The organism is Streptomyces sp. CoH27, from assembly GCF_020181035.1.
Classification (GTDB): domain Bacteria; phylum Actinomycetota; class Actinomycetes; order Streptomycetales; family Streptomycetaceae; genus Streptomyces; species Streptomyces camelliae.
Map to the genome: position 1 here is coordinate 85,602 of NZ_JAIQYY010000025.1, position 48,121 is coordinate 133,722.

The 48,121-nt window shown below is 71.8% G+C and carries 42 protein-coding genes and 1 pseudogene; 20 read left to right on the plus strand and 23 right to left on the minus strand.

Annotated elements, in window-relative coordinates; all coding sequences use genetic code 11:
• The 4 genes from LE548_RS34910 to LE548_RS34925 all read right to left on the minus strand — a co-directional run.
• On the minus strand, positions 1-1,938 hold a 1,938-nt coding region (locus tag LE548_RS34910; protein ID WP_225101040.1), incomplete at its 3' end, for an ATP-dependent DNA helicase.
• 214 nt (positions 1,939-2,152) lie between these two features.
• On the minus strand, positions 2,153-2,932 hold the full coding sequence (locus LE548_RS34915) for a GNAT family N-acetyltransferase (RefSeq protein ID WP_374116212.1): 780 nt from the start codon (positions 2,930-2,932) through the stop codon (positions 2,153-2,155).
• 69 nt (positions 2,933-3,001) lie between these two features.
• Positions 3,002-4,948, minus strand: coding sequence for an IucA/IucC family siderophore biosynthesis protein (locus tag LE548_RS34920; protein WP_225101041.1), 1,947 nt, complete (start codon positions 4,946-4,948; stop codon positions 3,002-3,004).
• A 172-nt stretch (positions 4,949-5,120) separates the two neighbouring features.
• A complete protein-coding gene (locus LE548_RS34925) occupies positions 5,121-6,686 on the minus strand; it encodes a diaminobutyrate--2-oxoglutarate transaminase family protein (protein ID WP_225101042.1) in 1,566 nt (521 codons plus the stop codon).
• Between the two features lie 384 nt (positions 6,687-7,070).
• Between LE548_RS34925 and LE548_RS34930 the strand changes: the two genes are divergently transcribed.
• The gene (locus LE548_RS34930) at positions 7,071-8,288 is read left to right on the plus strand and encodes a serine protease (RefSeq protein WP_225101043.1); all 1,218 of its coding nucleotides are present in this window, start codon (positions 7,071-7,073) and stop codon (positions 8,286-8,288) included.
• A gap of 178 nt (positions 8,289-8,466) precedes the next feature.
• Here LE548_RS34930 and hflX read toward each other — a convergent pair whose 3' ends face one another.
• The 6 genes from hflX to miaA all read right to left on the minus strand — a co-directional run bounded on the left by hflX (position 8,467) and on the right by miaA (position 16,993).
• Entirely contained in the window at positions 8,467-9,957 is a 1,491-nt protein-coding gene (hflX, locus tag LE548_RS34935) for a GTPase HflX (protein ID WP_225101044.1), read from the minus strand.
• A gap of 158 nt (positions 9,958-10,115) precedes the next feature.
• Complete coding sequence (locus tag LE548_RS34940; protein WP_225101045.1) at positions 10,116-11,636, minus strand: M1 family metallopeptidase; 1,521 nt, start codon at positions 11,634-11,636, stop codon at positions 10,116-10,118.
• A 91-nt stretch (positions 11,637-11,727) separates the two neighbouring features.
• Positions 11,728-13,998 carry a bifunctional (p)ppGpp synthetase/guanosine-3',5'-bis(diphosphate) 3'-pyrophosphohydrolase gene (locus LE548_RS34945; RefSeq protein WP_225101046.1) on the minus strand — a complete coding sequence of 757 codons (2,271 nt, stop codon included), beginning with the start codon at positions 13,996-13,998 and terminating at the stop codon, positions 11,728-11,730.
• Positions 13,999-14,314: 316 nt separating this feature from the next.
• Positions 14,315-15,190, minus strand: a complete 876-nt coding sequence (dapF, locus tag LE548_RS34950) for a diaminopimelate epimerase (protein ID WP_225101047.1) — start codon at positions 15,188-15,190, stop codon at positions 14,315-14,317.
• Positions 15,191-15,263: 73 nt separating this feature from the next.
• Complete coding sequence (locus tag LE548_RS34955) at positions 15,264-15,785, minus strand: hypothetical protein (RefSeq protein ID WP_225101081.1); 522 nt, start codon at positions 15,783-15,785, stop codon at positions 15,264-15,266.
• 269 nt (positions 15,786-16,054) lie between these two features.
• Positions 16,055-16,993 (minus strand): tRNA (adenosine(37)-N6)-dimethylallyltransferase MiaA, encoded by a 939-nt coding sequence (gene miaA, locus LE548_RS34960; protein ID WP_225101048.1) that lies wholly within the window; start codon positions 16,991-16,993, stop codon positions 16,055-16,057.
• A gap of 183 nt (positions 16,994-17,176) precedes the next feature.
• Here miaA and LE548_RS34965 point away from each other — a divergent pair, with 183 nt between their 5' ends.
• Both LE548_RS34965 and LE548_RS34970 read left to right on the plus strand, forming a co-directional pair.
• Positions 17,177-17,485 (plus strand): hypothetical protein, encoded by a 309-nt coding sequence (locus LE548_RS34965; protein WP_225101049.1) that lies wholly within the window; start codon positions 17,177-17,179, stop codon positions 17,483-17,485.
• 24 nt (positions 17,486-17,509) lie between these two features.
• Entirely contained in the window at positions 17,510-17,794 is a 285-nt protein-coding gene (locus tag LE548_RS34970; RefSeq protein WP_225101050.1) for an antitoxin, read from the plus strand.
• Positions 17,795-18,160: 366 nt separating this feature from the next.
• On the opposite strand, the gene LE548_RS34975 is transcribed toward LE548_RS34970, so the two are convergent.
• Positions 18,161-18,874: a class III extradiol dioxygenase subunit B-like domain-containing protein gene (locus tag LE548_RS34975; protein ID WP_225101051.1), complete on the minus strand. Its 714-nt coding sequence runs from the start codon at positions 18,872-18,874 to the stop codon at positions 18,161-18,163.
• A 245-nt stretch (positions 18,875-19,119) separates the two neighbouring features.
• A complete protein-coding gene (gene miaB, locus LE548_RS34980) occupies positions 19,120-20,649 on the minus strand; it encodes a tRNA (N6-isopentenyl adenosine(37)-C2)-methylthiotransferase MiaB (RefSeq protein ID WP_225101052.1) in 1,530 nt (509 codons plus the stop codon).
• A 1,243-nt stretch (positions 20,650-21,892) separates the two neighbouring features.
• Here miaB and lpdA point away from each other — a divergent pair.
• On the plus strand, positions 21,893-23,305 hold the full coding sequence (lpdA, locus tag LE548_RS34985; protein ID WP_225101053.1) for a dihydrolipoyl dehydrogenase: 1,413 nt from the start codon (positions 21,893-21,895) through the stop codon (positions 23,303-23,305).
• A gap of 247 nt (positions 23,306-23,552) precedes the next feature.
• Here the strand turns inward: lpdA and LE548_RS46685 are convergent.
• Positions 23,553-23,846 (minus strand): annotated as a pseudogene (locus LE548_RS46685) (hypothetical protein); the annotation flags it as partial.
• Here LE548_RS46685 and LE548_RS34995 point away from each other — a divergent pair.
• Positions 23,751-24,083, plus strand: coding sequence for a glyoxalase superfamily protein (locus LE548_RS34995; RefSeq protein WP_225101054.1), 333 nt, complete (start codon positions 23,751-23,753; stop codon positions 24,081-24,083). The pseudogene LE548_RS46685 and the gene LE548_RS34995 overlap by 96 nt on opposite strands.
• Positions 24,084-24,495: 412 nt before the next feature.
• Here the strand turns inward: LE548_RS34995 and LE548_RS35000 are convergent, their stop codons facing one another.
• The 3 genes from LE548_RS35000 to LE548_RS35010 all read right to left on the minus strand — a co-directional run bounded on the left by LE548_RS35000 (position 24,496) and on the right by LE548_RS35010 (position 26,501).
• Positions 24,496-25,167 carry an RES family NAD+ phosphorylase gene (locus tag LE548_RS35000; RefSeq protein ID WP_225101055.1) on the minus strand — a complete coding sequence of 224 codons (672 nt, stop codon included), beginning with the start codon at positions 25,165-25,167 and terminating at the stop codon, positions 24,496-24,498.
• Complete coding sequence (locus LE548_RS35005) at positions 25,167-25,862, minus strand: hypothetical protein (protein WP_225101056.1); 696 nt, start codon at positions 25,860-25,862, stop codon at positions 25,167-25,169. The genes LE548_RS35000 and LE548_RS35005 overlap by 1 nt, the downstream gene beginning before the upstream one ends.
• 93 nt (positions 25,863-25,955) lie before the next feature.
• Entirely contained in the window at positions 25,956-26,501 is a 546-nt protein-coding gene (locus LE548_RS35010; protein WP_225101057.1) for a hypothetical protein, read from the minus strand.
• Positions 26,502-26,921: 420 nt separating this feature from the next.
• Between LE548_RS35010 and LE548_RS35015 the strand changes: the two genes are divergently transcribed.
• From LE548_RS35015 to LE548_RS35025, 3 genes are all read left to right on the plus strand, one after another.
• A complete protein-coding gene (locus LE548_RS35015; RefSeq protein ID WP_225101058.1) occupies positions 26,922-27,281 on the plus strand; it encodes a DUF6204 family protein in 360 nt (119 codons plus the stop codon).
• A 100-nt stretch (positions 27,282-27,381) separates the two neighbouring features.
• Positions 27,382-27,825 carry a MarR family winged helix-turn-helix transcriptional regulator gene (locus LE548_RS35020; RefSeq protein ID WP_225101059.1) on the plus strand — a complete coding sequence of 148 codons (444 nt, stop codon included), beginning with the start codon at positions 27,382-27,384 and terminating at the stop codon, positions 27,823-27,825.
• Between the two features lie 271 nt (positions 27,826-28,096).
• Positions 28,097-29,596: a hypothetical protein gene (locus LE548_RS35025; protein WP_225101060.1), complete on the plus strand. Its 1,500-nt coding sequence runs from the start codon at positions 28,097-28,099 to the stop codon at positions 29,594-29,596.
• A 39-nt stretch (positions 29,597-29,635) separates the two neighbouring features.
• Here the strand turns inward: LE548_RS35025 and LE548_RS35030 are convergent, their stop codons facing one another.
• The gene (locus tag LE548_RS35030) at positions 29,636-30,085 is read right to left on the minus strand and encodes a MazG nucleotide pyrophosphohydrolase domain-containing protein (RefSeq protein WP_225101061.1); all 450 of its coding nucleotides are present in this window, start codon (positions 30,083-30,085) and stop codon (positions 29,636-29,638) included.
• Between the two features lie 104 nt (positions 30,086-30,189).
• On the opposite strand from LE548_RS35030, the gene LE548_RS35035 reads away from it, so the two are divergent.
• On the plus strand, positions 30,190-31,188 hold the full coding sequence (locus tag LE548_RS35035) for a TAXI family TRAP transporter solute-binding subunit (protein WP_225101062.1): 999 nt from the start codon (positions 30,190-30,192) through the stop codon (positions 31,186-31,188).
• A 153-nt stretch (positions 31,189-31,341) separates the two neighbouring features.
• Here the strand turns inward: LE548_RS35035 and LE548_RS35040 are convergent, their stop codons facing one another.
• Positions 31,342-32,745, minus strand: a complete 1,404-nt coding sequence (locus LE548_RS35040) for a HAMP domain-containing sensor histidine kinase (RefSeq protein ID WP_225101063.1) — start codon at positions 32,743-32,745, stop codon at positions 31,342-31,344.
• 9 nt (positions 32,746-32,754) lie between these two features.
• The gene (locus LE548_RS35045) at positions 32,755-33,441 is read right to left on the minus strand and encodes a response regulator transcription factor (protein WP_225101064.1); all 687 of its coding nucleotides are present in this window, start codon (positions 33,439-33,441) and stop codon (positions 32,755-32,757) included.
• Positions 33,442-33,732: 291 nt separating this feature from the next.
• Between LE548_RS35045 and LE548_RS35050 the strand changes: the two genes are divergently transcribed.
• The 8 genes from LE548_RS35050 (at position 33,733) to LE548_RS35080 (ending at position 40,019) form a co-directional block, all read left to right on the plus strand.
• A complete protein-coding gene (locus LE548_RS35050; protein WP_270081273.1) occupies positions 33,733-34,509 on the plus strand; it encodes an amino acid ABC transporter ATP-binding protein in 777 nt (258 codons plus the stop codon).
• An 83-nt stretch (positions 34,510-34,592) separates the two neighbouring features.
• A complete protein-coding gene (locus LE548_RS35055) occupies positions 34,593-35,429 on the plus strand; it encodes a glutamate ABC transporter substrate-binding protein (protein WP_225101065.1) in 837 nt (278 codons plus the stop codon).
• 76 nt (positions 35,430-35,505) lie between these two features.
• Positions 35,506-36,171 carry an amino acid ABC transporter permease gene (locus LE548_RS35060; protein ID WP_225101066.1) on the plus strand — a complete coding sequence of 222 codons (666 nt, stop codon included), beginning with the start codon at positions 35,506-35,508 and terminating at the stop codon, positions 36,169-36,171.
• Positions 36,168-37,061 carry an amino acid ABC transporter permease gene (locus LE548_RS35065; protein WP_225101067.1) on the plus strand — a complete coding sequence of 298 codons (894 nt, stop codon included), beginning with the start codon at positions 36,168-36,170 and terminating at the stop codon, positions 37,059-37,061. Before LE548_RS35060 ends, LE548_RS35065 begins: the two co-directional genes overlap by 4 nt.
• 177 nt (positions 37,062-37,238) lie before the next feature.
• On the plus strand, positions 37,239-38,843 hold the full coding sequence (locus LE548_RS35070; protein WP_225101068.1) for an FAD-dependent monooxygenase: 1,605 nt from the start codon (positions 37,239-37,241) through the stop codon (positions 38,841-38,843).
• Between the two features lie 116 nt (positions 38,844-38,959).
• Positions 38,960-39,007: a hypothetical protein gene (locus tag LE548_RS46690; RefSeq protein ID WP_309506048.1), complete on the plus strand. Its 48-nt coding sequence runs from the start codon at positions 38,960-38,962 to the stop codon at positions 39,005-39,007.
• A gap of 68 nt (positions 39,008-39,075) precedes the next feature.
• Entirely contained in the window at positions 39,076-39,612 is a 537-nt protein-coding gene (locus tag LE548_RS35075; RefSeq protein WP_225101069.1) for a cysteine dioxygenase, read from the plus strand.
• A complete protein-coding gene (locus LE548_RS35080; protein ID WP_225101070.1) occupies positions 39,609-40,019 on the plus strand; it encodes a rhodanese-like domain-containing protein in 411 nt (136 codons plus the stop codon). The genes LE548_RS35075 and LE548_RS35080 overlap by 4 nt, the downstream gene beginning before the upstream one ends.
• A 33-nt stretch (positions 40,020-40,052) precedes the next feature.
• On the opposite strand, the gene LE548_RS35085 is transcribed toward LE548_RS35080, so the two are convergent.
• The 3 genes from LE548_RS35085 to recA form a co-directional block, all read right to left on the minus strand.
• Positions 40,053-42,581 (minus strand): ABC transporter permease, encoded by a 2,529-nt coding sequence (locus tag LE548_RS35085; RefSeq protein WP_225101071.1) that lies wholly within the window; start codon positions 42,579-42,581, stop codon positions 40,053-40,055.
• Between the two features lie 522 nt (positions 42,582-43,103).
• A complete protein-coding gene (recX, locus tag LE548_RS35090) occupies positions 43,104-43,910 on the minus strand; it encodes a recombination regulator RecX (RefSeq protein ID WP_225101072.1) in 807 nt (268 codons plus the stop codon).
• Between the two features lie 7 nt (positions 43,911-43,917).
• Entirely contained in the window at positions 43,918-45,045 is a 1,128-nt protein-coding gene (gene recA, locus LE548_RS35095) for a recombinase RecA (RefSeq protein ID WP_225101073.1), read from the minus strand.
• 284 nt (positions 45,046-45,329) lie between these two features.
• Here recA and LE548_RS35100 point away from each other — a divergent pair, with 284 nt between their 5' ends.
• Positions 45,330-46,250 (plus strand): aminoglycoside phosphotransferase family protein, encoded by a 921-nt coding sequence (locus LE548_RS35100; RefSeq protein WP_225101074.1) that lies wholly within the window; start codon positions 45,330-45,332, stop codon positions 46,248-46,250.
• On the opposite strand, the gene LE548_RS35105 is transcribed toward LE548_RS35100, so the two are convergent.
• Positions 46,228-46,467 (minus strand): hypothetical protein, encoded by a 240-nt coding sequence (locus tag LE548_RS35105; RefSeq protein WP_225101075.1) that lies wholly within the window; start codon positions 46,465-46,467, stop codon positions 46,228-46,230. The two genes, LE548_RS35100 and LE548_RS35105, sit on opposite strands and share 23 nt — an antisense overlap.
• Positions 46,468-46,625: 158 nt before the next feature.
• Here LE548_RS35105 and LE548_RS35110 point away from each other — a divergent pair, with 158 nt between their 5' ends.
• Both LE548_RS35110 and LE548_RS35115 read left to right on the plus strand, forming a co-directional pair.
• Positions 46,626-46,904 (plus strand): polyprenyl synthetase, encoded by a 279-nt coding sequence (locus LE548_RS35110; RefSeq protein ID WP_225101076.1) that lies wholly within the window; start codon positions 46,626-46,628, stop codon positions 46,902-46,904.
• Positions 46,894-47,949 (plus strand): polyprenyl synthetase family protein, encoded by a 1,056-nt coding sequence (locus tag LE548_RS35115; protein WP_225101077.1) that lies wholly within the window; start codon positions 46,894-46,896, stop codon positions 47,947-47,949. Before LE548_RS35110 ends, LE548_RS35115 begins: the two co-directional genes overlap by 11 nt.
• Positions 47,950-48,121: the final 172 nt, after the last annotated feature.

Here is a 48,121-nt window from a genome sequence, read left to right on the forward strand (position 1 = left end):
CGCGAGCGACTTGCGCACCTGGTTACGGTCCGTGGTGTACCAGAAGTCCGGCAGTGACGCCTTCAGATAGCCGCCGTAGCGCGCGGTGGCCAGCCGCTGGTCCAGTACGGCGACCACGCCCCGGTCCCCTGACGCACGGACGAGGCGGCCCGCGCCCTGGGCCATGAGCAGGGCCGCGTGGGTGGCGGCAACCGCCATGAAGCCGTTGCCGCCCGCCTCCTCGACCGCCTTCTGCCGGGCGCTCATCAGCGGGTCGTCGGGGCGCGGGAACGGGATCTTGTCCATGACGACCAGCTGGCAGCTGGGCCCCGGGACGTCGACGCCCTGCCACAGCGAGAGCGTGCCGAAGAGGCATGTCCTGGGGTCGGCCGCGAAGTTCTTGATCAGCTCACCGAGGGTCTCCTCGCCCTGGAGCAGGATCGGGAACTCCGGAATCCGCGAGCGCAGCTCCTCCGCGGCGAGCTGGGCGGCCCGCATCGAGGAGAACAGACCCAGTGTGCGACCGCCGGCCGCCTGGATGAGTTCGGTCAGCTCGTCGAGCATGTCCGAGCGCTCGCCGTCCCGCGCCGGGCGCGAGAGGTGCTTGGCGACGTAGAGGATGCCCTGCTTGCGGTAGTCGAAGGGTGAGCCGACGTCGACGCCCTTCCACTTGGGCAGGTCCTCGCCCTCCGCACCCTCGGGGCCCAGCCCCAGGGAGGCGCCGACCCCGTTGAAGTCGCCGCCCAGTTTCAGGGTGGCGGAGGTGAGGACGACCGCGCGGTCCGCGAAGAGCTTCTCCCTGAGCAGGCCCGAGACCGACATGGGGGCGATCCGCAGGGACGCGCCGAAGCGGTCGTGCCGCTCGTACCAGACGACGTCCCACTCCGAGCCGTTCAGGACGCGCTCCGCCACGTCGTGCACCGTCTCCACCGAGGCCAGCGCCTGCTTGCGGACCGCGTCCTCGTCCTGCACCGACTTGTCGCGCGTCGCGCCGATCGCGGAGATGACCGTGCGGGCCGCGTCCCGCAGCGCCATCAGGGCGTACCCGAGGTCCTCCGGGATCTCCTCCAGACGGCCCGGCAGGGCCAGCTCCATCAGCCGCTCGAAGCCCTCGGCGGCGGTCTGGAGCTGATCGGCGGCCTTCTCGTTGACGAGCTTGGCTGCGCGGCGCACGGCGCGGTTGACCTGGCCCGAGGTGAGCTCGCCGGTGGCGACGCCGGTGACCCTGGAGACGAGCTCATGGGCCTCGTCCACGATCAGCACCTCGTGCTGAGGCAGGACCGGGGCACCCTCGATGGCATCGATGGCGAGCAGGGCGTGGTTCGTGACGACGACTTCGGCGAGCTTGGCACGCTCGCGGGCCATCTCCGCGAAGCACTCGGCGCCGTAGGCGCACTTCGTCGCGCCCAGGCACTCCCGCGAGGACACCGACACCTGCGCCCAGGCGCGGTCCGAGACACCCGGGGTGAGATCGTCCCGGTCGCCGTTCTCGGTCTCGTCCGCCCAGTCACGCAGCCGCAGCAGGTCCTGGCCCAGCTTGCTGGTGGGCGCGGCGGCCTCGAACTGGTCGAAGAGACCGTCCTCCTCGTCCTGCGGCATGCCCTCGTTCAGCCGGTGCAGGCACAGATAGTTCGACCGGCCCTTCAGCATCGCGAACTCCGGGCGGCGGCGCAGCAGCGGGTGCAGGGCGTCCACCGTGCGCGGCAGGTCGCGTTCCACGAGCTGGCGCTGCAGTGCCAGCGTGGCCGTCGCCACGACCACTCTCTCCCCGTGCGCGAGCGCGGGCACGAGATAGCCCAGCGACTTTCCGGTGCCGGTGCCGGCCTGGACCAGCAGGTGGGATCCGTCATCGATCGCCTCGGCGACCGATTCGGCCATGGTCACCTGGCCGGGGCGCTCCGTGCCGCCGACAGCGGTGACAGCGGCATGCAGGAGTTCGGGGAGTGAGGGCTTCGTCATAGCCCGACCACCCTACGGCCCGGCACCGACAAACGAGCGGTCAAGGCGGGAACGGGGGGCGGGGTCACGGCCTGGCTCCTGGTGGGACGGGAGGAAGAGGGGCGGAGGCAGCGGACGATTCTTGGGTTTCTCGGCCGCCGCGGAATTTTCTGACCGAGCGGGAACCTCGCCGGAACGGGAGACGTTCAATCTGTGAACGCTCGGTCACTCAGCGCTACAGAACATCGCGCAGGACTCGGTCCCGGATCATGAGGGCGGCCCGCTTGCCGGGCAGATCCACCTCGGCGACGAACCGGAATCCAGCGCTCAGGAAAGCCGCGACAGAGGGGGTGTTGTGAAGATCGGGTTCCGCTACGACGCGGGCGCATGCCGGGCGCCGATCGAGGATGAGGTCGGCGACGGCTCGGAGCAGGGCGGATCCGAGCCCCCGCCCGCGATCCGCGGCCCCACCGACGAGGAGATGGATCCCGGTGTCGTGCGGACGGGCCGGATAGTGGCGGGCGAGTGGATCCAGGTCCGCCCGGTAGATCTCCCAGTAGCTCATCGGTGTGCCGTCCAGTACACCGAGACACGGCACGCTCCGCCCGTCGCCGTCGAGTTGGGCCCGTAGGTGCTCCTCGGTCCGGCTCTGGGACCCGGCCAGCTCCCAGGACCGGGCGACCTCGGGGTCGTTCATCCAGCGGTGTACGAGGGGCAGGTCGTCGTCGATACGCACCGGCACAAGGTGGAAGAAGCCGACGGGGGTGACGACCGGCCCCCACGTGGGAAGCCGGTCGAGAAGGCAGGCAGTCCCCGCGACGAAACGGGCAAGGAAGTCGGCGGGCAGGTGCAGGTCGAGGGTGTCCTCCACGTCCTCGTCGTCGGCCTCGATGGTGAACCCGGTGAATGGCGTGTCTCGGCTGCCGGCGCCGTCCGCTGGGGGGTCGGGGTGGGCAGGGACGCCCGGGTGAACGCGGGCGGGGCTGTTGCCGGCGGTCGCGTCGGTGGGAGGCACGGTGCGCTCCTCTCAGGAGGCGAGGTGGGTCGTGGTCCTCGGGAAATGCGGTCGGGCGGTGCGGATTGCTCAGGAATGAAGGGGGTTGGTGATCGTGACGTAGACGGACTGGGTGTCGACCGGGCCGACGAGTTCGTCCAGGCCGTGCAGCCGGGTCAGCAGGTTGGCCTTGCAGCGCAGGACGGGTGAGTCGAGCAGGCGGCGGGGCAGGGACGTGCGCAGTGGGGCGGGCCCCGAGGCGAGGTCCGTGAGGAAGCGGCGGAAAGCGGCGAGGAGCAGGCGTTCGTCGGCAAGGCGCTGGGAGCCGAAGGCGCCGATCAGCCCCAGCACGTTGTTGACGGCGAGGTAGTAGACGAAGCGCTCGTCGGTGACCTCGTCGGAGACGAAGGTGTCGCTGCGCTCACCGATGCCGGGCAGCCGGGTGTCCAGTTCGGCCCGCCGGGACTCGCGGAAGTAGTAGCCCTGGTTGTCGCGGTAGCGGCCACCGGCCGGCCAGCCGTCGCGGTCGAGCAGGAGCAGGGTGTTCTGCTGATGGGCTTCGAGGGCGATGCCGGCCTCTCCGTCCAGCCAGAGCACGGGCCGGACGACCTGCTCCAGGTAGCGCAGGAACCACTCCGCGGCAACGGCTCCCATGGGTCGGCCGGTACGAGCGGCCAGCCGTGCCACGAGCTGGGCCAGCCGGGATCCCATCGGCCAGGTGGCTCGCGGCGCGGAAGGGGTGTCGCCGGGCTCGGCGAGGGGTCGGGGCGAGACGAGCCCGGCGACGCAGCCGACGTCGTCGGCCGGGGCGAACGGATTGTGCCGGATCAGCACGTCGAGTCCGGGCACGGGACGGCCGTCCGGGTCGTCGGCGGCCAGCCAGGCCGGGTCACGGACGATGTCGAAGCCCGGGTGATCCGCCAGCCACTGCCGGGACAGGCCGGTGCGCAGCAGCCGGTGCACCTCGACTCCGCGGTGGAGCTCCTTGCGCAGGTGCTCGCGGCGGGAGTTGGTGATGCGCAGGCCCAGCGACAGCTTGAGCATCGCGGGGGCGCCGGATCGGTGGACCGTACGTACGGAGGAGGTGGGGTGCCAGGCGGCGCCGTAGGCGCCGAGGTCGCGGAGGAGGCCGGAGTCCAGCAGGGCGGCGACGGGTGCGCGGTGGCGCAGCTCGCGGGCCTGCCACGGGTGCAGCGGCAGCGCGGCGTATCCGTCGGGCAGGGGAAGTCCGGGGCCGGCCAGGCGCCGGGTGAGGTGGTCGGCGGGGACGGGGCGGCCGCGCTCGGTCCATGCCGAGTCGGTGGCGAGCAGAGAGGGGGAGACAGCCATCCAGTGCAGCGGGAAGGAGCCGTGCACTTCGGGTGAGTACAGGGCGGCTTCGGACTCGCTCAGGCCTTCGCGGCTCTTGGGGGTCGGGTGCAGGGGGTGCCCGAGGAGGAGGGCCTGCTCGGCGCCGAGGAAGAGATCGGGGACCTCGGTGGGGTGTTCCCGGCGGGCGCGGATGAAGGTCGCGGTGCGGCGCAGGGAGTCGGCGACCCTGGCCACGAGGTCGCCGTCGTCGCCGCGGCCGCTCGCGGCGCGGGCTGGGGCAGCGGGCGGGGCGGCGGGCGTCTCCCGGGTGAGCAGCGCGGCCAGCGTGACGGCGTCGAGAGGAGGGGCGGAATCGGGTGCGTGAGTGAGGCGGGGCGGGCCGAAGCGGTGCCAGCCCGTCGGGGACCAGTAGCGGACCGGTACGAGGAGGGAGGTGCCGCTGGCGGGAAGCGGAAGGCGGAGGGTGCCGCTCGTGGGTGCCGCGAGGTCGCTCTCGCGCACCCAGCACCGCAGCAGGTTCTCCGTGGCAGCGCACTGGGCCGCGGTGCGCGGGTCGGGGTCCTCCAGCAGGTCGGCGCCGGGCTCCGTCACCCGGGTGAGGTCCGCGGTGCGCCGCTTCTGCTGGGGAACCGACTCGGCGAGCGGGACGGACGAGGGCGGGGTGCCGGAGTCTCCCTGTTCTTCGGGAGAACCGGAGCTGCCGTCGGGAGTGGGGGTGGCGTTCATGACGGTTCCTCGGGGCCGGCTGGTGGGTGCGGGGCTCGTGCTGTCGCCCGGTGGGCGTTCCCTGGTGGCCTGCGGTGGCCGTGGGCGGCGCAGTGGCTCGCGGCGCCGGGGACTCGCGGTGACGAGGGCCTGCGGCAGGGAGGGGAGGGACCGGACGGTGGCGGTGCGGGGCTCAGCCGGCGCGCTGGGCAGGTCCGTGCCGCCGGCCGTGCTGGGGGCCGCACTGCGGACCTTGCTGGGAGTCGCGCTGCGGACCGCGCTGGGAGTCCTTCTGTGGGGAGTGCTGGGGGCCGTGCTTCTCGTGGCGGCGGGCCACTGCCGCGACCGCATCCGCCAGGCGGTCCAGCACGGCCGCAGCCTGCTCGTCACTGATCGTCAGCGGGGGCAGCAGCCGGACCACGGACGTGTGCCGGCCGCCGAGTTCGACGATCAACCCGCGCTGGAGACACTCGCGTTGCACGGCTGCGGCGAGTTCGGGAGCCGCCGGGCGCGGGGTGCGGGCGGGTGCCGGAGCGACGGTCCCGTGGGCGTGGTCACCGGGCGCGGCGCTGTCGCCGGCACCGTCGCCGTCGCCGCCCGGGGGCACCGGCTCGCCGTCCGGGTGGACCAGCTCGACCCCGATCATCAGTCCGCGTCCCCGTACCTCACCGACACAGGCGAACTGGGCGGAGAGTTCGGCGAGTTGGGTGAGCATGCGGGAGCCGAGGGTGGCGGCTCGGGCGGCGAGGCCGTTCTCGCGGACGTGAGCGAGCGTGGCGGTGCCCGCGGCCATGGCGAGCTGGTTGCCGCGGAAGGTGCCCGCGTGGGCGCCGGGCTGCCAGACGTCGAGGACGTCGCGGTAGACGATCACGGCCAGCGGAAGGCTGCCACCGATGGCCTTGGACAGGACCATGACGTCGGGGGTGATACCGCTGTGGCCGACGGCCCAGAAGGCGCCGGTCCGGCCGACTCCGGTCTGGATCTCGTCGGCGATCAGCGGGATGGAGCGGTCGGCCGTGAGCCGGCGCATACGGCGCAGCCAGTCGTCCGGTCCGGGGATCACCCCGCCCTCGCCCTGCACGGGTTCGAGGATCATGCCGGCGGGCAGCGGTACGCCGGACTTGGGGTCGTCGAGGAGGGACTCGGTCCAGCGGGCGGCGAGTTCGGCGCCGTAGGGGCCGCCGACGCCGAAGGGGCAGCGGTAGTCCTGCGGGTAGGGCAGGCGGGCGACCTGGATGTCGCGGGCGCCGCCGGAGACGGCCAGGGCGCCGGCGGTCATGCCGTGATAGGCGCCGGTGAAGGCGAGGATGCCGGTGCGGCCGGTCGCGGCCCGGACCAGCTTCAGCGCGGCCTCGACCGCGTCGGTGCCGGCCGGTCCGCAGAACTGGACGCGGGCCCGGTCCGCGAGGCCGGGAGGGAGGGTGCGGAAGAGCTCGGTGATGAAGGCGTCCTTGACGGGAGTCGCCAGGTCCAGGACGGAGAGGGGGGCGCCGGAGTCCAGGACCCTGCGGATGGCCTCCAGCACGACCGGGTGGTTGTGGCCGAGGGCGAGGGTGCCGGCGCCGGAAAGGCAGTCCAGGTAGCGGCGACCGTCGGCGCCCTCGATGGTGAGCCCGCGCGCCCGGACCGGGACGATGGGCAGCGCCCTGGCATACGTGCGGGCGGAGGACTCCCGCGCCGACTGGCGTCTGAGGATCCCCTCGTGCACACCACGCGCTTCCCCGGGCGCACCCCCAGCCACCGACTCCGTAACGGCCACGGCTCGCTGTCCTCCCCGCTGTTCAGAGGCGAGTTGATCCGCGGGGACCGAAGACAGGCAGCTGGCCCCCCACCGCTACAACCGCGGACCGCCCGGCGGGTTACGGGTCAAGGGCAGAAGATTGCCATGTGAGCGGGAAACGTCGGGGGGTTCGGCGACCGGGCGGGGTGAGTGGCTGTCACATCGGTACGCCCACCGAGGATCGGCCAGGTCAGACGGCTGTAGCCGAACCGTTGCCGTTCCATCGGAAGACCCCCACAGCGAGGGCATAGTGTGGGACGCCGTTCCAAGAACGCCGTGAGACCGGCATGAACTCCTCATGAGTTCGGCGTCGGTGGCACGGCACAAGCGCCGAGTTCCTTCAGCACAGGGGGAGTCAAGAGCATGCGATCCATACGGCCGTCGTTCACCGTTCGGCGAGGGAGGGGCACCCGCCGCACCTCCAGCTCGCTCGCGGCGGTCGCCCTCGTCTCGGCGCTGGCGATGACCGCCACCGCCTGCAACGGCGACGACAACGCCGACAGCAAGCCGTCCGCCTCCGCGGCCGCGGCCGGCGACGGCAAGATCAGGATCCCGGACGACCTGAAGCAGAAGCTGAAGGAGCACGGGATCGATATCGACAAGTGGAAGAACGGCGCCTGGAAGAACTGGAACAAGCAGGACTGGCTGCGCGAGGCCAACGACTTCGTCAACCCGATCATCAAGGGTCTGTGGGACCCGGACCGGATGCGTCACGCCAACGACCCGACCAAGGGCGTCAACGACAACGACATCTCCGGCGACCAGGGCGTGACGGACCCCACCCCGCAGCCGGTGAAGGCGCAGGCGGTGGCGGCGCCGTACCACGTGAACGCGGCCACGTCGGGCAAGGTGTTCTTCGACTCCCCCGAGGGCCACATGGTGTGCTCGGGCACGGTCGTGGAGGACCCCGCACACCCGGGCAAGTCCAACCTGGTCTGGACGGCGGGTCACTGTGTGCACGCCGGCAAGAACGGCGGCTGGTACCGCAACATGGCCTTCGTGCCGTCGTACAACAACTCCGCCAAGTCGCTCGACCAGCTGCAGAGCGCCAGCAAGTCCCAGATCGCGCCCTTCGGCGTCTGGTGGGCCGACGCCGCACAGACCTCGCAGCAGTGGATCGACAACGGCGGTGAGACCGGCGGCTCGGGTGCCTCGTACGACTACGCGGTGATCCATGTGACGCCGGAGCAGGGCAACGGCGGCAAGTCGCTGGAGGAGACGGTCGGCGGGGCGCTGCCGGTGAACTTCAACGCCCCGGCGGTGCCGAAGGTGAGCCGCATCACCGCGTCCGGGTACCCGGAGGCGGCTCCGTTCGACGGGCAGCTGCTCTACCAGTGCACGGACAAGCCGGGCCGGCTGTCCATCCAGAAGTCCGACCCGACGATGTACCGGATCGGCTGCACGATGACCGCCGGCTCCTCCGGAGGGGGCTGGGTGGAGACCGGTGCGGACGGCAAGCCCGCGCTGGTTTCCAACACGTCGATCGGTCCGGTGTCGTCGGGCTGGCTGGCCGGGCCGCGGTTCGGTGATGTGGCCAAGGGTGTGTATCAGTCCGTCAGCAAGAAGTTCGCTGGGCAGTAAGGGGGGTCGCGTCACCTTCTCGTCCGCCTGACGACGGCGCGTGGGCGGCTGACCGCCTGTCATCGGCAGTTCCCGCCCGCGCGGCGGAGCCGCATATCGATACAGCCCGCGGCCCTTACGGGACGCTGAAAGGCCCGCTCCCCTTCACCAGGGAGCGGGCCTTTCGTTCCGTCACGGGTCAGGCCGTTGACACCGGAACATACGGTGCCAGGTCCGCTGCCAGTTCCTCGTGCACCCGGACCTTGAGCAGGGTGCCCTCCGCCGTGTGCTGCTCGGAGATGACCTCGCCCTCGGCGTGGGCGCGGGCGACGAGTTTGCCGTGGGTGTACGGCACGAGGGCCTCGATCTCGACCGCGGGGCGGGGCAGCTCCTGGTCGAGCAGGGTGAGCAGTTCCTCGATGCCCTGGCCGGTGCGGGCCGAGACCGCGAGGGAGCGCTTCTCGACGCGCAGCAACCGCTGGAGAACCAGCGGGTCGGCCGCGTCCGCCTTGTTGATCACGACGATCTCGGGCACTTCGGTGGCGCCGACGTCCCGGATCACCTCGCGCACGGCGGCGAGCTGCTCCTCGGGGTTCGGGTGCGAGCCGTCCACCACGTGCAGGATCAGGTCGGAGTCGCCGACCTCCTCCATGGTGGAGCGGAACGCCTCGACCAGGTGGTGCGGCAGATGGCGGACGAAGCCGACCGTGTCCGCCAGCGTGTACAGCCGGCCACTCGGCGTCTCCGCGCGGCGGACGGTCGGGTCCAGGGTCGCGAACAGGGCGTTCTCGACCAGGACGCCGGCGCCCGTGAGGCGGTTGAGTAGCGAGGACTTGCCGGCGTTGGTGTAGCCCGCGATGGCGACGGACGGCACCTTGTTGCGCCGGCGCTCCTGGCGCTTGAGGTCGCGGCCGGTCTTCATCTCCGCGATCTCCCGGCGCATCCGCGCCATCTTCTCGCGGATCCGGCGCCGGTCCGTCTCGATCTTGGTCTCACCGGGGCCACGCGTGGCGAGGCCGCCGCGACCGCCACCCATCTGCCGGGACAGCGACTGGCCCCAGCCGCGCAGCCTCGGCAGCATGTACTGCATCTGGGCGAGCGCGACCTGCGCCTTGCCCTCGCGGGACTTGGCGTGCTGGGCGAAGATGTCCAGGATCAGGGCCGTACGGTCGATGACCTTGACCTTGACCACGTCCTCCAGCTGGATCAGCTGGCCGGGGCTCAGCTCACCGTCGCAGATGACGGTGTCGGCGCCGGTCTCAAGGACGATGTCGCGCAGCTCGACGGCCTTGCCGGAGCCGATGTACGTGGCCGCGTCGGGCTTGTCGCGGCGCTGGATGACGCCGTCGAGCACGAGCGCGCCCGCGGTCTCGGCGAGGGCGGCCAGCTCCGCGAGAGAGTTGTCAGCGTCCTGGGCGGTGCCGGTGGTCCACACGCCGACGAGCACGACCCGCTCCAGACGGAGCTGGCGGTACTCGACCTCGGTGACGTCCTCCAGCTCGGTGGACAGGCCCGCCACACGGCGCAGGGCCGCGCGCTCGGAGCGGTCGAACTGCTCGCCGTCCCGCTCGCCGTCGATCTCGTAGCTCCAGGCGACGTCCTCTTCCATCAGGGCATCGGCCCGAAGACCCTCGGGATAGGCGTGCGCGAGGCGCTTGGTCTCCTGGGAAGGGGAAGAAGAGGAGGTCATTGGATCCTTACGTCGATGGAGAGTGCCGTTTCGGCGTCGGTACGGCGGTCGTCCGGACCGCTTGTTCACATAACGTACGAGTACCCCGGGAGATTCCCGTGTCCCGTCTCGCGCCGACCCGACGATGGTCGCACGAGACGGCCCGCCTCGTCACCGTGTTATTGCGCGCTCCGTGACCCCGCGGACGTGGCGGGTTCGGCGTCCTTGACCGGTGCCGTCGCCTTCCAGTCCGGGTGGCCGGGCATGGGCGGGGTCTTCTCGCCGTACAGCCAGTCCTGGAAGAATCCCCTCAGATCGCGGCCGGAGACCGCGGAGGCCAGCCGGACGAAGTCGGCGGTGGTGGCGGTGGAGTCCCGGTGGGTGCGGACCCAGAGCCGCTCCAGCCGTTCGAAGGCCGGGCGGCCGATCTCCTGGCGCAGGGCGTAGAGCACGAGCGCGGCGCCGTCGTAGACGTTCGGACGGAAGATGCCGATCTTCTGGCCGGGCGTGGGCGGCTTGGGCCGGGCGGGCGGGCCGCCGGCCTCGCGCCAGCTGTCGGAGGCGCTGTAGGCGGCCTTCATCCGGTCCTCCATGGGCCGGTGCGCGGTCTCCTCGGCGTACAGCTCCTCGTACCAGGTGGCGTGCCCCTCGTTGAGCCAGACGTCGGACCACGCGCGCGGGCTCACGCTGTCGCCGAACCACTGGTGGGACAGCTCGTGCACCATGATCGACTCGATGTACCACTTGGGATAGGCGGGCTCGGTGAACAGGTTCTTCTCGAAGAGCGAGAGGGTCTGGGTCTCCAGCTCGAACCCGGTGGAGGCCTGCGCCATGAGCACGCCGTACGTCTCGAAGGGGTACGGGCCGACCTTGCTCTCCATCCAGGCGATCTGGTCGGGGGTCTTTGCCAGCCATGGTTCGAGGGCCTTGGCGTCGGCGCTGGGTACGACGTCCCGCATCGGCAGTCCGTGCGGGCCCTCGCGATGCAGCACGGCGGAGCGGCCGATGGAGACCTGGGCGAGTTCGGTGGCCATGGGGTGCTGGGTGCGGTAGGTCCAGGTGGTGGTCTTTCCGACCCGGTCCGCTCCGGCGGGCAGTCCGTTGGCGACGGCCGTGTAGCCGTTCGGGGCGGTGATGTGGAAGGTGAACATCGCCTTGTCGGACGGGTGGTCGTTGCACGGGAAGACCAGGTGGGCGGCGTCGGCCTGGTTCGCCATGGCGAGTCCGTCGGTGGTCTGCACCCAGCCGCCGTCGTGGTCCTTGGTGGGCACGGGGTCGCTGGTGTGCCGCACGGTGATCCGGGTCCAGCTGCCCTCGGACAGGGGGTGGTCCGGCGTGACGACCAGGTCCTCGCCGGCCTCGGCGAAGTCCGCGGGGCGCCCGTCGACCTCGACGGAGCGGACGGTGCCGTGCGTGAAGTCGAGGTTGAGGTGCTCCAGGTCGGCGGTGGTCCAGGCGTCGATGGTGGTGACGGCGTCCAGCGGCTTGTCGTTCCGGCCGGAGTAGGTGAAGGACAGGTCGTACGACGCCACGTCGTAGCCGGGGTTGCCCAGGTACGGGTAGAGGCGGTCGCCGATGCCCAGGGGCTCGGCCGGGGCCGCGGCGGCGAGGAGGCAGACGGAGACTGCGGAGGCGAGCAGGGCCGCCCTGCGGTGCCGGGAGATCCGGGGGGTGCGGCGGGAACGAGGGGTGAGCAGCATGCACCACCGCTACCAGTGCGCCGCCGCGCTACGACGGCGACGCGCGCCCGGCCCACCCGAACGGGTTCGGTCCGGGGCCTCCCGGCACCGCTCAGAGGGCCGGGCCCTGGTGCTGGGCGCGGGCCACGTCGTACACGCCCGGCACGTCCCGCATGGCCCGCATCAGGGCCGGCAGGTGGGCCGCGTCGGGAAGCTGGAGGGTGTACGTGTGCCGTACCCGTTGCTGGCTGGGCGGTTCCACGGTCGCCGAGACGATGTCGACGCCGGTGGAGGAGATCGCCTCGGTGAGATCGGCGAGCAGATGGGGGCGGCCGAACGATTCAGCGACCAGCGTGACCCGGATCTCGGTGGCATTCCCCCAGCGCACGCCGATCTCCGCGCGCCCTCGGCTCTTCATGTGCGCCACCGTGACGCACTCGATGCGGTGCACGGTCACCACTCCCCCGCGTACGGCGAAACCGGTGATCTCGTCGGGCGGTACGGGGGTGCAGCAGCCGGCCAGCCGCACGGCGGCGCCGGGCCGGTCCGCGAGGACGTCCGCGCCCCGGGAGCGGGCGGTGCCTTCCGCCGAGCTGTCCCGGGCCGTGGTCTGCCTGGCTGTGCTCTCCCGCGCCGTGCTCGGTGCGGGGGCGCTGTCCGCGGGGCGGGCGCAGGCCGCGGTGCCGGCCGGTTCGGTGCGCGGACCGCTGGGCTCCTCCGTCCCGGTGCCGCCGCCGGGGTGGGTGGCCAGCCAGCGCTGGATGGCGATGCGGGCGGCCGGGGTGTGGGCGTGCTCCAGCCACTCGCGGGAGGGCTCGGAGGCCGGGTCCTGGCCCATGAGGAGCTGGACGGTGTCGCCGTCCTTCAGGACGGTGCTGAGGGTGGCCAGGCGGCCGTTGACCCGGGCGCCGATGCACGCGTGTGCGTCCTCGCCGTACTGCGCGTAGGCGGCGTCGACGCAGGTGGCACCCTCGGGCAGGCCGAGGGTGCCGCCGTCGGGGCGGAAGACGGTGATCTCGCGGTCCTGGGCGAGGTCCTCGCGCAGGGTCGACCAGAAGGTGTCGGGGTCGGGAGCGGCCTGTTGCCAGTCGAGGAGCCGGGAGAGCCAGCCGGGGCGAGTGGGGTCGGCGCGCTCGCCGTCGGCGGGGGCGTCGGAGGCCGGGGTGTCGGAGGCGGAGGGGTCGGAGGCGGGGGCGTACGGGTTGCCGAGCGCGACGACGCCGGCCTCGGCGACCTTGTGCATCTGGTGGGTGCGGATGAGGACTTCGACCACCTGGCCGTCGGGGCGGGCGACGGCGGTGTGCAGCGACTGGTACAGGTTGAACTTCGGTACGGCGATGAAGTCCTTGAACTCCGAGACCACCGGCGTCATACAGGTGTGCAGTTCGCCGAGGACTCCGTAACAGTCGGCGTCCTCGCCTACGAGCACGAGCAGGCGGCCGAAGTCGGCGCCGCGCAGCCGGCCGCGTTTGCGGGCCACGCGGTGGACGGAGACGAAGTGCCGGGGGCGGATGAGGACTTCGGCCGGGATACCGGCCTCGCGCAGCACGCCGCGCATCTCGTCGGCGACCTCATTGAGCGGGTCGTCCCGGCGGGCGGCGTTCTCGGCGATGAGGTCCCTGGTGTGCTCGTACTCCTCGGGGTGGAGGATGGCGAAGACCAAGTCCTCCAGCTCGGTCTTCAGGGCCTGCACACCGAGGCGCTCGGCGAGCGGGATGAGGACGTCGCGGGTGACCTTGGCGATCCGCGCCTGCTTCTCGGGGCGCATCACGCCGAGCGTGCGCATGTTGTGCAGCCGGTCGGCGAGCTTGATCGACATCACGCGCACATCGCTGCCGGTGGCGACGAGCATCTTGCGGAAGGTCTCGGGCTCGGCGGCTGCCCCGTAGTCGACCTTTTCGAGTTTCGTCACCCCGTCGACCAGATAACGAACCTCCTCGCCGAACTGTTCCCGCACCTGATCGAGCGTCACGTCGGTGTCCTCGACGGTGTCGTGAAGCAGTGAAGCCGTCAGCGTGGTGGTCTCCGCGCCGAGTTCGGCGAGGATCAGGGTCACGGCGAGCGGGTGGGTGATGTACGGCTCGCCGCTCTTGCGCATCTGGCCTCGGTGCGAGGACTCCGCGAGGACGTAGGCACGGCGCAGCGGGTCGAGGTCGGCGTCGGGATGGTGGGCGCGGTGCGCCTCCACGACATGGCTGATGGCGTCGGGCAGTTTGCCGCGGACGGCGGGGCCGAGCAGCGCGGCCCGGCCGAGCCTGCGCAGGTCGATCCGGGGCCGGGACTTCCTGCGGTCCGCCCGGGGCACCGCGGGGGCGGTGGCCGCCGCGGCCGCTGCGGGCGCTACCGGTCCAGGGGTCGCAGGGTTCGTGGCCTCCGCACTCATGGGCACCTCCGGCTCGTGGACCGGCGGACGGGGCTCCAGGCGTACGCGGCTCAGGGATGGCAACGTTCCCCCGTCCGTGCCGGTGCTTGATGCTACCGAGCCCACCACGCGTGACCGACCGCCTCTCGCCGAGCGTGAAACGGATCACCCAATCGAGCGACGGAAATGAGGTTTAGGGTTTGCGCCACCTGGCCTGGGCACGCCCGCAGTTCCGAACGGCCCCCGTCGGTCGACGGTCGGCCCGCGGGCACCGGAAACCGCTGGTCCGGGCGCCCGGGGCCGCTGTCGTGGTGGTGCCACAGGGGCTGACGCTCGGTCAGCGGACGGCGTTTTCCAGCCATTCGCCGTCGATCTCGCCCTCGGCGACGATCACGGCGGGTCCCGTCATCTCGATCTGGCCGTCGGGCCGCTCGGTGATGACCAGGCGTCCGCCGGGCACGTCCACGGTGTACGTGGCCGGGGTGCCGGTCACGGCGGGGTCGACGCCGTCGCGCCGGGCGGCGGCCACGGCGACGGCACACGTGCCCGTGCCGCACGAGCGGGTCTCGCCGGAGCCGCGCTCGTGCACGCGCATGGCGACGTGGCGGGGGCCGCGGTCGACCACGAACTCGACGTTCACGCCGTCCGGGTAGGCCTCGGCCGGGCTGACCGGGGGCGGGCCGAGCAGCCGGCCCGCGTGCCCGAGGTCCTCGACGAAAGCAACGGCGTGCGGATTGCCCATGTTCACGTTCCACGCGGGCCAGCTGTGCTCGCCGACGGACACCGTGACCTCACCCTCGGGGAGGAGCGCCCGGCCCATGCCGACGGTGACGTCCCCGTCCTTCGCGAGGTGGACGGAGCGCACGCCCGCGCGCGTGGCGATCGCGAAGTCACCTTCGGCCACATGTCCGGCGTGCTGGAGGTAGCGCGCGAACACACGAACACCGTTGCCGCACATCTCGGCGACCGAGCCGTCGGCGTTGCGGTAGTCCATGAACCACTCGGCCTCGGCGGCCATCGCCTGCGCCTCCGGGTGCGCCGCGGACCGCACCACGTGCAGCACTCCGTCACCCCCGATGCCGGCCCGGCGGTCGCACAGGGCGGCGACGGCAGCAGGGGACAGGTCGAGGGCGTTCTCGGGGTCCGGGACGATCACGAAGTCGTTCTCGGTGCCGTGCCCCTTGAGGAAGGGGATGCGCGTGGGCGTGCTCATCCCTCGATCGTACGGGGTCGCTCCGCCGGGTGGGCCGGGCGGAGGTGGGGGTACGGAGCCCTGAGGGGGTGCTTCAGCGGAGCCTGGCCACGCGCCACACCGCCAGGACCACCACCACGGCCACCAGCAGGACGTACCCGAGGACGACCCGCCAGTCGGCCCGGCGGCCGGAGCCGCGCGGGGGCAGGCCAGGCCAGGTGTAGCCCACGCGGCGGGCGGCCATCATGCCCCAGCCGGCGGCGCACGAGCAGATCAGCAGGCCCAGCATGGCGATCACCGCACCGCTGTCGCCGAAGTCGAAGGCGAGCGGGAAGGCGAACATCAGGGAGCCGACGGCGGACAGGCCCACGATGGGCGCGAGCTGCCAGATGCGCAGCCGGCGCTGCGGGCGCAGCTCGACCTCGACCTCGGGTCCGCTCTCGTACATCTCCTCGGGCGTCGGTCCGTCGGCGGTCACCCCGTCCGGGGACTCGTAGGGGCCGTCGTCGGCCAGCCGGTCCCCCGGCAGGCGGTCCGCGTCGAGCCGGTCGTCCGGCAGATGACCGCCGGCCGGACGGCCCCTGTCCAAGCGGTCCGCGTCGAGCCGGTCGTCCATCAGCCGCTCGCCGGTCGGACGGCCTCCGTCCGGGCGGTCGACGGCCGACCGGTTCTGCGTCGGTCCGTCCTCGGTCGGACAGGCCTCGGCGGGATCCGGTTCAGCGCCGACGGTGGTGACGTGCTCGGCACTTTGTGCGGTGTCGCGAGGGCCGGCCTCCATCGCCACGCGCCCTCCCAACTAGGCTCCACTTGGTCGATCGAAGGTCGATGATGGCACGGCGCCGAAGGCCGGGATGACCGGCGGCGCATCCCGATGCCATCACGTGATCAGGCTGTAACCGGTCGTTCGACCAACGCCAGCGCCTGGTGCGGAAGTTCCCCGCGGTCGGCCGCGGCCCCACTCAACCAGTGCACCCGAGGATCCCGCCTGAACCATGAATCCTGACGGCGCGCGAAGCGCTTGGTCGCGCGTACGGTCTCGGCCCTGGCCTCCGCGTCCGTGCACTCCCCGGCGAGCGCCGCGAGCACCTGCTGGTAGCCCAGCGCGCGCGACGCCGTGCGCCCCTCGCGCAAGCCCTGCGCCTCCAGTGCGCGCACCTCGTCCACGAGGCCGGCGTCCCACATCCGGTCGACGCGGCGCGCGATCCGGTCGTCCAGTTCTGGACGAGCTACGTCGACGCCGATCTGGACCGTGTCGTAGACCGAGTCGTGCCCGGGCAGGTTCGCGGTGAAGGGCCGACCCGTGATCTCGATCACCTCCAGCGCCCGGACGATACGGCGGCCGTTGCTGGGCAGGATCACGCGGGCCGCCTCGGGGTCGGCGGCGGCCAGCCGGGCGTGCAGGGCGCCCGAGCCGCGCAGAGCCAGCTCCGCCTCCAGCCGGGCCCGGACCTCGGGGTCGGTACCGGGGAACTCCAGGTTGTCCACGGCCCCGCGGACGTACAGGCCGGAACCGCCGACCAGGATCGGCCAGCGGCCCTCGGCGAGCAGGGCGTCGATCCGGGCGCGGGAGAGCTTCTGGTACTCGGCGACGGAGGCGGTGGCCGTGACGTCCCAGATGTCGAGCAGGTGATGCGGTACGCCGCCGCGTTCCTCGGGCGTCAGTTTGGCGGTGCCGATGTCCATCCCCTGGTACAGCTGCATGGAGTCGGCGTTGACGACCTCGCCGCCGAGCTGCTGGGCCAGGAAGACGCCGAGATCGGACTTTCCGGCCGCGGTGGGTCCGACGACGGCGATGACGCGGGGGGTGGGGAGTGCACTGCTCACCGCACCAGTTTCGCAAACCTCCCGGTGGGGTCTCGAACGAGTTACGTGACGAGTGGGTTTCCGCGTCGTTGCCCGTGGCGAGGTGCCGCCTCCGGTCCGCCGGAGCCGGTGACCCGGGCGGCGCAACCGTACGCACCGGGTGACGCGGGAATTCGCCCGCACGAGTACCGTATGGGAGTGGAAATGGGCGTGTTTGCTCGAATCTTCGGCAAGTCGAAGGCGACTCCGGAGACGTCGGACACGGAGGCGACGGCCGGTGTGGAGCCGGACGGAGCCGAGGTGGCGACAGAGTCGGAATCGACGGAGTCGGAGGCGGCGGCGAAGGAAGCCGGAGCGGCGGAGGCGAAGGGTTCGGCCGGAGACGGGCACGCGGACGTGCCGGCACGGTCGGACGCCGGGGCGGACGAGGCGTCCGAGGGCTCCGGCATCCCCAAGCAGCAGTCCGCCGAGGAGGCCGCCGACAGCGCCGCCGGCGAGGGCGCCCGCAGGTAACTGTCCCGCGAGGGAAGGTGGACCATGGGTCTGTTGGACAACATGAAGGCCAAGCTGGGCCCGGCCAAGGACAAGGTGTCGGACCTCGCGCGGCAGCACGGGGACAAGGTCCAGCACGGCATCGACAAGGCCGCGAAGGCCGTCGATGAGCGGACCAAGGGCAAGTACAGCGACAAGATCCATGCGGGCACCGGCAAGGCCAAGGAGGCGATGGACCGCCTCGCACACAAGGAGGGCAGCGGCCCGGACACGCCCGCCGCGGACCCGGCGACGCCCGTCCGGCCGGAGGAGCCGCCGTCGGCTTCCTGAGCCTCCTGTACGGCAGGCGGAACACGGCGCACCGGATCGGCACACGGTCGGAACACGGTCGGAACACCGATCGGCGGACGGTCGAGGAGCACATCGGCTCCCGGCCGTCCGCCGTTTCCGCGCACGGCCACGGCCGGGAACGGCCAACGGCCGGAAACAGGAAGGGGGCGGCCGGGAACGGCCAGGAACAGGAACGGCCAGAAACGGGAACGGCCGGGAACGGCGGACGCCCGGGAATGGCGGACGCCCGGGGCCGGTGGGCTTGGAACGGCGGGTTCAGCGGGGTCTGCGACCGGGCCGGGCCACGACCAGGTGGGTCTGCGACCAGGCCGGGCCACGACCAGGTGGGTCTGCGGCCGGCCGGGTCTACGACCAGGTGGCGACCACGTACCCGACGCCGTACGGCGCGTCCTCGTACAGCAGCGCGCCGGTGAGGTCTGTGCCCTCGGCGGCGCCTGCCAGGACCTGCCAGGGGGCGCGGCCGGAAGCCTTCAGTTCGTACGCCAGCCCGGCGTCCAGCGCCTTCACGGCGGCCACGTCCGCCGCGCCCAGCGCCCGCGCGACCTCGGCGTCGAAGGGGGCCGCCCGCTCGTCCAGGTACCCCGGCGCCTTGAGCGTGCGGCACGCGCTTGCATCTCCCATCACCAGCAGGGCCACCCGCCCGGCCCGTACGCCGATCTCCCGGCCGGTGTCGACGCAGCGCTCGGGCTCCAGGGGTTCCCCGACGCCGAGCCCCTCGATCGGGGCGTCCGCCCAGCCGGTCCGCCCGAGCAGCCAGGCGGCGACGGCCAGCGAGGGCGGCAATGCGCGCGCGGGGACGGTGTCCGTGGCCGGGCCCAGCCGTACCTCCACGTCGACGCCGAAGCCGCGGAAGGAACCCGGGGTGCCCTGCGGAAACGGCCCGCGTCCGCTCTGCTCGGCGGGCCCGACGACCACCAGGAGGTCCGGACGGGCGGCGGCGAGCACACCGAGCGCGTCGGCACAGGCCGAGCGCGCGGCGTCCATCTCGGGAGCGGCGCCCGCGGCGACCTCGGGGACGAGCAGCGGAGGACAGGGACAGACTGCGGCGGCGACAAGCATGACCGGCAGGGTACGCCGCCGGACGGTCAGCAGGTGATCGGACCCGAGTCGCACTCCAGCTCGGCGAACCGCTCCCCGGCCTCCGCGCGCGTGCCGTCGATCCTGACCGCCAGTTCATACCCCTATGTCCGGATTGTCGACAAGTAGTCGGACCGGCACGGACGGCACGGAGACGGCACGGACGGGGTCGGACCGGACCGGCGGGAAGCAGTCCTGCCTGCCCGGAAGCAGTCGGGCCGGACCGGTCAGTCGCAGCCGCAGCCGCTTCCCGTGGCGGCCGGCAGCGGGGCCGGTACGCCGATCGTGGGCAGGCCCAGCATGACGCCCGCCGGCTTGGCGGCCTCGGCGGCGTTGCGCTTCTCCCAGGCGTCCCCCGCGCGCGTGCGGCGCACGGAGAGAACGGGGCCCTCGGCGAGGAGGTGGTGGGGAGCGGCGTACGTCACCTCGACCGTGACCACGTCACCGGGGCGCACCTCCTGCTCCGGCTTGGAGAAGTGGACCAGGCGGTTGTCGGGGGCACGGCCGGAGAGCCGATGCGTGGCGCCGTCCTTGCGGCCCTCACCCTCGGCGACCATCAGCTCCAGGGTGCGGCCGACCTGCTTCTTGTTCTCCTCCCAGGAGATCTCCTCCTGGAGGGCCACGAGCCGCTCGTAGCGCGCCTGGACGATCTCCTTGGGGATCTGGTTCTCCATGGTCGCGGCCGGGGTGCCGGGTCGCTTGGAGTACTGGAAGGTGAAGGCCTGCGCGAACCGGGCCTCGCGGACGACGTGCAGGGTCTGCTCGAAGTCCTCCTCGGTCTCGCCGGGGAAGCCCACGATGATGTCCGTCGTGATCGCCGCGTGCGGGATGGCGGCCCGCACCTTCTCGATGATCCCGAGGTAGCGCTCCTGCCGGTACGAGCGGCGCATCGCCTTCAGGACCGTGTCCGACCCGGACTGCAGCGGCATGTGCAGCTGCGGCATCACGTTCGGGGTCTCGGCCATGGCGGCGATGACGTCGTCGGTGAAGTCGCGGGGGTGCGGGGAGGTGAAGCGGACGCGCTCCAGGCCCTCGATCGTCCCGCAGGCGCGCAGCAGCTTGCTGAAGGCCTCGCGGTCGCCGATGTCGGAGCCGTACGCGTTGACGTTCTGCCCGAGCAGGGTGATCTCGCTGACGCCCTCGCCGACCAGGGCCTCGATCTCGGCGAGGATGTCGCCGGTGCGGCGGTCCTTCTCCTTGCCGCGCAGGGCCGGGACGATGCAGAAGGTGCAGGTGTTGTTGCAGCCGACGGAGATCGACACCCAGGCGGCGTAGGCGCTCTCGCGCCGGGTCGGCAAGGTGGAGGGGAAGGCCTCCAGGGACTCGGCGATCTCGACCTGCGCCTCCTCCTGCACGCGCGCGCGTTCCAGCAGGACCGGGAGCTTGCCGATGTTGTGCGTGCCGAAGACGACGTCCACCCAGGGCGCCTTCTTCACGATGGTGTCGCGGTCCTTCTGCGCGAGGCAGCCGCCGACCGCGATCTGCATGCCGGGGCGCGAGGCCTTCTTCGGTGCCAGCCGGCCGAGGTTGCCGTACAGCCGGTTGTCGGCGTTCTCGCGCACGGCGCATGTGTTGAAGACCACGACGTCGGCGTCGCCGTCGGAACCCTCCGGCGCACGCACGTACCCGGCCTCCTCCAGCAGCCCGGACAATCGCTCGGAATCGTGGACGTTCATCTGGCACCCGTAGGTGCGGATCTCGTACGTCATGGATGAACGAAGGTCCACTGCCCGGCTCCGGTCGCTGCTGCTGGTCATGGGTCAAGGGTAGGCGTTCCCGGAGACACCGATTGTCGCCCTCTTGGCGTAGCGCTGTCGCCACGGATGGTGGGGGCTGCGGCGAGCTGGTCGTCTCCCCTGTACGGGGGCCGGCTGAAGCAGCTCAACGATCTGTGGAGCGTTTCACGCGATTCGCCATCGAGATGGTGCGCGACCGGACCCTGGCGTCGGCGTAGTAGGCGTTGTCCACGGCCGCCCACCAGGTCTGCCGTCGCCGGTCGCCGGTTGCCGGTCACCGGTCACCGGTCACCGGCCGATCAGGCCCTGCGGTGTCGCCTCTTCGGCACGCGCCATCGGCTCTGAGACCTGGCATGGCCCACAGCCTCGATCAGAGGAGCAGGACGATTCGTCGAACAACTCCGGTTCGCCGCGGTCTGGCGATGGCCGGGATGCCCGGCCCTCAGTGGTGCCCCCGGAACTGGCGCGAGTATCCCGTGTCCGGAGAGCCCAGTCCGGCCGGCGCCGGGGTCTTCCACGGCTCTGCGTCGGCCTGGAGGCCTGCCCCCGTGGGAGCCGCGCTTCTTGCGGTTGGCAATCCGATCGCGCTTCTCAGGGATTGAGCAGCGGGTACGCGTCGGCGCAGCAGTGATCGCCACCGCTTGCGGACCAGCAACTGCACCGCCTGCGACCGGTGGCCGTTCATCGTGGTGCCCTCGGCCCGCACCGGCTCCGCAGGTCACCGCTTGATCCACTTCTGAAACACGCCCTGGTCGCCCTGCCGCCAGTCGATGTTGGTGATCCTGCGGTCAGCCACGAGTCGCTGCCGACCGCGAGCACACAGACTCAGGGTCGGCGGTGGCGGTGGCGGTGAGGCGCCGCACCGCCACCGCTCCGTCCCTGCCGATCGAGCGAGGCACAACCATGGCGCATCCCAAGAGCGACCTGTTCACCCGCGCTGTGGTCGGTGGCCTCTCCCCGCTGCTGAAGGCGGCGCCCGACGTGCGTCTCTGCGACACCATCTGCCCCCTCCCGGAACCATCGGGCAGCCCCCGCCCACGAGACGCCCGCGCATACCAGCGGCCCCTGGCTGCGCCTGTCGGCGAATCCTCCTGTCGAACCGGACCGACCGGGTCACCGGCGCCGTCCGGGACATCGACGGCGGCGGCGTGGCCGGACGCAACCGACCCCCTCGCAGGCACAGCCTGCCGCGGATGATCTCTGTCGGCCCCTTCAATAAGAGCTGTCACCGAACGGCAGCCGAACCGATGGAAGAGGGACGACCGTGGTCGAGCAGGACGAGCGATTCGATGTTGTCGTACTCGGAGCCGGGCCCGGCGGCTACGTCGCCGCTGTCCGCGCCGCCCAGCTGGGCAAACGCGTCGCCGTCGTCGAGGAAAAGTACTGGGGCGGCGTCTGTCTGAACGTGGGCTGCATCCCCACCAAGGCCCTGCTGCGCAACGCCGAACTCGCCCACATCTTCACCCGCGAGGCGAAGACCTTCGGCATCAAGGTCGACGGCCGCGTCTCCTTCGACTACGGCGAGGCCTACCGCCGCAGCCGCAAGGTCGCCGACGGCCGCGTCAGGGGTGTCCACTACCTGATGAAGAAGAACAAGATCACCGAGTACGAAGGCCGCGGCAGCTTCCTCGACCCGCACACCCTCCAGGTCACCGGCTACGACGGCGAGACCCGCACCCTCGGCTTCGACCACTGCGTCATCGCCACCGGCGCCACCCCCAGACTGCTCCCCGGAACGAAACGCAGCACGCGCGTAGTGACCTTCGAGGAACAGATCCTCGCCGAGGATCTGCCGCAGTCGATCGTCATCGCCGGAGCCGGTGCCATCGGCATCGAGTTCGCGTACGTCCTGCACAACTACGGCGTGAAGGTCACGGTCGTCGAGTTCCTGGACCGCGTCGCCCCGCTGGAGGACGCCGAGGTCTCCGCCGAACTCGCCCGCCAGTACCGCAAGCTGGGCATCGACGTCCTCACCTCCACCCGCGTCGACGCCATCGACGAGTCCGGGCCCCAGGTCCGCGTCACCGTCACCGGCAAGGACGGCACCCCGCAGGTCCTGGAGGCCGACAAGGTCCTCCAGGCGATCGGCTTCGCGCCCAACGTCACCGGCTACGGCCTGGAGAACACCGGTGTACGCGTCACCGAGCGCGGCGCCATCGACGTCGACGGCCGCTGCCGCACCTCCGTCCCGCACCTCTACGCCATCGGCGACGTCACCGCGAAGCTGATGCTCGCGCACGCCGCCGAAGCCATGGGCGTGATCGCCGCCGAGACGATCGCCGAGGCCGAGACCATGGAACTCGACTACGCGATGATCCCCCGCGCCACCTTCTGCCAGCCGCAGATCGCCAGCTTCGGCTACACCGAGGCCCAGGCCCGCGACCTCGGTTACGACGTCAAGGTCGCGACGTTCCCCTTCACCGCCAACGGCAAGTCCCACGGCCTCGGTGACACCACCGGCTTCGTCAAACTCATCAGCGACGCCACGTACGGCGAGCTGATCGGCGGTCACCTGATCGGCCCCGACGTCACCGAACTCCTCCCGGAACTAACCCTGGCCCAGCAGTGGGACCTCACCGTCCACGAGGTCGCCCGTAACGTCCACGCCCACCCCACTCTGAGCGAGGCCGTGAAAGAGGCCTTGCACGGCCTGGCCGGCCACATGATCAACATGTGAGCCGCCGGCGTGGCCGCGCCGCGGCCCTGGTCCGGCCGGGTAGCGCCCTCTGACGCGCAGTCGGTCCGTTACCTCGGCTCCCGCACCAGGTGGACGAGCGCGGGGGCGTGGTCGTCCGCGGCCAGGTCCAGCGGCAGTCCGTGGGTGAGGAGCACGGTGCCGTGGTGCACGGCGCCGGTCGCGGTGTGGTGGCCAGGCCGTCGTCGATCATGGCCCAGGGGTTGGCCTGGTGGCTGGTGGTACCGCGGCGGCTGACGGTGACCGTCTCGCCGTACGGCAGCAGGGTGCGGTGCAGCCGGGTCTCGGCCGACCACAGGCGTAGGGGGCGAGGGCCGTGGCCGCCCGCGTGCTCAGCCTGCCTGTCCGGGTACGCAGGCCGGAGCTCACGGCCCGCTGCCGCATCGCGGTGATGTACCGCGATCGACGCTCTGGGACGATGAACCGCATGAACGAGGAAGCCATTCCGATCCTGCACGTCGCGGATGCCGCCGCGGCGGCTGTCTGGTACGAGCGGCTGGGCTTCACCCTGCAGTGGGAGCACCGTTTCGAGCCCGGACTGCCGGCCTTCGTCGAAGTCGCCCGCGGCGGCGTCCGCCTGTTCCTGTCCGAGCACCGGGGCGACGCCCGGCCGGACACGCTCGTGTATCTCCGGGTCCGTGATGTCGACGCCGTTGCCACCGAGTTCGGCGTCCCTGTGCGCGACGCGCCCTGGGCCCGTGAGATCGAACTCCACGACCTCGACGGCAACCGACTTCGTATCGGTACACCGAGCGGGTGACACCGCGCGGGTGACACCGAGGCAGCCTTCTGAACGACGGCTCGGCGGCGGTCCGGACCGGCCGGCCTGCGGCTGGCGCGGCGCGGCGAGGGCCGCCCGCCCGCCTGATGATCAAGCACGGACAGTTCGCCCCGGAGAGTTCACCCCGGACGGCTCGTGGTCGGCGCCTTCGCCCCTCCCACAACACTTGCGAGAGCCCCCGTGCCGGCTGCCCGACCTCCTGTGTACAGCGGGGGTGGATGAACCGCTCGGCGCCCAGGCGGGGGCGGGCGGAGCGGCTGCGCGTCCCGCCGGCCGACGGCACACCGTGGCGGCCCAGGCATGCCCGCCCCTGACGGCGCCCGTGTCGAAGGGTTCGGCACGTCCGCCCTCGGCCGTCTCGCGTCCGGAAGCGCAGGCCGCGATCCGGACGTCACGGCCACACGGGCTCCGAGATCTCCGCCCGCAGGGGTTCGAGGATCTCGTTCGCCCGCTTGCGGCCCTCCTGTGAGCCGAGGTCCGGGATGCCCCGGTCGGCCAGCGCCTGCAGCGGGCCGCCGTCGCCGTGTTCGCAGCGGTCGTGGAAGAGGACCATCGCGAACTGGGACCGGTTGCGCCGCGACTCCCACATCAGCCCCATCGCGTCCGGTGCCTGCGCCCGGATCTCGCTCGACCAGCGCCGAGACCGGGCGTAGTTGCTCTCGTCCTCAAGCAGCGTGGAGTCCTGGCAGACGGCGGCCAGGTCCTTGCCGTCGACCAGGGAGACCAGGGTCAGCTCGTACCGGGTGCGCAGGGCGCTCAGCGAGCGCTGCCAGACCGTGCGGTACGGGATCGTCCGCTTGCTGTGCGGCCGTTCGAAGGGCCGGGAGCGCAGCACGCTCTCCGCGAGGGCGGTGAGCGCGGTGTCCGCCAGATACAGGCTGTGGTAGGGATCCAGCACCGTGCCCTCGAAGCGGCCGCCGTCGAAGTGGATGTCCGCGAGCCGTGGGTTGAACTGGTCCGGGGCGTACGTGGAGTGGTGCACCCGCCACAACTCCGTGCCCGCCGGGATGACGTGGCGGTTGGGCCGCAGCTCCAGGTCGATCATGGGAAAGAATCCGCTCATCATTCCCCCTCCGCCAGTGCACCGGCCGCGCCCACCAACCGGTGATCGGGCAGCCGGCCGAGCAGCGACGCCGGAGTACCTCCCAGCCAGGTGTTGACACTGAGCCACCAGGCCGCCGCACCCCAGGGGTCGATCTCCGCGAGCAGCAGCCGGTTGACCTCCAGCACGACCTCGTACGGCGTGCCGTCGCCCTCGGCGAACTGGAACTCCGGGTAGCGCACGCCGCCCCGGACGTCCCGGAGCCTGATCAGCTCGGGCGGCGGCGGCCCCCCGCAGCGCACCCGCGCCTCGTCGGCCGACAGACCGGGCGCCTGCCGCAGTCGCTCCAACTCCGGGTCGGCACGGACTGGTTGAGGATCCGTGGCTTCGTACGGCGGTGACGTGAGCCGGAGCCGGGCCAGCAGGTCCTGTGCGCTTGCCACGGTCTGCGGTCCCGGTGGCGCAGCGACCAGCCGTACGGAGTCCAGCGCCACGTGCACCGGATGGTTCACCGGCAGCTCCAGCAACGACAGGCGGACCCGCTGGAGGGTCCGGCGCACCTCCCGGTCGTCGTCCGGCTCCGTTCCGGCGAGCGCCGCGAGGCGGGTGAGCAGCAGCGCGTACTGCTCGTCGGCCAAGGCCTCGCGAATGCTGTCCCGGTGAGTACCGATCAGGGCGAGCAGCCGCTCCGCCGCCCCCGCGTCGCCGTCGTTCACACCGAGTCCTTTCGCCACCCTCGCCGCCCTGCGATCCCCGCCACTATGCCCACCCCTCGGAGCCGAAAGCGGCGGGTCCGCGCAACTGCCGGGTCAGCGCCCGGAATCCGCCCCGGACACGCCCAGGTCCGCCCGCATCTCGCGCCGCATCCGCCGCAGCCGGCCCCACTGAGCCTCTATGCCCGCCCGTACGGCGTCCGGCGCGTCCCCTGCGCGCGGGGCGCCCTCGTCGAGCCGGCGCACCATGCCGTACACCACGCCCAGCTCGTGGCTGAGGTCGCCTGCGAGGTCGAGCACCGGCTCCGGCAGCCGCATCTGCGCCTCCGCGTACACGTCCCGGTACTGGTCGCGCGCCTCGGCCAGCCGCTGCCGTACGACCCGGGCCTCGTCGCCCCGGCCCAGGGCGTGCATCTGGTCGGTGAGCGCGGCCAGATACTGCCGGGCGGAGGTGTTGAGGGCGACGTAGCACGAACGCAGTTCCCGGGTGTGAGCGCGCCGCTCGCGCACCCGCTCGGCGTGCTCCAGTTCGCGCCGGTGGCCGCGGTCGGCCGCGCGCTGGGTCAGCAGCGCGGACAACAGCGTCCCGACGACTCCGACGACCGCTACGGCCACCGACGCGGTCGCTCCTCCGATGTCCACACCGTCTCCCTCCGCTCCCCCGGCTCCGCGTCACCGTTCCCCGTCACCGCCGCCCCTTCACCAGCGAAGCAGCAGCCACCGGGCCGGCGGAACTCCCGGCCCGGCCCCCGCCCGGTGTCCGCCCGGGCGACGCCCGCGAGGCCGGGGCGACGGGCGCGCTCCGGTCGAATACTGGGCGCGGTGCGGGAGCTGACGGAAAGGCGGATGCGAAGGGGGTCGGTCCGGGGCCATCCTGTGACCACGGGGGACGAGGGGCCGGCGGGAACCAGGTGTTCCCGCCGGCCCGGTGCCCACCCGTGTCCCTCAGCGTCTCCTGTCCGTCCGGATCTGCTCCCTCGGCCTGCCCGACCCCGACGAGGAACCGATCGCCCTGCGGAAACCCGGTGGAGCCGACGCGCCCGCTGTGCCTAAGGTCGCGGGATGAGTACACGTACCTTCCGGATCACCGTCCGCGGCGCTTTCGACGGCCTCTCCGAGGCGCAGCGGGCCGCCCTGCTGGCCGACGCCGCCGAGCACGACGTGCTGCAAGCCGCCTTCACCCCCGAGGGCACCCTCACCTACGACATCGCCGCCCGCCCCGCCTTCGTCTTCCGCTTCTCCGACACCGGCGAGGAAGAGGAGGACATTCTGGAGGCGACCGAGCGGGCCGAGGAGTCGGCGAAGGCCTGGCTGACCGAACGGGGCTACGGCTTCAAGCATCTGCGCTCCAGCGCCGAGGACCTCTCCCAGGCCCCGCTGAGCAAGCGCCAGCGGCGCGCGGCGCGTTTCGACGGGGCATAAACTTGAGTACTCAAGGATGCAGCAATGAGCACTCAAGGATGTGGAGTCCTCAAGGATGCGACCAGGAGCGCCGGCCCGGAGCAGGCGGTGAGCGGCGGCGATGAGTGACACCCTCGACGCGGCCCTGCGACTGGTCAGGGCACAGACGGCGCTCGTACGACGCTTCGACACCCGGTTGAGCGGGCTGCACGGAGTCAGCCTCGCCGACTTCACCCTGCTGCTGCGGCTGGGGCAGGCGCCGGGCGGCCGTATGCGCCGGGTCGACCTCGCCGAGGCCCTGGGTCTGACCGCCTCCGGGGTCACACGCGGGCTGGCTCCGCTGGAGCGGATCGGGCTGGTGACGCGCGAGCCGGACGCCCGGGACGCGCGCGTGGCGTACGCGTCGCTGACCACGACGGGCCGGCAGCGGCTGACGGAGATGTGCGCCACGGCCGAGGAGACCGCCGCCGAGGTCTTCGCGGCGCCGGCCTGGAGCGCCGAGGACGTCGCGCAGCTGTCACACCTGCTGACCCGGCTCGGCGGCACCGGCCTCGACGGCCGCTGAGTTCCGCTGGGTCACGGCGGGGGGCCGTCCGCGTTCGGACGGCGGCCCTCAACACCGCGACGCCCTGGCCGACTTCGGCCAGCGATGGCCCGAACTCGCCGTGTCACAGCTCACGTTCAGGTGTGACCGGATGGCGAGGGAACCGTGCGGACGGCGTGGGATGCTCATGGCTCGACATCGAGTTACCGGCCGGTTCTACTTCCGAGTAGCCCGCCCGCCGGTATCTCTCTGCCACCCCCCACTTCATACAGGACCGACCTTGCGCAGACGCATGAGGCACAGGCGCGCCCTGCTGCCTTCCTTCGCCGTGACCACGCTCTTCCTCGCCGCGGCCTGCTCCTCGGCCGCACCGCACACCGAGTCGCCCACGACCGCCGGACCCGGACCGCGGGTCACCGCAGGCGACCGCACCGCCGACGGCGCGGACCGCTCGCTCACCGTCGCCGCCGCTCCGGCCACCGCCCCGACCGCCGCGGCGGGTCCGCCGGGCACCGGGCGGCGGGCACACCGGACCACACTCACCGTCAGCTCGTACGACAGCCGCACAGGACGGGCCGTACTCTCCAACGGGCCGTCGCACCAGGAGACTTCACATACCGGGACTTCACGTACCGGAAGTTCACACACCACCCCTTCCCCCGCTTCTTCCCCTTCCCCATCCCCTTCCGGCACCTCCTCCGCGGTCCCGCACCGGGCCGCCGTGGGCGATGTGATCGCCAGCGCGCCCGCGCCCGGCGCGCCGCACGGGCTGCTCGCCAAGGTCACCAAGGTGCTCGGCGCGTCGGCCCGTGGCACGGAGGTGCAGACGGAACCGGCCACACTGAACGCGCTGCTCGGCGACGGCACCGCGAAGGGCGCCGTGCCGGTCGACCCCTCGTCCTTCGCCGTCGACAAGCTGCTCCCCGATGTGAAGGTGTCCTGGGCGAAGGCCGGTGACCTGCGGGTCGGCCCCGAGGGCGCGACCGTGCCCCTCGGCAGCCTCCGGCTCGACGTGCGCGCCGAGGTGCCGACGGCCGAGGGCACCCCGACCTCGGCGAGCGCTTCGGTGCGCGGCTTCGTCCAGGTCGCCCCGCGGGTCGACTTCGCCTACGGCGGCACCAGGGCCGACGCGACGCCCGGCTCGGCGTACCTGGGGGTCTCCGGCACATGGACCTCCGGCTGGGAGGTCGCAGGCCGGGCCACCGCGAGCACCGGCTCCCCGCTGCGGATCCCGTTCGCCAGGCTGCACGCCGACCCCGTCCTCCAGGTCGGCCCTGTCCCGGTCGTCGTCGACCTCGACCTGACCTGCTACATCCAGATCAGCGGCGACGGGCGGGCCACCGTCGACGTCGAGCAGAGCCTGCGGGGCACCTTCACGGCGGGCGGCGCCTTCGGAACGTCCAGGGGCTGGACGCCGGTCAGCTCGTCCGACATGACCAGCACCCCCGTCCACGCCTCCGTCAGCACCGCCGGAAGCCTGAAGACCGCCCTCGGCGCCGAGGCCTCGATCGGCCTCTACGGCACCGTCGGCGTCACCGCCGACCTGGCCCCGTACCTGCGCGGCGAAGCCTCCGGCACGGTCTCCGGCTCCGTCGGCGCGGCCCCCGGCTCCTCCCGCGCCGGCCGGGCGAAGGACGAAACGGCCGGGGCGGCCTGGGGGGTGTACGGCGGGGTCGACCTGTCCGGGACCCTGCGGCTGCAGCTGTCCGTCTTCGGCACCCCGGTCGTCCACCGGGACATCCCGCTCGGCGCCCTGCACCGCGAGTGGAAGCTGGCGGGCGGCACGCTCTGACCGAGCGGACCGGAAGCCGCTCCATCCGATCTGTCCGACCTATCCGATCTGTTCTCCGATCTGTCCAAGGGGGCCGGAACCGTCCCGACGGGCCGCCGGCATCCAGCCCTGGCCGCGCAGTACGGCCGACACGTCCGGGGCCCGGTAGTGCTCCCCCTTGAGCACCTTGCCGTCGGCCCGGCGGGCGACCTGTCCGTCCGGGCCGAGCTTGCTCATGTTGGCCCGGTGGATCTCGGCGATCACCTGATCGAGGTCGATGCCGTGGACGAGGGCCGTGCCGTAGGCCACGTAGACCACGTCCGCCAGTTCGTGCGCGAGCTTGTCCAGCGGGCCCTCGACCGCGACCTCGGCGACCTCCGCGGCCTCCTCGGCGAGCAGTTCCCCGCGGTGCGCGGCCAGTTCGGGGTCCACCTCCGTCGGCGTGCTGCGGGCGTCGAGACCGAAGGCGAGGTGGAATTCGCGGACGAAGTCGGCGGGCGAAGTGCTCATGCGACGACTGTAACGACCGCCACTGACAACGCCCCGGCCTCTTTCCGGCTCCGGAGTGACCTCGGCCCTGGTCAGCGCCGTGCCTCGGCTGGCAGGATCGCCGCATGTCGAAGGTGTTCCCCTGGCTCGGCAGGCGCCGGGCGCTGCCGGTCGCGGCCGCCGGAGCCGTGGTGCTCGGGCTGCTGCTGTGGTGGTTGCTGCCCTTGGGCGAGAAGCCGCCGAGCGGCACGATCGTCTTCAGCACGGGTACCGCCTCGGGGGTCTACCAGGAGTACGGCGAGCGGCTGCGCAGCGAGCTGGCCAAGGACATGCCCGGGCTGAAGGTGAAGCTGCTCAACAGTGCCGGTTCGCAGGAGAACGTGCAGCGGGTGGCGACCGGCAAGGCCGACTTCACCATCGCGGCGGCGGACGCCGTGGAGAGGTACGAGCTGGAGCACGGCAGCGGCGCCGGGCGGCTGCGCGGGGTGGCCCGGCTCTACGACGACTACGCGCATCTCATCGTGCGGAGCGGCTCGGACATCAGGAGCGTGGCGGACCTGCGGCACAAGCGGGTGGCGACCGGGCTGCCCCACTCCGGGGTACGGCTGATCGCCGACCGCGTGCTCAGGGCCGCCGGCATCGACCCGCACAAGGACGTCACCCCGGTCGCGGACGGCATCGACACCGGGCCCGAGCAGCTGCGCGAGAACAAGATCGACGCGTTCTTCTGGTCGGGCGGGCTGCCCACCAAGGGGCTGATGCCGCTGGCGCAGAAGTCCGCCTTCATGTTCGTGCCGATCGACAACGACCTCGTCACCAAGCTGCACAGCGCGGGCCAGGAGACCCGCTACTACCGGGCCACCAACATCCCCGAGTCGGCGTATCCGGCTGTACAGCACGGCACCGAGGTGCCGACGATCGCGGTCTCCAACATCCTGATGACCCGCACGGACGTGGACCCCCGGCTCACCGAGTGGGTGACCCGCACGGTGATCAAGAGCCGCGACGGCATCGGCGCCCACGTCCACTCCGCCCAGCTGGTGGACCTGCGCACCGCGATCTACACCGACCCACTGCCCCTGCAGGAGGGCGCCCGCCGCTATTACCGCTCGGTGAAGCCGTAACCGCCGGGCGGACGGGATCCCGTCGAGTCCGGCCGGACCCGCCCGGTCTGGGCGGCCAGCAGTCGCCGGTCCCCGCTGCCACGGCCTGTGCGGGAACGCTTCCCACTCGGCCGAGCCACCCTCGGCACCCGGACCCCGCTTCCCCGCCGCCTCTCACCGTTCCCCGTACCGCGGCACCGTCACCGTCACCCGCAGCCCGCCCGGCTCATGGTGGCCGTAATCGATCGACCCGCCGCCTGCCGCGAGCAACGCGCGCGTGATGGACAGGCCGAGGCCCGAGCCCTTGATGTTCTGGTGGCGGCCGCTGCGCCAGAAGCGGTCGCCCACGCGGGCGAGTTCCTCGTCGGTCAGGCCGGGGCCGGTGTCGGTCACCACGACCGTGGAGGTGTCACCGTCGGCGGCCACGGTGACCGCCACCGTGCCGCCCTCGGGGGTGAACTTCACGGCGTTGTCGATCACGGCGTCCAGGGCGCTGGACAGGGTGATCGGGTCGGCCCAGGCCGTCGTGGGCGGGCAGTCACCCGTCAGCCGGACGCCCTTGGCATCGGCGGCCGGGGCCCAGGCCGCCAGCCGCTCCTCGGCCAGCGCCCCGACGTCGGTCACGCTCAGGTCCGCCTCGGCGTGCTCGGCCAGCGCCAGGTCGAGCAGGTCGTCCAGGACCTGGGCGAGGCGCTTGCCCTCGGTGCGGACCGAGGCGATCTCCTCGTTGCCCTCGGGGAGTTCGAGGGCGAGCAGCTCGATGCGCAGCAGCAGCGCCGAGAGCGGGTTGCGCAGCTGGTGCGAGGCGTCGGCGACGAAGGCGCGCTGCTGCTCCAGCACGTTCTCGACGTTGTCCGCCATCTCGTTGAACGACCGGGCCAGCCGTCTGAGTTCCGGCGGCCCGCCGGCCGCCGCGACCCGGGACTTCAGCCGCCCGGTGGCGATGTCGTGCGTGGTGGCGTCCAGCACCCGCACCGGCCTGAGCACCCAGCCGGTCAGCCGCAGCGCAGCCCCCACGGCCAGCAGCATGGCCGCGCTCTCACCGGCCCCGATGAGCAGCCAGCTGTGCAGGGTCCGGGAGCGCATCTGCCCGGTGGGCGAGTCGGTGACCACGACCGCGACGACGTCCCCGTCCCGGATCACCGGCGAGGCGACGATCAGCCGGCTGCGCTGCCAGGGCCACACCTGCCGCGGATCATGGCTGCGCCGGCTGAGCAGCGCCTCGTCGAACGCCTCCCGGACTTCCCCCGCCTGCGGTACGAACCAGTCGTCGGGGGCGTTGGCCATCCCCGAGCCGTTGCGGTAGAAGACGCCCGCGCGGATGCCGTAGACGCCGTAGTAGCTGTCGAGTTCACTGCGCAGGGCCTCCAGCCGCTCGTCCATGCCCGTACGGCGGGAACCGCTGGGGCTGTCGGTGACGAACTGGGCGAGTGCGGCGAAGCGTGCCGTGTCGTCGATCCGGTCGACGACGACCTTCTGCTGCTGGGCGGCGGCCACGCTGACGGCGAGCGGGACGCCGAGGGCGAGGAGGACGGCCGCCATCAGGACGAAGAGCAGCGGCAGCAGACGTGTGCGCACCCGGCCCCGCTAGGCGGCCGGCGCGACGAGCCGGTAGCCGACGCCGCGTACGGTCTCGATCAGCGCGGGCATGCGCAGCTTGGCGCGCAGCGAGGCGACGTGCACCTCCAAGGTGCGGCCGGTGCCCTCCCAGCTGGTGCGCCAGACCTCGCTGATGATCTGCTCCCGCCGGAAGACGACACCCGGGCGCTGCGCGAGCAGGGCGAGCAGGTCGAACTCCTTGCGGGTCAGCTGGACGGTCGTACCGTCCACGGTGACCTGGCGGGTGGGCAGCTCGATGCGGACGGGGCCGAGCAGCAGCGAGCTGTCGCCGCCGGAGCCCGCGTCCTCGTGGGCGGTGCGCCGGCTGACGGCGTGGATCCGGGCGAGCAGCTCCCCGGTGTCGTACGGCTTCACGACGTAGTCGTCGGCGCCCAGGTTGAGCCCGTGGATGCGGGAGCGCACGTCGGAGCGCGCGGTGACCATGATCACCGGGGTGCTGGTGCGTTTGCGGATCTTGCCGCAGACCTCGTAGCCGTCCTGGTCGGGCAGGCCCAGGTCGAGCAGGACTACGCCGAAACCGTCGTGTTCGGGAACGAGCGCCTGGAGGGCCTCCTCGCCGCTACGCGCGTGCGTGACGTCGAATCCGTGCCGGGCGAGTACGGCGGACAGGGCCGCGGCGACGTGGTTGTCGTCCTCGACGAGCAGCAGTCTCAACCCGGCCCCCTCCGGTTCAGCGGTCGTACGGTCTTGGTTTCCGTGCGTCTTGTAACGCACGCGCGCGTGTGCACCATGGCAGTGACGCCGATGGAGAAGGACGGCGTCAAGAGGGTTCCGGTTGCCCGCCGCTTCCGTTATCCGGCCGATACGCACTGGCGCGACAAGTGCTACGACACGTGTCCGTCTGCTACCGGATCGTGATGCTCAGATCTCCCTCAGATGTGATGACGCAGGTCACAGCCTCTCACTACTGTCCTCCGAAACCGAGCAGGACGGAGCCCGAGAGCGATGACCGAAGCAGCGCTGACCAAGGAAGACACGGTCACGTCCGACGAACTGGTCGTCCTGAAGAGCGTCAACAAGCACTTCGGCGCGTTGCATGTGCTCCAGGACATCGACCTGACGATCGCCCGCGGCGAGGTCGTCGTGGTCATCGGGCCCTCCGGGTCCGGAAAGTCGACCCTGTGCCGCACGATCAACCGCCTGGAGACGATCGACTCGGGCACCATCACCATCGACGGCAAGCCGCTGCCCCAGGAGGGCAAGGAGCTGGCCCGGCTGCGGGCCGACGTCGGGATGGTGTTCCAGTCCTTCAACCTCTTCGCGCACAAGACCGTGCTCGAAAACGTGATGCTGGGCCAGCTCAAGGTCCGCAAGGTGGAGAAGAAGCAGGCCGAGGAGAAGGCCCGGGCGCTGCTCGACCGGGTCGGGGTGGGCACCCAGGCCGACAAGTACCCCGCCCAGCTGTCCGGCGGCCAGCAGCAGCGCGTGGCGATCGCGCGGGCGCTGGCGATGGACCCGAAGGTCATGCTCTTCGACGAGCCGACCTCGGCCCTCGACCCCGAGATGATCAACGAGGTCCTTGAGGTCATGCAGCAGCTGGCCCGTGAGGGCATGACGATGATCGTCGTCACCCACGAGATGGGGTTCGCACGCTCGGCCGCGAACCGGGTGGTCTTCATGGCCGACGGCCGGATCGTCGAAGAGGCCGCGCCCGAGCAGTTCTTCAGCAACCCGCGCAGCGACCGGGCCAAGGACTTCCTGTCCAAGATCCTGCACCACTGACGGCGCCGTCGGCCCGGCTCCGCGCACCGCGGGCCGCCTTCCTGACGGACCTCGACCCTCACCATTTTCGAAGGATGTTCAGCATGAAGCTCCGCAAGGTCACCGCCGCCTCGGCCGTCACCCTCGCCCTCGCCCTGTCCGCCACCGCCTGCGGCGGCGGCAAGAAGAACGACAGCGGTTCCTCCGGCGGCGGCAAGACCATCGCCATCGGTATCAAGTTCGACCAGCCGGGCCTCGGCCAGAAGACCCCGCAGGGCTACGCGGGCTTCGACGTCGACGTCGCCACCTATGTCGCCAAGAAGCTCGGTTACAGCGCCGATCAGATCGAGTGGAAGGAGTCGAAGAGCGCCGACCGCGAGACCATGCTGCAGCGCGGTGACGTCGACTTCATCGCCGCCACCTACTCGATCACCCCGAAGCGTGAGGCGAAGGTCGACTTCGCCGGCCCGTACCTGCTGGCCCACCAGGACGTGCTGGTGCGTGCGGACGACGACTCCATCAAGTCGCCGGCCGACCTGAACAACAAGAAGCTGTGCTCGGTGACCGGCTCGACCTCGGCGCAGAACGTGCACGACAAGCTGGCCCCCAAGGCGCAGCTCCAGCAGTACCCGACCTACTCCGCGTGCCTGACCGGTCTGCAGAGCAAGGCGATCGACGCCCTGACCACGGACGACTCGATCCTCGCCGGATACGCCTCCCAGGCCCAGTTCAAGGGCAAGTTCAAGCTCGGCGGCTTCAAGATGACGAACGAGAACTACGGCATCGGCGTCAAGAAGGGGAGCCCCCTCAAGGACAAGATCAACAAGGCTCTTGAGGAGATGGTCTCCGACGGTTCCTGGGAGGCGGCCGTGAAGAAGTACTTCGGCCCGGCCGACTACAAGAACGAGCCCGCCCCGAAGATCGGCGACATCAAGAGCTGAGGCAGGGCCCGGCCGGTGCGCCGCTCGCGACGGCGGCGCACCGGGGGCATCCCTACACGCGGAAGCGCGGGAGATCGTGTTCGACTTTCTTGACAAGTACGACGTGCTGGGCGCCTTCTGGACGACAGTGCAGCTCACGCTGCTGTCGGCCGTGGGCTCCCTGGTCTGGGGCACTCTGCTGGCCGCCATGCGGGTGGGCCCGGTGCCGCTGATGCGCGGTTTCGGCACCGCCTACGTGAACATCGTGCGGAACATCCCGCTCACGGTGATCATCCTCTTCGCCTCGCTCGGCCTGAGCAACACGCTGGGCGTCACGATGGGCTCGGACAAGGTCGACACGACCAACTTCCGGCTGGCCGTGCTGGGTCTGATCGTCTACACGTCGGCCTTCGTGTGCGAGGCGATCCGCGCCGGCATCAACACGGTGCCGGTCGGCCAGGCGGAGGCAGCGCGGGCCATCGGCCTGAGCTTCACCCAAGTGCTGGGCCTGGTCGTCCTTCCGCAGGCCTTCCGCGCGGCCGTCGGCCCGCTGGCCAACGTGCTGATCGCGTTGACGAAGAACACGACGGTGGCGGCCGCGATCGGCGTGGCGGAAGCGGCGCTCCTGATGAAGCAGATGGTGGAGAACGAGGCACAGCTGCTGGCGATCTCCGCGGTCATCGCCTTCGGGTTCTGCTGCCTGACGCTGCCGACCGGTCTGATCCTCGGCTGGGTGGGCAAGAAGGTGGCGGTGAAGCGATGAGTTCGGTCCTGTACGACGCCCAGGGGCCGCGCGCCAAGCGGCGCAACATCCTCTACACGGCGGTCTTCCTGATCGCCCTGGCGGCCCTCGGGTGGTGGGTGTACACCTCCCTCGACGACAAGGGCCAGCTGGACTGGGCACTGTGGAAGCCGTTCTTCAGCGGCACCGAGGCCTACTCGACGTACATCTGGCCCGGGCTGCAGAACACGTTGAAGGCCGCCGCGCTGGCCATGGTCATCGCGCTGCCCCTGGGTGCCGTTCTCGGCATCGCCAGGCTCTCGGACCACGTGTGGGTGCGGATACCGGCGACGGTCGTGGTCGAGTTCTTCCGCGCGATCCCGGTGCTGGTCCTGATGATCTTCGGGATCGCGCTGTACAGCCAGTACACCAACGTCAGTTCCGACGACCGTCCGCTGTACGCGGTTGTCACCGGTCTGGTGCTGTACAACGCGTCGGTGCTCGCGGAGATCGTCCGCGCGGGCATCCTCGCTCTGCCGAGGGGCCAGTCCGAGGCGGCCCTGGCGATCGGCCTGCGCAAGGGGCAGCTGATGCGGCTCATCCTGCTGCCGCAGGCGGTCACCACGATGCTCCCGGCGATCGTCAGCCAGCTCGTCGTGATCGTGAAGGACACCGCGCTCGGCGGTGCGGTCCTCACCTTCCCCGAACTTCTCTCGTCGGCCAACACGATGAGCGGCTACTACGGTGCCAACGTCATCGCGTCCTTCACGGTGGTGGCCGTGATCTTCGTGATCATCAACTTCTCGCTCACCTCGTTCGCGAGCTGGCTGGAGGGCCGGCTGCGGCGGGGCAAGAAGTCGACCGGGGCGGTACTGGGGGCGCAGGACGTGGCGGACATCGCGGGTACGGCGGCGACCGGCGCCGAGCGCTGACACTCGTTCAAGCCCGAATGCATCACCCGGAGGCAGTGGCATGATCGCCACTGCCTCCGGTCGCTTGACGCAAACTCTGCCAATGGGTTGCATACGTTCTGTGATCGTGCACCCCGCTTCACCTTCTTGTTCACCGTCATCCGTCAAGGCACCGCTGCGGGCAGGGGGCGCCACGCCGTGGACCCGGTGATCGTCGTCGGAGCGGGGCCCGTCGGGCTGACGCTCGCCCTGGCGCTGGCCCGCCAGGAGGTGCCGTCCGTCGTGCTGGACGAGGGCCCCGGCAAGGACGAACCCCGCCCGGCGCGCACCGTCGTGCTGCGCGAGGACACGGCCGCCCTGCAGGAGCGGCTGACCGGGGTCGCGCTCGGTGACCACGGTGTGCGCTGGGCCGGATGGCGGTCCCTCAGGCGCAAGCAGGTGATGAGCGAGGTCGACTTCACCGAGGCGGACCGCGCCGCCCCGCTGCACATCGCCCAGCACGTCCTCACCGCCGCCCTGCGCGCGGCCGTCGCCGACGAGCCGTTGGTGAGAATGGCCGTGGACAGCCGTCTGGACGCGATCGAGCAGGACCGTTCCGGCATCACGGCTCACACCCGTGGCCCCAAGGGAACCTGGTGGCGCGGCAGTTACCTGGTCGGCTGCGACGGCCCCCGCTCCACCGTGCGCAAACTCCTGGACATCCGCTTCCCGGGCCGTACGGCGGTGGAGCGGCACGCGGTCGCCGCGCTGCGCGCGGAACTTCCGTGGGAGGGCCAGGCGTTGCTCCATCGGATGCCGCCATGGCGGCAGTCCGGGCCCTCGGCCGGGGAGGTGACCGCCCGCCCCCTCCCGGACGGCGTGTGGCGCCTGGACTGGCTGCTGCCGCCCGGCAAGGACCTGGTCACGCCCGAGATCCTGGTGGCCCGGATCCGCGAGACCCTCGCGGGCTGGACCGACGGCACCACACCGCCGTACGACCTGCTGGACACCGGTGTCCACACGGTGCACCACCGGCTGGCGCGACGGTGGCGCGCGGGCCGGGTCTTCCTCGCCGGGGACGCGGCCCATCTGCTCGGCGCGCTCGGCACCCAGGGGCTCGACGAGGGTCTGCGGGACGCCGACAACCTCGCCTGGAAACTGGCCCCGGCCTGGCACCACGGGCACCACGAGGCGCTGCTGGACAGCTATCAGACCGAGCGGCGCGCGGTGGTCGCCGCCCGGCTGCGCGCCGCCGACCAGGTGCTGCCGGGCTTGCGCGGCGGAGGCGGGCTGCGTCACATCGTCCCGGGTGCGGCCCGTGGCCATGACGCGCTGCTCACCGACGGCCACCTGGGGCGCGGGCCGCTCGGCGCGCCGGGGGCGTACGCCGGCTCGCCGCTCGCGCCCCGCGATCTGGAGGGCGAGATCCCGGTCGACACCGCGCCCGGCGCGCCGGTCACCGACGTCCGGGTCACCGCGGAGGACGGCTCGTTCGTCCGGCTGCGCGACCGGCTCGGCCGGGGCGCCCTGCTCGTCGTCCTGATCGCGCCGGGCACCGGCGTGTGGGACCGCAAGCACTGGGTGTCCGCGGGTGTGATGCCCCGCCTGGCGGCCGCGGTGACCGCACTGCCGCACCGGGCCGAGTTGCTGGTCGCCGAGGAGTACCCGGGTGCGCCGGCGCACAGCGTGCTGCTCGTGCGCCCCGACGGCCACCTGGTCACGGCGCTGAGCGGAGTCCGCCCGGCCGACCTGTACGCGGCGGCGGAGGTGGCGGTGGGCGGCGCGGTGGAGGAGAGGGCGCAAGCCGCCTCCAGCGCGCGCTGACCCGCACTCCGGTCACGCTCTGTCCGGATGGTGACGGTGAGTTGACCGGAGTGCACGCGCATGCTGTACTCCGGACCATGACCGACACCTGCGTGCGCCTGTGGCGGAGGGTCCACATGGACCTCGTCCGCTACGCAGGCTGCGTGTGTCGTCCGTCCTGCTGAATTCGCACCCTCTTCCCTTTCCGGGCGCCGTCGCGCGCTCGTTTCCGCGAACTTCCAGGACGGTGTACGTGTCTGTCTCCCCTGCCCCCGCGTCCCCTGCCGTCGGCTCCGCGCCGCCCACGCAGGCGGACCTCTTCGACTTCGTCCGGCGTACGGCAGCCGACGCCGAGCTGATCGCCTCCCTCCCGCTCGACCCGGAGGGCCGCACCTGGGTGCGGCTGGAGGGGCCGGGCGGCAGCGAGGCCTGGCTGATCGGCTGGCCGCCCGGCACCGGCACCGGCTGGCACGACCACGCCGAGTCGGTCGGCGCGTTTCTCACGGCCTCCGGCGAACTCAAGGAGAACTCGCTCGCCGCCCGCCTGCCGACCGACGGCTGGCGGACCCTGGAACTCACCGAGGGTGTCGACCGCGCCCGCCGCCTGCCCGCAGGCCAGGGCCGTGCCTTCGGCCGCCACCACGTCCACGAGGTCCTCAACGAGTCCCGCACCGAGCACGCCGTCTCCGTCCACGCCTACTACCCGCCCCTGCCCCGCATCCGCCGCTACAGCCGCACGGGCCAGGTGCTGCGTCTGGAGCAGGTGGAGCGGCCGGAGGACTGGCAGTGAGCGGGACCAACGGTCGGACGCCGGTCGGCATCGACGCGTTGCTGGAGCGGGTGCGCGCGGGCTACCAGCGCATCGATGTACAGGAGGCGCACGAGGCGGCGCACACCGGTGCGGCGCTGCTGGTGGACATCCGGTACGCGGCCCTGCGCGAACGCGACGGCGTGATCCCCGGCGCACTCGTCATCGAGCGCAACGAACTGGAATGGCGCCTCGATCCGCAGGGCAGCCACCGCGCCCCCGAGGCCACCGGCCACGACCTGCGCATCGTGGTGATCTGCAACGAGGGCTACGCCTCCAGCCTCGCCGCCGCCTCCCTCCACCAACTGGGCCTCCACCGGGCGACGGACCTGGTGGGCGGCTTCCAGGCCTGGCGGGCGGCGGGGCTGCCGGTGGAACCGGCGACGTGAGCAAGGGCCGGGTCTCCTCCCTGCCACTCCTTGCTACTCCTTCGCGGTGGCCACCGTCACCGCCCGCACCCGCAGCGCCGCCCGCCCCGGCACTGCACTGCCCACGAGCGCGAGGAGCCCGGCCACCCCGACGACGGTGACGTAGAACAGCGGTGTGACCGTGGGCGCGGCCCGGCCGGTCATCCCCACGCTGAACGCGGTGAGCACGGCGAGGGCGATCCCGCTGCCGAGTGAGGTGGCGAGGAACAGCACGCTCAGCACCTCGGTGCGCAGCATGCGCAGCACCTGGCGGCGGGTGGCCCCGGCGAGGCGCAGCAGGGCGAACTCCCGGACACGTTCCGCCACCGACACGGCGAGCGTGTTGACGACGGCGATGGCGGTGAAGGCCAGCACGAGCCCCATGGCGAGGTAGTTGACCTCGGCGTTCGTCTGCTGCCGGTCGGCCTGGAGGGCATCCGCGGCGGCCGGAGAAAGAATGTCGAGTCCCGGGAACTCACGGAGTGTAGTCGCGAGTTGTGTCTGTGTACGGGTCGTGCTGACGAGGACGGAGGAGGCGAGCGGGTTGTCGACGTGCCGGGCGAGGAGGTCGTGGGCGAAGGTGAGGTCGCCGAAGCCCAGACCCCGGGCATAGACGGCGGCGACGGTGAGCGTGGCGGGCGTGCCGTCGCCGAGGGTGAGTTTCAGGGTGCTGCCGGGCTTCACGTGGTGCTGATCGGCGGCCAGTTCGCTGACGGCGACCGTGCCGGGGGCGAGCCGGTCGAGGGAGCCGGCGGTGACGTCCGGGTCCCAGGTGCGGGTCAGGCCGGCCGGGGTGACGCCCTGCGCCGGGTACTTGTCGAGGCCGATGCGGACGGTGGTGCGGACCACCTCGGTGACGGTGTCGTGCCCGGCGCGCAGCCGCTGGGCGGCCTCGTGGGGTACGCCGGGACCCCGCGCGGCGACGACCCAGTCGGCCCGGACGCCGTCCCGGACCTGGGCGCGGGCGGCGTCACCGAGGGTCGACTGGACGAACAGGACGGTGCAGGTCATACCGATGAGCAGGGTGAGGGGGGTGACGACGGAGGCCATGCGGGCGGCGTTGCCACGCAGGTTGGCGGTGGCGAGACGGCCGCCGTGACCGATGAGCCGGAGCGGGCCGGCGAGCAGCAGGGCGGCCGCCCTGACCAGGAGCGGGCCGAGCAGGGCGACGGAGGTGGACAGGACGACGACGGCGAGGAACGTGACGGGAGTCGAGGCGGGCTCGGTGCGCAGGGAGGTGAGGACGACGACAAGGACGGTTCCGCCGGTCAGGAGCAGCAGCCCGGCGGCGATCCGGCCCCACGCGGGACGGCTGGGCTCGGTCCTGGCCTCGGCCAGGGCCTCCGTCGGCCGGATCCGGGCGATCCTGCGGGAGGCGATCCGGGCGGCTGCCCAGGCACCGAGCAGGGTGGCGGCGAGAGCGGCGAGCAGCGGGAAGACACTGACGGTGCGTTCCAGCGTGTCGGGTACGGCGCCCAGGGCGACGAACCTGGAGTACAGCACGCCACCGAGCGGCAGTCCGAGCAGTGCGCCCACGGTGCCCGCCGCTGCGCCGACGACCAGCGCCTCCCGGCCGAGCAGCGCGCGGATCTGCCCGGATGTGGCGGCGATGGCGCGGAGCAGGGCGAGTTCACGATGGCGCTGCTGCACGGTGAGCCCGAAGGTGCCGACGACCACGAGGACGGCCACCAGCAGCGAGGTGCCGCCCATGGCGCCGCCCATGCTGACCAACCGGGTGCGGGCGCTCGCCGCGTCCAGGAACTCGACGGGTCCCCGGGCGTCTCCGCCGGCGACCCGGGCGGTGGTGCCGTGCAGCGCGGCCGCCACGGCCTGCCGCACCCGTCCGGGGTCCGTGCCCTGGTCCGGCAGCACACCGAACGCGCTGACCTGCCCCGGATGCCCGGCCAGCCGCCGGGCCTCGGCGGCGGAGAAGAACAGGGACGTCTGGTGGCGTACGGCGGGTCTCGGGGCGGCGATACCGCTGATCCGGTAGCTGCGCGGGGCCTGCGTGGACTGCACGGTGAGCCGGTCACCGGGGTGCAGACCAGCCCGGGCGGCGAGGTAGCTGTCGATGACCAGATCGCCGTCGGAGCGTGGCGCGCTGCCCGTGGTCAGTCGGTACGGCGTCAGCGCGGCGGAGTCCCAGGCATGCCCGTAGGCGCTACGGCCGCCGGTGCCGGACGGGGTCAACGGCTGGGCGAGGAAGGTCAGTTCGGGCACGACGCGGGCCACACCGGGGATCTGGGAGACGCGGGTGCGCAGCCCCTCCGAGAGCCAGGCCCGCTCGGCGATGGGCTTCGCCTTGTGCTTGACCTTGGTCTGGCCCTTCTTGTGCTTGACGGTGGTCTGGTGGACGTACTGGTCTCCGGAGACCACGAGGGGGGCTCCGGCGTAGCGTTCGGTGCGGATGGTGCCGCGCAGACCGGTGTCGAGGAGGGAGCCGCAGGCGGTGATCAGGGCGGCCGCGCACGTCAACGCGAGGAAGGCACCGAGAAAGCCCGCCTTCCGGGCCCGGACTGACTGGAGGGCGTAACGCAGCATCATCGGGGTGGGCTCTCTTCTGTTGTACGCGTCGGCGGTGTCGTGGCGACCGGCCTCGGCTGGTGCTGATGTGCCATGGCCTGGCGCACCTCCAGACTCGCCCCCAGGGCACCACCCGAACACTGCGGCGACCCGGCATCTTCAACGGGGGCTAACCCCACCGCGAGCCACCCGAGATCCGACCTCACCACAAGCCACCCGAGGGCTGACCGCCGCGCGAGCGCTCGGAGAGCTGACCTCACCGCGAGCGTTCTGAGGGCCACCCCCACCCACGAGGCGGCCAGGAGCCGGCCCCACCGTCAGGCATCCGGACCGGCCTCACCGCGAGCCACCCCAGGGCCAGGCACCGCCCGACAAGACGGAGCCGCGCCAGCCTCGCCACCAGCGATCGGGCCCGCCGCGAGACGCCGCCAGCAGACAGGGCTCGCCATCCCATCAGGCATTGAAGCGTCGTCCGCACCGCCAAGCGTCCAAGAACCGCCCCTGTCACGGGACATCCCAGTCTGAGCCCTCCTCCAGGGAGCCTCAGAAGTCCCCCTCCCCCAAGAAGTCGGTGTCCTCGCCCTCCTCTTCCAGGGCCTGGCGGACGACTCGGAGGGCCATGCCCTCGGGGTAGCCCTTGCGGGCGAGCATGCCGGCGAGGCGGCGGAGGCGCTTGTCGCGGTCGAGGCCGCGGGTGGCGCGCAGTTTGCGGGCGACCAGTTCACGGGCGGTCGACTCCTCCTGCTCGGAGTCGAGCCGGCCGACGGCCTCGTCGATCAGCCCCGAGTCGACCCCCTTGGTGCGCAGCTCCCGGGCGAGCGCGCGGCGGGCGAGCCCCCGGCCATGATGCCGGGACTCCACCCAGGCGTCGGCGAACGCGCCGTCGTCGATCAGCCCGACTTCCTCGAACCGCGACAGCACCTCCTCGGCCACGTCCTCGGGAATCTCCCGCTTGCGCAGGGCGTCGGCAAGTTGCTTGCGGGTGCGCGGGGTCCCGGTGAGCAGGCGCAGGCAGATCGCCCGTGCCCGCTCAGCCGGGTCCCCTGAAGACTCCCCCCGCTCGGCCCTCGACGAGGAAGGGGTGCCTTCGTCCTCCCCGGGCGCGTCCCCGAAACCGCGCCGCCGACGACCCCGGCCACCCCGGCGGGAGCCGTCGTCGCCCTCATGGCCACCACCACCGCTCCCACGGTGCTCACCAGGTCCGCCGTACCCGCCGTACCTCTCGCGGTCCTCGCCCGGGTGTCCGGCGGCACCGTCCAGGGCGGAGTCCGGACAGCCCCCGGTGCCCCTCCCCCGTCGGGCACCGGGGGTGGCGTACTCGTACTCGGCCCAGTCGGTTCGTCGTGTCACGGGTCGGTCAGCTCTTGGCTGCGGCGGCCTTGGGCTTGGTGGCCTTGGCGGCTGCCGGGGCGGACGCCGTCTTGGTGTCGTCCTCGGCCGCGGTGGTGACCGCCGCGTCCGCACCCGGCTCGGCGGCGGGCTCCTCCGGCCGGACACCGACGCCCAGCTTCTCCTTGATCTTCTTCTCGATCTCGTTGGCCAGGTCGGGGTTGTCCTTGAGGAAGTTGCGCGCGTTCTCCTTGCCCTGGCCGAGCTGGTCACCCTCATACGTGTACCAGGCACCGGCCTTGCGGACGAAGCCGTGCTCCACGCCCATGTCGATCAGACCGCCCTCGCGGCTGATGCCCTGGCCGTAGAGGATGTCGAACTCGGCCTGCTTGAAGGGCGGCGCGACCTTGTTCTTGACGACCTTGCAACGGGTGCGGTTGCCGACCGCCTCGGTGCCGTCCTTCAGTGTCTCGATGCGGCGGATGTCGATACGCACCGAGGCGTAGAACTTCAGCGCCCGGCCACCGGTCGTGGTCTCCGGGGAGCCGAACATCACGCCGATCTTCTCGCGGAGCTGGTTGATGAAGATCGCGGTGGTCTTGGACTGGTTGAGCGCGCTGGTGATCTTCCGCAGGGCCTGGCTCATCAGGCGGGCCTGCAGACCGACGTGGCTGTCGCCCATCTCGCCCTCGATCTCCGCGCGCGGGACGAGCGCGGCGACGGAGTCGATGACGATGAGGTCGAGGGCACCGGAGCGGACCAGCATGTCCACGATCTCCAGGGCCTGCTCGCCGTTGTCGGGCTGGGAGAGGATCAGGTTGTCGATGTCGACGCCGAGCTTCTTCGCGTACTCGGGGTCGAGAGCGTGCTCCGCGTCCACGAACGCGACCTGGCCGCCGGCCTTCTGGGCGTTGGCCACGGCGTGCAGGGTCAGGGTCGTCTTACCGGAGGACTCCGGTCCGTAGATCTCCACGACACGGCCGCGCGGCAGGCCACCGACGCCGAGGGCGACGTCGAGCGCGGTCGAGCCGGTCGGGATGACCTCGATGGGCTCCTTCGCCCGCTCTCCCATGCGCATGACCGCGCCCTTGCCGAATTGCCGTTCAATCTGCGCGAGCGCGGCGTCGAGCGCCTTCTCGCGGTCGGTTCCTGCCATGGGTTCCACCCGGTTTGCTTGAGTCGATCGCTTCACGTCAAAGACGCTAACCCCTGCCACTGACAATGCGCCCCGACGCAGGCCTGGCCTGTGGATAACCAGGGGACATCTCCCCTCAAAACGGGACGAAATCCACCACCTAGAGCCTCGCCTGAGCCTCCATGAGAATGGATGTTCGATTTTCGTGTCAAGCGAGCCACGCGACACCGGAAGCGAAGGTTCGGCGGCTCCAGCGGCCCGGAACACCGGCCGCAGCGCCCACCGCCCGCCTATCGTCACTCCGCATGACCCGTACCGAGATCGAGATCACCGCGGAGTTCATCCGCGAGCTGCTCCGCGACCAGCACCCCGACCTGGCCGAGCTCCCGTTACGGCTCGGCGCACGGGGCTGGGACAACCAGCTGTGGCGGCTCGGTGACGAACTCGCCGTCCGGCTGCCCTGGGCGACCCGGTCCGCGGACGAGCTGTTGCTCAAGGAGTACGCCTGGCTCCCCGCCCTCGCACCGCACCTACCCCTGCCGGTCCCTGTCCCGCAGCGCCTCGGCGAGCCCTCCACCCGCTTTCCGCGCCCCTGGATCGTCACCACCTGGGTGCCGGGCACGCCCGCCGACCGTGCCCCCGCCACGAGCGCCGCCAAGGCCGCCGACGCCCTGGCCGACTTCCTGACGGCCCTTCACCGGCCCGCCCCTGAGGCGGTGCCCGCCGGCCGGGGCCGTGGCGGGCCGCTGGCCGACTGGGCGGAGCACTTCGCCGAGCGCCTCGCCTCGGCCGGCGAGCTGGGGCTGGTCCCCGACCCCGACGGCGTCCGCGCGGTCTGGGAGGACGCCGTCGAGGCGCCCGGCTGGGCGGGCCCGGCCCTGTGGCTCCACGGGGACCTGCATCCGGCCAATGTCCTCACCGCGGACGGCTCCTTCTGCGGCGTGATCGATTTCGGTGACCTCTGCGCAGGCGATCCGGCGTGCGACCTCGCCGCCGCCTGGGTACTGCTGCCGGACGGCGCGGCCGACCGCTTCCACGCCGCCTACCGGCCCGCCCCGGACCCCGCGACCCTGCGCCGTGCCCGCGGCTGGGCGGTACTGCAGGCCCTCAGCGGCATCCTCATCGGAGAGGCCGGCATCCACGGCCGCCCGGGCGGAAAAGCCACCTGGGGCCCACCTGCCCGGGCGGCACTGCGACGCCTCGTCAGTGACCGGAGTGGTCGATGACGTCACCGTTGGAGCAGTTGTTCTTGTGGCTCCCCGTCCAGTCAGCAAGTACGGGGACGACGGCGAGCTCCTGAACACACACGTCGGCGGCGGTGAAGTTCCAATTGTTCGCGGCATTGACGCCGGAACCGAAGTTGCTGTCGTCGTCGGCGAAGGCGGGCGTGGCCAGGCCGATGGGGGCGAGCGCGACGGCGGCGATGCTGATGATCTTCTTCATGCCCGGAAAACGATCACCCACGTCCCGGGATACGCCCTGCTCGGCCGAGAGATCCGGCAGAGATCACGAACCGCACGGCCTGGCGAAGCAGTCACCCGATGGTGGGCCCGGCGACGATTACGCCCGTTCCTCGTACTGCGGGCCGCCATGCTCGGAGCATGACACAGGGAGCGGGCCGCCGCGGCGGCCGGGACGAGCAGGCCGTGCTGCTGGTGGCGGGGGTGGCGGACCTGGCGGTGAGCACGCTGGGCTCGGCCCTGACGACCGTACGAGGGCTGCTGCGCCGCTCGGACACCGTGGAACTCGCGTCGGCCGCCGAACAGGATCTGGTGGCCCGCGGCCGGCTGGCCCTGGACCGGTACGCCACCGTGCCGCCGGCCCATCTGGAGATCCTCGCCCGGCACGCGCGCGTACGACGGGGTGCCGATGGCGGCTGAACGCTGGGACGCGGCCGTGTTCCGCGGCCGCGTCGACCAGGTGCTGCGCGGCTTCGTCGCCCAGGAGGCCGATCTGCTGGCCGAGGTCGATCCGGCCCTGCGCCCCGTGGTCGACCAGTTGGAGGCGGCGGTCGCGGACGGCAAACGGCTGCGGGCGGCGTTCTGCTATTGGGGCTGGCGCGCGGCCGGCCAGCCGGACAGCGACGCGCTGCTGCGGGCCGCGGCCTCCATGGAGCTTGTGCATGCCGCCGCGGTCGTCCACGACGACCTGATCGACGACAGCCCGCTGCGGCACGGCCGACCCACCGCCCATCTGGCGCTGCGCGGTGCCGTGGCCGGTCATCCACGTCCCGGCGCCGCGGCGCGGTCGCTGGCGATGCTGGTCGGGGATCTGCTGATGTCGCTGGCCGGGCAATTGTTCGCCACGTGCGGTCTGCCCGCCGCGTACATGGCCCGCGCCCGCCCGCTGTGGTCGCTGCTCGCCCGGGAGCTGATCGCGGGTGAGTGCCTGGAGATCCTGCACACGGGGGCCGTCCCGGACACCACGGCGTCACTGAAGGTGATCCGGTACAAGACCGCCAAGTACACCGTCGAGCACCCCCTGTTGATCGGCGGCACCCTGGCCGGGGCGGGTGAACGGCTGCGCGCGGGCTACTCCGCGTACGGGCTGCCGCTCGGCGAGGCCTTCCAGCTGCGCGACGACCTGCTCGGCCTGTTCGGGGACCCGGAGCGCACCGGCAAGGCCGACAGCGACGACGTACGCGGGCATCGTCCCACCGCGCTGCTGGCGGAGACCTGGCGCATCGCAGGCACGGACGAGCGGGAGCGGCTGCGGACACTGCTGGGCCGGGGGGAGCCGGACCGGGCGGGCCTGGACGCCGTGCGGGAGGTGATGCACCGGCTGGGGGCTCCGGAGCGCGTCGAAAACATGATCTCCGCGCGCGTGGCGGAGGCGCTCGACGCGCTGCACGGGCTGGACATCCCGGTGCCCGCCGCCGACGCCCTGGCCGGGCTGGCGCACGCGGCGACGGCCCGCCCGTTCTGACCCGCAGCACGCGCGCGCGTGCCCACGCGCACGACCCGATCCCTGCCGTCCCGGCCCCCGGCACCCTGATTCCCCGCCGCCCTGACTCCCTGATCAAGGAGCTTCCCAATGCTGATGTCAAGCGGCTGCCGTGACAGGTGGTGTTGCTTGATAGCACGCTCCGTCACGGATC

Coding starts and splice junctions, on each gene's coding strand:
- LE548_RS35100 (WP_225101074.1), top strand. CDS start 45,330: ATGACCCGTACCGAGATCGAGATCACCGCGGAGTTCATCCGCGAGCTG.
- LE548_RS35055 (WP_225101065.1), top strand. CDS start 34,593: ATGAAGCTCCGCAAGGTCACCGCCGCCTCGGCCGTCACCCTCGCCCTC.
- LE548_RS35065 (WP_225101067.1), top strand. CDS start 36,168: ATGAGTTCGGTCCTGTACGACGCCCAGGGGCCGCGCGCCAAGCGGCGC.
- LE548_RS35050 (WP_270081273.1), top strand. CDS start 33,733: ATGACCGAAGCAGCGCTGACCAAGGAAGACACGGTCACGTCCGACGAA.
- LE548_RS34970 (WP_225101050.1), top strand. CDS start 17,510: ATGGGTCTGTTGGACAACATGAAGGCCAAGCTGGGCCCGGCCAAGGAC.
- LE548_RS35030 (WP_225101061.1), bottom strand. CDS start 30,085: ATGAGCACTTCGCCCGCCGACTTCGTCCGCGAATTCCACCTCGCCTTC.
- LE548_RS35000 (WP_225101055.1), bottom strand. CDS start 25,167: ATGAGCGGATTCTTTCCCATGATCGACCTGGAGCTGCGGCCCAACCGC.
- LE548_RS35015 (WP_225101058.1), top strand. CDS start 26,922: ATGAGTACACGTACCTTCCGGATCACCGTCCGCGGCGCTTTCGACGGC.
- LE548_RS34920 (WP_225101041.1), bottom strand. CDS start 4,948: ATGAACGCCACCCCCACTCCCGACGGCAGCTCCGGTTCTCCCGAAGAA.
- LE548_RS34940 (WP_225101045.1), bottom strand. CDS start 11,636: ATGCTGCTCACCCCTCGTTCCCGCCGCACCCCCCGGATCTCCCGGCAC.
- LE548_RS35025 (WP_225101060.1), top strand. CDS start 28,097: ATGAGGCACAGGCGCGCCCTGCTGCCTTCCTTCGCCGTGACCACGCTC.
- LE548_RS35020 (WP_225101059.1), top strand. CDS start 27,382: ATGAGTGACACCCTCGACGCGGCCCTGCGACTGGTCAGGGCACAGACG.
- hflX (WP_225101044.1), bottom strand. CDS start 9,957: ATGACCTCCTCTTCTTCCCCTTCCCAGGAGACCAAGCGCCTCGCGCAC.
- recA (WP_225101073.1), bottom strand. CDS start 45,045: ATGGCAGGAACCGACCGCGAGAAGGCGCTCGACGCCGCGCTCGCGCAG.
- LE548_RS34975 (WP_225101051.1), bottom strand. CDS start 18,874: ATGCTTGTCGCCGCCGCAGTCTGTCCCTGTCCTCCGCTGCTCGTCCCC.
- miaB (WP_225101052.1), bottom strand. CDS start 20,649: ATGACCAGCAGCAGCGACCGGAGCCGGGCAGTGGACCTTCGTTCATCC.
- LE548_RS35115 (WP_225101077.1), top strand. CDS start 46,894: ATGGCGGCTGAACGCTGGGACGCGGCCGTGTTCCGCGGCCGCGTCGAC.
- LE548_RS34955 (WP_225101081.1), bottom strand. CDS start 15,785: ATGGACGACCGGCTCGACGCGGACCGCTTGGACAGGGGCCGTCCGGCC.
- LE548_RS35110 (WP_225101076.1), top strand. CDS start 46,626: ATGACACAGGGAGCGGGCCGCCGCGGCGGCCGGGACGAGCAGGCCGTG.
- LE548_RS34930 (WP_225101043.1), top strand. CDS start 7,071: ATGCGATCCATACGGCCGTCGTTCACCGTTCGGCGAGGGAGGGGCACC.
- LE548_RS34995 (WP_225101054.1), top strand. CDS start 23,751: ATGAACGAGGAAGCCATTCCGATCCTGCACGTCGCGGATGCCGCCGCG.
- LE548_RS35085 (WP_225101071.1), bottom strand. CDS start 42,581: ATGATGCTGCGTTACGCCCTCCAGTCAGTCCGGGCCCGGAAGGCGGGC.
- LE548_RS34945 (WP_225101046.1), bottom strand. CDS start 13,998: ATGAGTGCGGAGGCCACGAACCCTGCGACCCCTGGACCGGTAGCGCCC.
- LE548_RS34965 (WP_225101049.1), top strand. CDS start 17,177: ATGGGCGTGTTTGCTCGAATCTTCGGCAAGTCGAAGGCGACTCCGGAG.
- LE548_RS35105 (WP_225101075.1), bottom strand. CDS start 46,467: ATGAAGAAGATCATCAGCATCGCCGCCGTCGCGCTCGCCCCCATCGGC.
- LE548_RS35035 (WP_225101062.1), top strand. CDS start 30,190: ATGTCGAAGGTGTTCCCCTGGCTCGGCAGGCGCCGGGCGCTGCCGGTC.
- dapF (WP_225101047.1), bottom strand. CDS start 15,190: ATGAGCACGCCCACGCGCATCCCCTTCCTCAAGGGGCACGGCACCGAG.